Annotated in this window: 58 protein-coding genes, 1 pseudogene and 1 other annotated feature; of the genes and pseudogenes, 27 read left to right on the top strand and 32 right to left on the bottom strand. The window is 48.9% G+C overall.

Annotated elements, in window-relative coordinates; genetic code table 11:
- Nucleotides 1–194: 194 nt before the first annotated feature.
- From B2633_RS15350 to B2633_RS15290, 13 genes are all read right to left on the bottom strand, one after another.
- Nucleotides 195–932, bottom strand: coding sequence for a CoA-transferase subunit beta (locus tag B2633_RS15350; protein ID WP_481042610.1), 738 nt, complete (start codon nucleotides 930–932; stop codon nucleotides 195–197).
- A 3-nt stretch (nucleotides 933–935) separates the two neighbouring features.
- Nucleotides 936–1,433 (bottom strand): CoA transferase subunit A, encoded by a 498-nt coding sequence (locus tag B2633_RS15345; RefSeq protein ID WP_481043078.1) that lies wholly within the window; start codon nucleotides 1,431–1,433, stop codon nucleotides 936–938.
- A 9-nt stretch (nucleotides 1,434–1,442) separates the two neighbouring features.
- A complete protein-coding gene (locus B2633_RS15340) occupies nucleotides 1,443–1,757 on the bottom strand; it encodes a hypothetical protein (protein ID WP_481042608.1) in 315 nt (104 codons plus the stop codon).
- A gap of 31 nt (nucleotides 1,758–1,788) precedes the next feature.
- On the bottom strand, nucleotides 1,789–3,087 hold the full coding sequence (locus B2633_RS15335) for an MFS transporter (protein WP_483171575.1): 1,299 nt from the start codon (nucleotides 3,085–3,087) through the stop codon (nucleotides 1,789–1,791).
- Between the two features lie 78 nt (nucleotides 3,088–3,165).
- Entirely contained in the window at nucleotides 3,166–3,960 is a 795-nt protein-coding gene (locus tag B2633_RS15330) for a CoA-transferase subunit beta (RefSeq protein ID WP_481042604.1), read from the bottom strand.
- 4 nt (nucleotides 3,961–3,964) lie between these two features.
- Nucleotides 3,965–4,948, bottom strand: coding sequence for a CoA transferase subunit A (locus tag B2633_RS15325; RefSeq protein WP_483171574.1), 984 nt, complete (start codon nucleotides 4,946–4,948; stop codon nucleotides 3,965–3,967).
- A gap of 213 nt (nucleotides 4,949–5,161) precedes the next feature.
- A complete protein-coding gene (locus B2633_RS15320; RefSeq protein WP_483171573.1) occupies nucleotides 5,162–6,022 on the bottom strand; it encodes a CoB--CoM heterodisulfide reductase iron-sulfur subunit B family protein in 861 nt (286 codons plus the stop codon).
- The gene (locus B2633_RS15315) at nucleotides 6,019–6,618 is read right to left on the bottom strand and encodes a 4Fe-4S dicluster domain-containing protein (protein ID WP_483171572.1); all 600 of its coding nucleotides are present in this window, start codon (nucleotides 6,616–6,618) and stop codon (nucleotides 6,019–6,021) included. Before B2633_RS15315 ends, B2633_RS15320 begins: the two co-directional genes overlap by 4 nt.
- Nucleotides 6,619–6,631: 13 nt before the next feature.
- Nucleotides 6,632–7,669 carry an FAD-dependent oxidoreductase gene (locus tag B2633_RS15310; RefSeq protein ID WP_483171571.1) on the bottom strand — a complete coding sequence of 346 codons (1,038 nt, stop codon included), beginning with the start codon at nucleotides 7,667–7,669 and terminating at the stop codon, nucleotides 6,632–6,634.
- The gene (locus B2633_RS15305; RefSeq protein ID WP_483171570.1) at nucleotides 7,656–8,621 is read right to left on the bottom strand and encodes a CoB--CoM heterodisulfide reductase iron-sulfur subunit B family protein; all 966 of its coding nucleotides are present in this window, start codon (nucleotides 8,619–8,621) and stop codon (nucleotides 7,656–7,658) included. The genes B2633_RS15310 and B2633_RS15305 overlap by 14 nt, the downstream gene beginning before the upstream one ends.
- Nucleotides 8,614–9,207, bottom strand: a complete 594-nt coding sequence (locus tag B2633_RS15300) for a 4Fe-4S dicluster domain-containing protein (protein ID WP_481042592.1) — start codon at nucleotides 9,205–9,207, stop codon at nucleotides 8,614–8,616. Before B2633_RS15300 ends, B2633_RS15305 begins: the two co-directional genes overlap by 8 nt.
- A gap of 251 nt (nucleotides 9,208–9,458) precedes the next feature.
- Nucleotides 9,459–11,279 (bottom strand): sigma 54-interacting transcriptional regulator, encoded by a 1,821-nt coding sequence (locus B2633_RS15295; protein ID WP_483171569.1) that lies wholly within the window; start codon nucleotides 11,277–11,279, stop codon nucleotides 9,459–9,461.
- 215 nt (nucleotides 11,280–11,494) lie between these two features.
- Nucleotides 11,495–12,118 carry a TetR/AcrR family transcriptional regulator gene (locus B2633_RS15290; RefSeq protein ID WP_483171568.1) on the bottom strand — a complete coding sequence of 208 codons (624 nt, stop codon included), beginning with the start codon at nucleotides 12,116–12,118 and terminating at the stop codon, nucleotides 11,495–11,497.
- A gap of 165 nt (nucleotides 12,119–12,283) precedes the next feature.
- On the opposite strand from B2633_RS15290, the gene B2633_RS15285 reads away from it, so the two are divergent.
- Nucleotides 12,284–16,591, top strand: a complete 4,308-nt coding sequence (locus B2633_RS15285; protein ID WP_483171567.1) for an acyl-CoA dehydratase activase-related protein — start codon at nucleotides 12,284–12,286, stop codon at nucleotides 16,589–16,591.
- 274 nt (nucleotides 16,592–16,865) lie between these two features.
- Here the strand turns inward: B2633_RS15285 and B2633_RS15280 are convergent, their stop codons facing one another.
- From B2633_RS15280 to trpB, 9 genes are all read right to left on the bottom strand, one after another.
- Nucleotides 16,866–17,174 (bottom strand): hypothetical protein, encoded by a 309-nt coding sequence (locus B2633_RS15280; protein WP_481042584.1) that lies wholly within the window; start codon nucleotides 17,172–17,174, stop codon nucleotides 16,866–16,868.
- 1,154 nt (nucleotides 17,175–18,328) lie between these two features.
- Nucleotides 18,329–19,747, bottom strand: a complete 1,419-nt coding sequence (locus B2633_RS15275) for an MATE family efflux transporter (RefSeq protein WP_483171589.1) — start codon at nucleotides 19,745–19,747, stop codon at nucleotides 18,329–18,331.
- 31 nt (nucleotides 19,748–19,778) lie between these two features.
- Complete coding sequence (locus tag B2633_RS15270; RefSeq protein ID WP_483171566.1) at nucleotides 19,779–20,219, bottom strand: MarR family winged helix-turn-helix transcriptional regulator; 441 nt, start codon at nucleotides 20,217–20,219, stop codon at nucleotides 19,779–19,781.
- Nucleotides 20,220–20,579: 360 nt separating this feature from the next.
- Entirely contained in the window at nucleotides 20,580–20,999 is a 420-nt protein-coding gene (locus B2633_RS15265; protein ID WP_483171565.1) for an EamA family transporter, read from the bottom strand.
- 106 nt (nucleotides 21,000–21,105) lie between these two features.
- The gene (locus tag B2633_RS15260; RefSeq protein ID WP_483171564.1) at nucleotides 21,106–21,786 is read right to left on the bottom strand and encodes a phosphoribosylanthranilate isomerase; all 681 of its coding nucleotides are present in this window, start codon (nucleotides 21,784–21,786) and stop codon (nucleotides 21,106–21,108) included.
- Nucleotides 21,783–22,502: an indole-3-glycerol-phosphate synthase gene (locus B2633_RS15255; protein ID WP_483171563.1), complete on the bottom strand. Its 720-nt coding sequence runs from the start codon at nucleotides 22,500–22,502 to the stop codon at nucleotides 21,783–21,785. Before B2633_RS15255 ends, B2633_RS15260 begins: the two co-directional genes overlap by 4 nt.
- Before the next feature lie 11 nt (nucleotides 22,503–22,513).
- Entirely contained in the window at nucleotides 22,514–23,545 is a 1,032-nt protein-coding gene (gene trpD / locus B2633_RS15250; protein WP_483171562.1) for an anthranilate phosphoribosyltransferase, read from the bottom strand.
- Between the two features lie 279 nt (nucleotides 23,546–23,824).
- Nucleotides 23,825–24,601, bottom strand: coding sequence for a tryptophan synthase subunit alpha (gene trpA, locus B2633_RS15245; RefSeq protein ID WP_483171561.1), 777 nt, complete (start codon nucleotides 24,599–24,601; stop codon nucleotides 23,825–23,827).
- Entirely contained in the window at nucleotides 24,594–25,778 is a 1,185-nt protein-coding gene (gene trpB, locus B2633_RS15240) for a tryptophan synthase subunit beta (RefSeq protein WP_483171560.1), read from the bottom strand. Before trpB ends, trpA begins: the two co-directional genes overlap by 8 nt.
- Nucleotides 25,779–25,836: 58 nt before the next feature.
- Nucleotides 25,837–26,079 (bottom strand) — a binding site (T-box leader).
- Nucleotides 26,080–26,265: 186 nt separating this feature from the next.
- On the opposite strand from trpB, the gene B2633_RS15235 reads away from it, so the two are divergent.
- Genes B2633_RS15235 through B2633_RS15225 form a run of 3 tightly spaced genes read left to right on the top strand, consistent with a single transcriptional unit; the run spans nucleotide 26,266 to nucleotide 29,011 of the window.
- Nucleotides 26,266–26,997, top strand: coding sequence for an ABC transporter ATP-binding protein (locus B2633_RS15235; protein WP_483171559.1), 732 nt, complete (start codon nucleotides 26,266–26,268; stop codon nucleotides 26,995–26,997).
- Complete coding sequence (locus B2633_RS15230; RefSeq protein ID WP_483171558.1) at nucleotides 26,987–28,003, top strand: ABC transporter permease; 1,017 nt, start codon at nucleotides 26,987–26,989, stop codon at nucleotides 28,001–28,003. Before B2633_RS15235 ends, B2633_RS15230 begins: the two co-directional genes overlap by 11 nt.
- Before the next feature lie 21 nt (nucleotides 28,004–28,024).
- A complete protein-coding gene (locus B2633_RS15225; RefSeq protein WP_483171557.1) occupies nucleotides 28,025–29,011 on the top strand; it encodes an HlyD family secretion protein in 987 nt (328 codons plus the stop codon).
- Nucleotides 29,012–29,059: 48 nt separating this feature from the next.
- Here the strand turns inward: B2633_RS15225 and B2633_RS15220 are convergent, their stop codons facing one another.
- Nucleotides 29,060–29,794 carry a lysoplasmalogenase family protein gene (locus tag B2633_RS15220; RefSeq protein ID WP_483171556.1) on the bottom strand — a complete coding sequence of 245 codons (735 nt, stop codon included), beginning with the start codon at nucleotides 29,792–29,794 and terminating at the stop codon, nucleotides 29,060–29,062.
- Nucleotides 29,795–30,139: 345 nt separating this feature from the next.
- Here B2633_RS15220 and B2633_RS15215 point away from each other — a divergent pair, with 345 nt between their 5' ends.
- Complete coding sequence (locus tag B2633_RS15215) at nucleotides 30,140–30,349, top strand: iron-sulfur cluster assembly accessory protein (RefSeq protein WP_483171555.1); 210 nt, start codon at nucleotides 30,140–30,142, stop codon at nucleotides 30,347–30,349.
- Nucleotides 30,350–30,802: 453 nt separating this feature from the next.
- Nucleotides 30,803–31,438 carry a poly-gamma-glutamate hydrolase family protein gene (locus tag B2633_RS15210; protein WP_483171554.1) on the top strand — a complete coding sequence of 212 codons (636 nt, stop codon included), beginning with the start codon at nucleotides 30,803–30,805 and terminating at the stop codon, nucleotides 31,436–31,438.
- Nucleotides 31,439–31,703: 265 nt separating this feature from the next.
- Here the strand turns inward: B2633_RS15210 and B2633_RS15205 are convergent, their stop codons facing one another.
- Nucleotides 31,704–32,054 carry a glutaredoxin family protein gene (locus B2633_RS15205; protein WP_483171553.1) on the bottom strand — a complete coding sequence of 117 codons (351 nt, stop codon included), beginning with the start codon at nucleotides 32,052–32,054 and terminating at the stop codon, nucleotides 31,704–31,706.
- 140 nt (nucleotides 32,055–32,194) lie between these two features.
- On the opposite strand from B2633_RS15205, the gene B2633_RS15200 reads away from it, so the two are divergent.
- Nucleotides 32,195–33,361, top strand: a complete 1,167-nt coding sequence (locus B2633_RS15200; RefSeq protein ID WP_483171552.1) for a pyridoxal phosphate-dependent aminotransferase — start codon at nucleotides 32,195–32,197, stop codon at nucleotides 33,359–33,361.
- Between the two features lie 221 nt (nucleotides 33,362–33,582).
- On the opposite strand, the gene B2633_RS15195 is transcribed toward B2633_RS15200, so the two are convergent.
- Nucleotides 33,583–34,044: a hotdog family protein gene (locus B2633_RS15195; RefSeq protein WP_481042553.1), complete on the bottom strand. Its 462-nt coding sequence runs from the start codon at nucleotides 34,042–34,044 to the stop codon at nucleotides 33,583–33,585.
- 61 nt (nucleotides 34,045–34,105) lie between these two features.
- Here B2633_RS15195 and B2633_RS15190 point away from each other — a divergent pair, with 61 nt between their 5' ends.
- The 5 genes from B2633_RS15190 to B2633_RS15170 all read left to right on the top strand — a co-directional run bounded on the left by B2633_RS15190 (nucleotide 34,106) and on the right by B2633_RS15170 (nucleotide 38,687).
- A complete protein-coding gene (locus B2633_RS15190) occupies nucleotides 34,106–34,327 on the top strand; it encodes a hypothetical protein (protein WP_483171551.1) in 222 nt (73 codons plus the stop codon).
- 898 nt (nucleotides 34,328–35,225) lie between these two features.
- On the top strand, nucleotides 35,226–35,657 hold the full coding sequence (locus B2633_RS15185) for a MarR family winged helix-turn-helix transcriptional regulator (protein ID WP_481042550.1): 432 nt from the start codon (nucleotides 35,226–35,228) through the stop codon (nucleotides 35,655–35,657).
- Between the two features lie 49 nt (nucleotides 35,658–35,706).
- Nucleotides 35,707–37,569 (top strand): heavy metal translocating P-type ATPase, encoded by a 1,863-nt coding sequence (locus B2633_RS15180; protein WP_483171550.1) that lies wholly within the window; start codon nucleotides 35,707–35,709, stop codon nucleotides 37,567–37,569.
- Between the two features lie 150 nt (nucleotides 37,570–37,719).
- Complete coding sequence (locus tag B2633_RS15175; RefSeq protein ID WP_483171588.1) at nucleotides 37,720–38,172, top strand: hypothetical protein; 453 nt, start codon at nucleotides 37,720–37,722, stop codon at nucleotides 38,170–38,172.
- A 170-nt stretch (nucleotides 38,173–38,342) separates the two neighbouring features.
- Complete coding sequence (locus B2633_RS15170) at nucleotides 38,343–38,687, top strand: DnaJ family domain-containing protein (protein WP_483171549.1); 345 nt, start codon at nucleotides 38,343–38,345, stop codon at nucleotides 38,685–38,687.
- 162 nt (nucleotides 38,688–38,849) lie between these two features.
- On the opposite strand, the gene B2633_RS15165 is transcribed toward B2633_RS15170, so the two are convergent.
- The gene (locus tag B2633_RS15165) at nucleotides 38,850–38,990 is read right to left on the bottom strand and encodes a hypothetical protein (RefSeq protein ID WP_481042544.1); all 141 of its coding nucleotides are present in this window, start codon (nucleotides 38,988–38,990) and stop codon (nucleotides 38,850–38,852) included.
- A 264-nt stretch (nucleotides 38,991–39,254) separates the two neighbouring features.
- Here B2633_RS15165 and B2633_RS15160 point away from each other — a divergent pair, with 264 nt between their 5' ends.
- From B2633_RS15160 to B2633_RS15135, 6 genes are all read left to right on the top strand, one after another.
- Nucleotides 39,255–40,457: a PQQ-dependent sugar dehydrogenase gene (locus B2633_RS15160; RefSeq protein WP_483171548.1), complete on the top strand. Its 1,203-nt coding sequence runs from the start codon at nucleotides 39,255–39,257 to the stop codon at nucleotides 40,455–40,457.
- 299 nt (nucleotides 40,458–40,756) lie between these two features.
- Nucleotides 40,757–41,329, top strand: a complete 573-nt coding sequence (locus B2633_RS15155; protein WP_483171547.1) for an RNA polymerase sigma factor — start codon at nucleotides 40,757–40,759, stop codon at nucleotides 41,327–41,329.
- 3 nt (nucleotides 41,330–41,332) lie between these two features.
- Nucleotides 41,333–41,767 carry an anti-sigma factor family protein gene (locus B2633_RS15150; RefSeq protein ID WP_483171546.1) on the top strand — a complete coding sequence of 145 codons (435 nt, stop codon included), beginning with the start codon at nucleotides 41,333–41,335 and terminating at the stop codon, nucleotides 41,765–41,767.
- Nucleotides 41,764–42,417, top strand: coding sequence for a hypothetical protein (locus B2633_RS15145; RefSeq protein WP_483171545.1), 654 nt, complete (start codon nucleotides 41,764–41,766; stop codon nucleotides 42,415–42,417). The genes B2633_RS15150 and B2633_RS15145 overlap by 4 nt, the downstream gene beginning before the upstream one ends.
- On the top strand, nucleotides 42,410–42,757 hold the full coding sequence (locus B2633_RS15140; RefSeq protein ID WP_481042534.1) for a GerW family sporulation protein: 348 nt from the start codon (nucleotides 42,410–42,412) through the stop codon (nucleotides 42,755–42,757). Before B2633_RS15145 ends, B2633_RS15140 begins: the two co-directional genes overlap by 8 nt.
- Nucleotides 42,758–42,837: 80 nt before the next feature.
- Nucleotides 42,838–43,230 carry an EVE domain-containing protein gene (locus tag B2633_RS15135; protein ID WP_483171544.1) on the top strand — a complete coding sequence of 131 codons (393 nt, stop codon included), beginning with the start codon at nucleotides 42,838–42,840 and terminating at the stop codon, nucleotides 43,228–43,230.
- 141 nt (nucleotides 43,231–43,371) lie between these two features.
- Here the strand turns inward: B2633_RS15135 and B2633_RS15130 are convergent, their stop codons facing one another.
- On the bottom strand, nucleotides 43,372–43,623 hold the full coding sequence (locus tag B2633_RS15130) for a YkuS family protein (protein ID WP_481042530.1): 252 nt from the start codon (nucleotides 43,621–43,623) through the stop codon (nucleotides 43,372–43,374).
- Between the two features lie 99 nt (nucleotides 43,624–43,722).
- Nucleotides 43,723–44,151: a universal stress protein gene (locus tag B2633_RS15125; protein WP_483171543.1), complete on the bottom strand. Its 429-nt coding sequence runs from the start codon at nucleotides 44,149–44,151 to the stop codon at nucleotides 43,723–43,725.
- Between the two features lie 455 nt (nucleotides 44,152–44,606).
- Between B2633_RS15125 and B2633_RS15120 the strand changes: the two genes are divergently transcribed.
- The 5 genes from B2633_RS15120 (at nucleotide 44,607) to B2633_RS15100 (ending at nucleotide 48,649) form a co-directional block, all read left to right on the top strand.
- Nucleotides 44,607–44,924, top strand: coding sequence for a hypothetical protein (locus B2633_RS15120; RefSeq protein WP_483171542.1), 318 nt, complete (start codon nucleotides 44,607–44,609; stop codon nucleotides 44,922–44,924).
- 146 nt (nucleotides 44,925–45,070) lie between these two features.
- On the top strand, nucleotides 45,071–45,295 hold the full coding sequence (atpE, locus tag B2633_RS15115) for an ATP synthase F0 subunit C (RefSeq protein ID WP_481042524.1): 225 nt from the start codon (nucleotides 45,071–45,073) through the stop codon (nucleotides 45,293–45,295).
- A gap of 864 nt (nucleotides 45,296–46,159) precedes the next feature.
- On the top strand, nucleotides 46,160–46,738 hold the full coding sequence (locus tag B2633_RS15110) for a TetR/AcrR family transcriptional regulator (RefSeq protein ID WP_483171541.1): 579 nt from the start codon (nucleotides 46,160–46,162) through the stop codon (nucleotides 46,736–46,738).
- 86 nt (nucleotides 46,739–46,824) lie between these two features.
- Nucleotides 46,825–47,691, top strand: a complete 867-nt coding sequence (locus B2633_RS15105; RefSeq protein ID WP_483171540.1) for a CPBP family intramembrane glutamic endopeptidase — start codon at nucleotides 46,825–46,827, stop codon at nucleotides 47,689–47,691.
- Between the two features lie 79 nt (nucleotides 47,692–47,770).
- Nucleotides 47,771–48,649, top strand: coding sequence for a DUF6544 family protein (locus B2633_RS15100; protein WP_483171539.1), 879 nt, complete (start codon nucleotides 47,771–47,773; stop codon nucleotides 48,647–48,649).
- Between the two features lie 141 nt (nucleotides 48,650–48,790).
- Here B2633_RS15100 and B2633_RS15095 read toward each other — a convergent pair whose 3' ends face one another.
- Entirely contained in the window at nucleotides 48,791–50,293 is a 1,503-nt protein-coding gene (locus B2633_RS15095; RefSeq protein WP_483171538.1) for a phytoene desaturase family protein, read from the bottom strand.
- Complete coding sequence (locus B2633_RS15090) at nucleotides 50,290–50,886, bottom strand: TetR/AcrR family transcriptional regulator (protein ID WP_483171537.1); 597 nt, start codon at nucleotides 50,884–50,886, stop codon at nucleotides 50,290–50,292. Before B2633_RS15090 ends, B2633_RS15095 begins: the two co-directional genes overlap by 4 nt.
- A gap of 494 nt (nucleotides 50,887–51,380) precedes the next feature.
- Here B2633_RS15090 and B2633_RS15085 point away from each other — a divergent pair, with 494 nt between their 5' ends.
- From B2633_RS15085 to B2633_RS15070, 4 genes are all read left to right on the top strand, one after another.
- Nucleotides 51,381–52,685 (top strand): S8 family peptidase, encoded by a 1,305-nt coding sequence (locus B2633_RS15085; protein ID WP_483171536.1) that lies wholly within the window; start codon nucleotides 51,381–51,383, stop codon nucleotides 52,683–52,685.
- A gap of 237 nt (nucleotides 52,686–52,922) precedes the next feature.
- Nucleotides 52,923–53,426, top strand: coding sequence for an NADH-quinone oxidoreductase subunit NuoE family protein (locus tag B2633_RS15080; RefSeq protein WP_483171535.1), 504 nt, complete (start codon nucleotides 52,923–52,925; stop codon nucleotides 53,424–53,426).
- Nucleotides 53,407–55,221 carry an NADH-ubiquinone oxidoreductase-F iron-sulfur binding region domain-containing protein gene (locus B2633_RS15075; protein ID WP_483171534.1) on the top strand — a complete coding sequence of 605 codons (1,815 nt, stop codon included), beginning with the start codon at nucleotides 53,407–53,409 and terminating at the stop codon, nucleotides 55,219–55,221. Before B2633_RS15080 ends, B2633_RS15075 begins: the two co-directional genes overlap by 20 nt.
- Nucleotides 55,222–55,233: 12 nt before the next feature.
- Nucleotides 55,234–55,974 (top strand): 2Fe-2S iron-sulfur cluster-binding protein, encoded by a 741-nt coding sequence (locus B2633_RS15070; RefSeq protein ID WP_483171533.1) that lies wholly within the window; start codon nucleotides 55,234–55,236, stop codon nucleotides 55,972–55,974.
- An 87-nt stretch (nucleotides 55,975–56,061) separates the two neighbouring features.
- On the opposite strand, the gene B2633_RS15065 is transcribed toward B2633_RS15070, so the two are convergent.
- Both B2633_RS15065 and B2633_RS15060 read right to left on the bottom strand, forming a co-directional pair.
- Nucleotides 56,062–56,820, bottom strand: coding sequence for an ATP-binding protein (locus B2633_RS15065; RefSeq protein WP_483171532.1), 759 nt, complete (start codon nucleotides 56,818–56,820; stop codon nucleotides 56,062–56,064).
- 17 nt (nucleotides 56,821–56,837) lie between these two features.
- Nucleotides 56,838–57,671, bottom strand: a pseudogene (locus B2633_RS15060) (anaerobic carbon-monoxide dehydrogenase catalytic subunit); the annotation flags it as partial.

The raw sequence follows: 57,671 nt of genomic DNA, 5'->3' as shown, positions 1-57,671 counted from the left end.
TGCAATGCTCTACCGCAGTTAATTTATTCCTTCACCAGGCGCAGAAAGTATCAATTTTAAACTTTAAAAGATATCGGCCGTCTACGGTTCCCTTACGGTTTTCTCATTAGAAGACCTGCTTACCACAGATAACATTTCCATAAAAAAAGGCTGGTCGCCTGACCAGCCTTTATAGCTGTATTAATTAATAGGTTTTATTTAAACTCAAAGCCCACTATATTGTTGGGATCCACCAGTTTGAGGGCGGCCAACTCTTCTTCGGTTGGCGGATCCATGACCGGAACTTCGGTCTGTTCGATTTCCCATCCGGTATTTTCCTTTACCTCTTCCAGAGTAGTGTACGGGAAAATACAGTCGACTTTCAGATACTTCTCGCCAACCGGCTTCTTGAATATGCCGAGAGTCGTTATGACTGTAAATTCTTTTTCCAAAACGGGAGCAGTGGTGGCAAAATCAACGTGCTCGATGAAAGTACGCTTATCATGCTGTGGTTTCCAGATGATGGTTTTTTTGGTTACCGGAGTAAGGGTAGCGCTTCCGGCTCCTCCAGGTCCTCTCAGTTTGGGATTGTCATAGGTTCCTCCCAGATAGGACATGGCAATGCGGCCTTCTTTATCCATCTGCAGGCAGGACAGGAAGGCGATGTCTCCTTTGCCGGATGCGTAGAGGTCAAAAATCTCGTCCAGACCGAAGGCAGCTACTGAGCCTTCATAAGTGTTGGCGGTCAAAGTCGACGCCACTGTGGGCGGTCTGAGATAATCATGGTCCACCCCGTCAGACAGGGTGACATAGGTGAAATTCTTGCCCAGGGCCTTGGCAGCTTTCATGGCCACCATAGGGGTTGAGGAAGCCAGGCCGTGGAATACGATATCACCATCGGATATTGCTCTCATTATGGCAACAGCCATCATTTCAGCTTTTCCATATTCCATTGCTTACAGCCTCCCTTCCAGCATCGAATCCGCATATTGCGGTACTTGGCCCTCTTTTACAGCCTTTTGGTAAGCCTTGTGTTTGGGCCACTCCACGGCTTGATATTCCGGATAGCATATGCCAGGTTTAGCGCCACCGGGCAGTTCTACCACAGCTTCAACCAGGAAATGAGGGATGGCGGTTAGTTTGGGTTCTTCTTTCATGCGATAGGTTCCCACAATGCGTTCAGTGGTAACGATGGTCTTTTTAGCCGCTCTGGCCAGGAGGGCATCCTGGTAACTGGGCCCCAGAATGCGGCAGTTGCCGTAAATGTCGGCTTCCTGTACATGCACAATCGCGTAGTCAGGCACCAAGGCTTTTACGCATACTACTTCGGTACCATCAAAGGGGCTCTTCATGACCTGGAAGAATTCGGGGCGTTTAGCCACCAGATCACTTCCCCACATACCGCCGACAGGAAGGAAAGGAACTCCATAAGCTCCCGCACGGAGAGCATGAATTATAGCGGTTCAGGAGCCTTCGATAGCCTTGGCTTTAGGCTCAGCTCCTTCCATGGCTTTGCGCATACCAGGGGCTAGCCCAGCTTCGTTTTCCAGGCCGAAGAAGCCGAAATAGGCGGTGTCTGCCTGGAAAGTTGAGAACAGCATATCGGATGCCAGACCCGGGGCGGCTCCGACCACCTTGAGCTCTTGGAGCGGTTTTTTGGTCAGGGCCAGGGAGAATAACGACGGGGTACGGTGCATGCCGTTTCCGCCAATAGCCAGCATCATCCCGTCCTTAATCAGGTCAGCGGCCTGACTAAGTGACATAGTTTTGTCGTACATTGATTTCCCTCCTTTAGGTAGATTTTATTAATTAGGCTTTTTGGTGTCTCTTCTGGGTAAACATTATCGCCACAGCCACTACCAGTGCAATCAGGCAGAACATGAAAGCTGATCTAAAGCCTGAGGAGGCAATAATTTTGTTCACTACCGGTGCCTTCGCGATGATTATGGACGTAATCTGTTGGAAAGTCGCGCCGCCAACAAAAACAAAGGTGTTCAAAAATCCTGTTGCGGTACCCTGTACTGCAGGCTCGACGTTTTCTTTAAGATTGCCGTACATAACCACGAACCAGCCATTAAAGAAACCATACAGGAACATCATCACACTGATGGCGCCTTTGGAAAGAGAATCGACCATGAATACCATGGGCAGCCAAACCAGAATAGAGCAAATCAGCCCCAAAACTACAACTTTCCACTTGGATTTGAGAACCTTGTCAGCGATTATGCCTGACAAAGGACATCCAAACACCATCCCTAAGGCGACCAGGCTGATGATGCTGCCGGCTTCGGATTTGGTCAGACCATACACATTGATCAGCCAGGGACTGGCCCACAGGCCCTGGAAAGCCATGATGGTGCCATACCAGATGAAGAAGGCGATAATGATGGTCCACACATTCCAACTCGAGGCCGTCATGGAAATGGCCTGGCCGATCGAATACGCTGAAGAGGCTTTGGGTTCAGGGCGGCCTTCAATCTGCGCCGGGGTGGCTCCGCCTACCTCACCAGGTTTATTGCGGATAACCAGATAGGCCAGAACAGCCACGGCGATAGATACAACACCGACTGCAGTCATGGATGCTCTCCAACCGATGCCGGACATCAATGCTACCAGGGGTGCGGCAGCAGCTAGAGCGCCGATATTGCCCACTGCCAGAAGGATGCCGGAGTAGGTGGCAAACTCGGTGGATTTGAACCAGTCCGCCAAAAAGCGCATGGCCGGAACATAGACAAAACCTACGCCGAAACCCACCAAGAAGCGTCCCGCCAGAGCCATGTTGAAGGAACCAGCCGCTGCAAACAGCAATGCGCCCGCACCGGCTACAGCCATAAAGATTGCCAGTGTGCCTCTGATACCGATACGGTCAGCCAGTATGCCGGCCGGTAACTGCCCCAGGGCGTAGGCCCAGAAGTACATGGACCCAAACAAACCCAGGCTGGAAGCACCGATATTGAAGGCGGTAGTTAGTTCCGGAGCCATAACGGAAGGCGACACCCGGTGGAAATAAACAAAGAAGTAGGCGAGGGCTATCACCAGAAATATTACATAGCGATAGGACATAGTTTTTTGGACTGCTTGGGGCGAGAGATTAGAAGCGTTATCCATTCTTGGTCTCCTCTCTGATTTATTTCCCAGCCTTTCCGGGGAGAAGCATAGCCCCCCCCGTATGGCCCGGGAATTACTTTATTTCTTGCGTAGCGAGCCGGTTTCGTCCACAGCCCTCAGATTTTCCAACTCTTTTTCAGTCGGTTCGGGAACCATCTTGACATTGGGCGAGACTTTGAGATCCCACCCGGTGTTCTCGATGATCTCTTCAACTGATGAGAATGCGAAATAAGCGTCCAAGATGAACTCTTTGGTCACCGGGTCGGGACGCAGAATCCCCAGGTTGGTTACAATGGCGCTGGGTCCGCCGCCCGGGAAACCATATTTCTTACGGTCTTCACCACCATTGAGATAGCCTGGTGAGGAGATATAGTCAACCTTGTCGGCAAAGCGTTTCTTCTCATGCTGAGCCATAATAAGATACTTCTTGGCTCCAACTGCGATTTCATTGGCTCCGCCGCTGCCGTTTAAGCGTACTTTGGGCAGGGTATATTTCCCGACCTTCCAGGGCTGAGTTCCTTCAGTCCAGATGCCGGTGGTATTCACATTGCCGAATTTGTCTATCTGGGCCGCGCCGATAACCGCGTTGTCGACCCGTCCTGAGGCAACCAGCATACCCAGAGCGTCGATGGCATTGGTAAAGCTGGTGGCATTGGCAGAGATGCGGTTGTCTTCGATGCCCCAGGGCAGTCCGCCCACCGGGGTCGAGCCATATACTCCGCCTTCGGTAAAGGCGATCATGTTGGGGGCATGGTTTCTTTGCGCGAAGAATCCCGCCAGCATGCTGAGTCCTACTCCGAATATAGCCAGTTCTCCATCACTAAACTCACGTCCGGTGGCAATGGCCATCATTTCATTTTTTGAATAATCCATGTTATTACCTCCCTCCCATCAATTCCTTGATCTCGGCGTCGCTCTTGATCCATTTACGATAGGGATCCACCAGGAAATTGGTGGCGGATTTAGAAAGCTGATCAACTTTTTCTTTGCCAATGACATTCAGGAATTCTTCGGGAGTGCTGTAGGATTTGACATATTTATCGATGTATTCTACGGTGCCTTCCTCGGTTTTGAGCATCTTGTTCATATAAAACATATGCTCTTCATCGCTGTCGTAAACGCCCGTGGAACAGGCCGGCCAAACGCCCATCGGCCAATAAACAACGGCGTCAACGACCAGGTCGGGAATGCGAACCAGATTGGGGAACTGCCGCATGCAGTCGGTATCCACGATATAGTCAGCCTGGATAACCACTTTTTTGGCAGCGCGGGAAAGTTCGAAACGGCTCCATTCCGTGCCGAGCATAATGGAGTTGCCGTAGATGTCTGCCATGGTGACATGGATGCAGGCCACATCGGGGTTAATGGCCTTCATAGCGCCCATGGAAACGCCGGTGAAAGGATCTTTTATTTCAGGAATTTTTTCAGTATTGGGATATGCATCGGGTTCATCGGCGGAGCACCATTGCTGGTCGGAACCCCAGCTCACGAAAGTAGGAATGAAGGGCCAGCCCATGGCGCCTGCGAACAAACGATTGGGTATACCGCCATTGGAATAGTCCTCCAGGATAGTCTTGCCGCTTTCAACAGCCCTTTTCAGTCCGTTGGCAAAGCCGTAGACTTCCAGTCCGGAAAACCCAACTTCTATTCTGGCTACGCCGCCAGCAGCTGCTAACAGATTTGATCCTTGCGTGTTACAGTTAGAAATGAGATTGACGTTCTTAACGCCCTGACGAACCATTTCACGGAAAAAGGCGATACAATCGGATCCTACCGGAAGTGCACCGCCGTGCCCAAAGGTCATACCATCCCAGGTATATTGAGCGACAGCTTCTTGCATAGTGATCAACTTGTTTTTCAATATAATCCCTCCCTTTTCAGGCGGTCTTTTTGTTTTCTTTGTTCTATAGTTCGAGTAGAATATAGTGTGGAATGTTTTTTTGGCTGGCTGTAACCTGCAGGCGGCCTTTTTTTTCACCTCCATTTAACTTGATTAATAGGGCAGCACAGTCCCCGCTGCCCTATAATACCTTTCCCTGCGGGCCGGGTTCACCATACCGGGAATACTGGTGCGTTATGCCAATCCTTTACTTTTAAGTAAAGGAATCGGTGAATTGAATAGTTTATTTATACCCAATTGACCTGCTTTATACCCCAAAGCCAGGCCCATTAATTGGGTAAAATAAATGATCGGCATGCGGAAATTCAACCCCATCGCCTTTTGGCGCATATCCAGATTACTCTGGCACATGGGGCAGGCTACAACGATGGCCTCCGCTCCGGCTTGCCGGGCGGATTTCAGCACCTGTCCTCCCAGGTCCAAGACGATACCGGTGTCGGAAGCTGCATATCCTCCGCCGCAGCATTCGGCCTTGTGTCCCCAGGTAACGGTTTCCGCCCCTAGAGTCCTTAAAAGATTGTCTAAAGATACCGGCTGTTCAGCGTCATCAAATTCCACTATTTGCCGCGGGCGGGTAAGAAGGCAGCCATAATAGGCCGCCAGTCGCAAACCTTTTAAGGGCTTTACAACTTTTTGCCCAATGGCATCAAGGCCGGTTTCCTCAACCAGCAGCTGCAGCAAGTGCTGCACCTCGGGCTTGACCGGGGCCTCGGTTTGCAGCATCTCTTTGACATCTGCCTGCATCCGGGGATTGTTCCGGATCTCATGCGAGGCTGTTTTTAAACGGTTAAAACATCCCGCGCATACTGCGGTAACCCGGTCCAGATTCATCTGCTGGACAATGCTGAGATTCCTGGCTGACAGCCCCACCGCCAGGGCGTGGTCAACACTGTGGGCAGCGGTTGCGCCACAACAATTCCAGTCTTCTATTTCTTTAAGGTTTATATTCAAGTGCTTGCATACCAGGCGGGTGGAGAGATCGTACTCGTGAGCCATGGAATGCAAGGAGCAGCCTGGAAAATAAGCTACATTCATTTCACTTCCCCCTTTTGCCCTGGCTTTTTATGAAAAAGCCGCCGCACCTTGTCCATCTTTTTGACCCGGGCCGGGAACGGATTCAGTTTGCCTTTAATAAACATCTGCGGGCCCAATTCGGCATTATTAAGATATTGTCCCGACTTGAGATTATAATTGAGGATGAGATACAATTCTGACACCCGGCCAATTTTATGCACTTGATCCAGCATAAGATTGTGGAACAGCTCCACTGTAGGCCGGGTGGCCGGTATTCCTCTGGCAACAGCCCTCTCCCGCAGGTAATCCATGATGCGGGCAATGTCAATCCCCGAGGGACAGCGGTCGACACACAGCTGGCAGGCTACACAGCACCAAAGCGCATCCATGTGCAAAAGTCTTTCTTCATCCCCAACTTTGATCATCTGTACGATTTTGCGGGGGGTAAAATCAAATATATGGGCATTGGAACAGCCGCCCGAACATTTGCCGCATTCCAGGCAGCGTTCAATCTCTATCCCGCAATTCTGCAATAATTCCTGGCTCAAGCTGTGGTCCGTTTCATCCAGCTGCAGAGCTTTAAAATACTGGTTTACTGGTGAAGTTGTTGCATTCATCGGCACTCCCCCCTTAATCGGCCTGATTCAATACGGCCATAGCCTGTGCGGCTGCAGCCGCCCCCTGCTGCAGGGCTCCCAGGGTTTCCACCGCAAATCCGCATGACCCGGCCAGGAATACGCGCTCCTGAACCTTCACCGGTTCAAAAGGCTCGGGCTCGATAAAGCCGTATGGATCGGTGTGCAGGCCGAACATTTCCGCCATTTCCGCGGTGCCCTGGCTGGGACGAATCGCGGCGGCCAGAACGATGTAATCAGCCCTGACCTCTACAGGGACTCCCATTAAAGTATCTTCGCAGCGTATTAACAAGCGTCCATCTTCCGGCAGCACTTTGGCAGGGCGTCCCCGCACATAACGGACATGCTTATCTTCTATGACTGAACGCACGAACTCTTCATACTCTTTCCCGCTAGCCCGGTAGTCCATATAAAACACATAACTTTTGGCATCCGGCAGCAAGTCCTTAACCAGACCGGCCTGTTTAGCGGTATACATACAGCATATCTTGGAGCAATAAGGGTAGCCTTTGGCCCGATCCCGGGAACCGACGCATTTAAAAAAAGCTACCACCGGTGCTTTTTGGGGCTTCTGACCAGCTGACCATTCTTTTAAAACCGCTTCGAATTCCAGTGAATTTAGTACATTAGGAAAAGCCCCATGACCATATTCACCATATCCGGAAAGATCCATCAAATCAAATCCGGTGGCTATAATCACTGCACCTGCTTGAAGCTCTTCTACGGCTCCGTGGTTATTCTTGATTTGTACCCGGTAACCGTTTTCGGTCTTTTGGCATCCGCTGACGACGCTTTCCAATAAAACCTTAACCGCCGCACACTTTTCCAGCTCCTTAACCCGCGGCTCCACGAATTGGGCCGGGTCTTCCCAGCGGGGAAAACTGCTGGCCAACTGATTGAGAACTCCGCCCAGCCAGTTGCTTTTTTCAACCAGAACCACAGGATACCCGGCCTGCCCCAGTATACGAGCCGCCTCGATCCCGGCTGCCCCCCCCCCGATTACCAGGGTTGATTGCTCTTTATGAATTCCCATCACTGTAAGCTCCTTTCCCCAATCCAATCCGTTCCAGAACCCCGTTGAGAGGTACGGTATTTGCTGCAAATCCTAGTTTATCTAAATCAACACCCAGGGCCAGGCCGATCAGTTGGCCCAGATCCATCACCGGAATGTTGTACGGTCCAAATCCGCGGGCTGCCAGTTTGGGCTGTTCGCGATCCAGAGCCACATTGCATCCCGGGCAGGTGGTGGTGATTAATTCCACACCTTCCTCCTTGGCGCTGTCAAATTTACGGCCCAAATGAGGCTGAACCACGCTCTCCGCGTGGGTAAAACCGCGCCCCACGGCATAACCGCAGCACATGCGGCGTTCTTTATAAAATACCGGAGTTGCGCCCAGGGCTTCGTAAATTTCCTCATGGAAAGTGGGCAGATCGCCGTCGTCCAGTATCCCATACTGCTGCGCCAGATAATGGCAGCCATAATGGCTGGCTATCCGCAAGCCATTCAGGGGGCGGACCACTTTGGCCCGGATTTCATCCAGCAGCAGATAATATAACTCTTGCACGTGGAATATTCTGACCTTGCCCTGATACTCATATCCCCACTGGCCGATGGCATCATTGGCCATCTTCATATAAGTGGGGTGGTGTTTCAATATATGGGACAGCTCGGTATTATAACCGAAACAGCCATTGCAGAAGCAAAACATGTCGAGTCCATATCTTTGTTCCACAATGGAAAGATTTCTGGCCGTTACCGCCAGGGACGGCTCCGGAGTATGCCCCGAGCAGGTCAGGACATAGCCGGAGCAGCAGGTCTGATCAGGATCCATGACCACTTCTATATTCAGCTTCTTCAATATCTCTTTAATAGCGCTCTCAGTGCCCGGGTACTCCATACTGCCGGTGCAGCTACGGAAAAGAAACAGTTTTTCCGGCTTGGTACCCAGGCGCTCTTGCGGTGTGACGACCCCGGGACTATTCATTGACAATTCTCCCTTCCCGATAACTCATGCGCAACGGCCTTTGCTCGCTTTTTTCCAGATTCTCCATATACTCTTTAGCGCCGGTCTGTTCAAATATGGCCCGGTATTCAGCAATGGCTTTTGCGGAGACCTCAGGCCATGGTTCCGCGCCAACCCCTGACCTAAGCCGCATAATCTTCTCAATACCCTTTTGGCCAGGGACAAAAGTCAAGCCCTTTTCCATAGCTCTGAAGACAAATTTGTTGATACCTGTCACATACTTTTGCCCGTATCCGTTCTCCAGTGCCATATAGCGCAACTGCATCATCAACAGGGGATAATTGATATCCACCGGGCAGACCCGGTAGCAATTGGCGCACCACAAACAGCGCCAGATTTCCTCGCTATCCAGCAGGCGGGTTACACTGCCTGATAACACGTCATTAATAATCGCTCTGGGATTATATGAGGGAGTGATGGCTGCTACCGGGCAATTGCCTGTGCACTTGCCACACTGCAGGCATTGCTCTAAGTTTTCCACCAGGTGGTAGCGATCCACTTTGTGAATGAGTTCGGGATCCCACTCCCGGTCATGCTCTCTCGGCATTTGCATCGCTCCTTTATAGTTTGGGATGGCGGCTGGTTGGCTCTATCGTTATTAGTGTGCATAAAACATGCCAACTCATACAAAGCCCTATATTTCACAAGTTCAGCCCCAATGACAATAAAAAAGTGTCAGGTTTCGGGCTTTTTGTCCAAATACCTGACACTTTATCGACTGTCAAAAATCAAAATGACGCAATAGATTGGCTTACCTGTTAATAATTTAGTTCATTTCCACAAATGGTCGTCTTCCGCTCATGCCATAGGAATCTTCATATCTGACTGGGAAGGTTTGCCCTCTATATTCAGCGCTTTCATTTTATAGTAGAGCGTACTGCGGGGGATGCCTAAAATATGGGCTGCTTTAGCCTTGTTATAATTGGTTTGCTGCAGGGCTTTAGTTATGGCTTCACGCTCATGATGATCCATGAGATTATCCAACTGGGTTGTAGTTATCACTTCACGCTGGCTATGGCTGACCGCGGTTTTTCCCGGTCCCCGCAGCACATCGATAACTCCGGCTTCTTCCAGGGACAGGGGAGTGACATAGTCGTCCTCCATAAGTATAACCACACTCTCCAGGAGGTTTTGCAGTTGGCGGACATTGCCGGGCCAATGGTAATCCTCCAGCATTCTCATCACCTCACGGTCAATACCCTTGATCTGGCGCCCGTATTCCATGCCCAGCTTCCGTAAAAAGAGTCTGGTCAATCCCGGGATATCATCCTTTCTTTCCCTCAGCGGCGGTATCTCCAAAACCACTACGCTAAGGCGATAATACAGGTCGCTGCGGAAGAGTTTTTGTTCCACCAGTTCCGCCATGTTGCGATTGGTAGCGGCAATAATACGTACGTCAGCGGTAATGGGTGTAGTTCCGCCGACTCGATAAAACCTTCTTTCCTGCAAAACCCGCAGCAGCTTGGCCTGCATATCCATCGGCAGCTCGCCGATTTCGTCCAGGAAAAGGGTGCCTCCATTGGCCAGCTCAAACTTACCGGCTTTACCCGCGCGGTGGGCTCCGGTAAATGAGCCGGATTCATAACCAAACATCTCGCTTTCAAACAGATTCTCGGGAATGGCGCTGCAGTTGATCTCTATATAGGGCTGTTTGGCCCGTTTGCTATGGTTATAGATCACCTGGGCCATTATCTCTTTTCCGGTACCGCTTTCTCCCTGAATTAGAACGGTAGCATCGGTTCCGGCCACTCTTTTGGCCTGTTGTAAAACGTGGCGGGTATCCTGGTTGACAGTATAGAATTGCTCGTCGCCGAGCAAATCCTGCGTTCCTATGATACGCTCCAGTTTTCTTACTTTAGTCTGGGCTCTTTCCAGATTATCAATTAATTTCCGGATATGACTGACGTCCAAATTAGTGCAAACCGCGCCCAGAATGGCTCCATCGGAAAAGACCACCGGAACTGCATTACGAACGATATACACCCCATCATCCAGTTCGGTCAGGACATTTTGATAACACTGCATATTGGAAATAACCTTGAGCAACAGGTCATCCGGGAAATAATCCGCCAATTTACAGCCTACGATTTCCTGGGCGGCAATGCCGAACATTTTCTCGGCGCCTGTATTCCAAAAGCTGACCCGGCCATCGCAGTCGATTACCTGAATGGCCTCGGCAATATTTTCCAATACCGAATACATATGTTCGCCGAGCATTTCCAACTTGGAAGAGAAACCATTGCATACATCCCGGGCCGTCAACAAGCCAACCACCTCGCCGCCATCCCTGATCACCGGGAGACGGCCTATCTTTCTCATACGCATAATATCTCGAGCTCTGGCCAGGTCTTCATCTTCAGTGGTAGTTATTATATCGCGGCTGCAGAGGCTCTTAATGGGAACATCCTGGGGCAGCCCATTGGTGATGGTTCGCACCAGGGTCTCTCTAGTAACCAGGCATACGAATTTCTTTTCATCATCGACCACTATCACTTCACCCCAGTGATTCTTAAGGATTAACTCCACTACGGTTTCCACCGGGGTATTATGGTCAACCAGACCATAATCCTGTGTCATCGCTTCTCCAACGCGGAGATCCGTTATACGTAGATCCGGCATTCCAATCACTCCCTTGTCATTGCCGTATCATACCTTGTTACTATTGTCACTTTCAATAATAATAACTTTGTCGGTATTTTGTCCAATAAAAGTCGTAAACCATGTATGCTGAAGTTCCTCTAGAATTGATGTAATGGCAGCTTTTGAGCGAAGTGGCAGGGAGATTTGTCGAAATATTCTGTAAAATTATTCCTATTTATTTAATTAAACCAAATTCAGTCCTGTGCCGCTTTGTCAGCCCCCACTATCGACTCAAGCAACAGCTGGGCATGCTTTGTTCTGGCTTCCAGATCCTTAAGGTCGACGCCCGTGATCTCTCGAATGTATCCTCCCAACAGAACCGGAAACGATAATGTGCTCAATAAATGCAAGGTTCGTAAGCATAAAACATCTTTATCCATTTCCGGCCTGACTCTGGCGATGGTTTCCTTTAAAAGTTCAATTCCTTCGGTTTTAAGAAAGGTCATATATTCGATATGTTGATCCAGGGGCTTGTTATGAATGGCATGATTAATCATGTTTCTAATTATATCGGGATACTTATTAATGATTTCAGTATAATTGTATATGAATGTAAGCAGCCGGTCTTCAACATCATCATCAGTCTGTTCCTGAAGTAAAGCAAAGTTTTTTCTCATTTCATCGGTAACCTCAGTCAAAGCGGCGTTAATGACTCCGTCTTTAGAACCAAAATGATAATTCACCGCCGCGACGTTTACGTTGGCCCGAGAAGCGATTTTGCGGATAGTGATATTCTGAAATCCTTCTGCAGCGATAATATCCATGGTTATATTGATGATCTTTTGTTTGGTGGTCAGATTCTCATCAGACTTATCCATAATAAATACTCTCTGAAAACATGTTTTGGTTTAAGCATAGAACATCACGAAGATGTCTTCAACAGCTTCAATATTCATTGACAATATCCGGTATCTAACCTACCATTAAGTCACAGTTGATTCAAACATTGTTTTAATTTCCTGCTCTTGGGGGAGGGTAAACCGATGCGCAACTGTATGCGTCTGGGGCTGGATGTGGGTTCAACCACAGTGAAGGTCGTTATATTGGACGAAAACGATCGTATTGTCTATACAGATTATAAGCGGCATTATGCAGAAACCCAAAAACACACTATCGAATTACTCCGGGATGCTTATAACCACATCGGCAATCAGCCCTTCACAGCAATGGTGACTGGATCCGCCGGATTATCCATATCTTCCTGGTTGGGCGTTGAGCATATACAGGAAGTTATAGCCTGCAATACCGCCATAGGGCGGTATATTCCCCACATCGATGTAGCCATCGAATTAGGGGGAGAAGATGCAAAAATCACCTTTTTTCAGGACGGCCCGGACCAGCGAATGAATGGCATCTGTGCCGGCGGAACCGGGGCGTTTATCGATCAGATGGCAACCCTTTTGGGAACCGATGTTAATGGTTTAAATCAGCTGGCCAGGCGAGCCACCGCCATTTATTCAGTAGCTGCACGTTGCGGTGTTTTCGCCAAGACCGACATACAGGTTTTATTAAATGAAGGCGCCAAGAAGGAAGACATCGCCGCTTCGGTATTCCAAGCCGTAGTCAATCAAACCGTCAGCGGTCTGGCCTGCGGCAAATCCATCACTGGCAACGTGGCCTTTTTAGGCGGGCCTCTGTCTTTCCTTTCAGAATTGAGAAGAAGATTTCAAGAAACCCTGCAGCTAGATGACAAAGAGGCTGTATTCCCCCCGTACAGTCAGTTTTTCGTGGCCCTGGGGGCTGCCTTGGCTTCCCAATCAAGCCCGATGATCCGTCTGGCCAGTCTTATTAAACGCCTGGAAAAGATTGATTTATCCGATTATCAACAGTTCACTCACCTCAAGCCCCTTTTTGAAAGCCAGGAAGACTATACCCGTTTCCGTGCCAGACATCAACAGAATAAAGTACCCCGACGGGACTTGGACACTTATGGCGGAGACTGCTATTTGGGAATAGATGCTGGCTCAACGACTACCAAAGCCGCACTAATCGATGCCAGCGGTCGCCTGTTGTACTCCTGCTATACCAATAACACCGGCAGCCCTCTTGATTCAGCCCTTAAGATTTTAAGGGATTTGGCCAGCTGCTTGCCGGCAGCGGCTAAACTGGCTTATACAGCAGTGACCGGGTATGGGGAAGGGCTATTAAAAGCCGCCCTGCATATAGATTTGGGAGTAGTTGAAACTGTGGCCCACTATCGTGCCGCGCATTTTTTTGACCCACAGGTTGACCTGATTCTAGACATCGGCGGGCAGGACATGAAATGCCTGCAGATAAAAGACGGCATTATTGACAACATCTTGCTTAACGAATCCTGCTCTTCAGGATGCGGCTCCTTTATTGAGGGTTTTGCCCATTCATTAAACTTGAGCGTACAGGATTTTGCCGCCCTGGCTTTGCATGCCAATGCACCAGTAGATCTAGGCTCACGCTGTACGGTTTTCATGAATTCAATGGTAAAGCAAGCTCAAAAAGAAGGCGCTTCAATCGGTGATATTTCAGCCGGGCTGTCATATTCGGTTATCAAAAACGCTCTGTTTAAAGTGATTAAGATGAGAAATCCCGAAGATCTGGGGCAGCGGATTGTGGTTCAAGGCGGCACCTTTCAAAATGACGCGGTTTTGAGGAGTTTGGAGAGCATCTCCGGCAAAGAGGTCATAAGACCGGACATCGCATCAATAATGGGCGCGTTTGGGGCAGCGTTGATGGCCAGAGAACAGAGCACCACAGGGAAAGCGAGCTCTCTTTTAGGGGCCGACCAACTGGAGGGCTTTTCGATCACCACCCGCCTCAACCGCTGCGGGGGTTGTGAAAACAACTGCTTGCTGACCATTAACAAGTTCCCGGGCGGAGGCCGGTTTATCTCCGGCAATCGCTGTGAGAAACCGGCAGCCAAAGACCGGCAGCACAAATCTATACCCAATATTTTTGACTATAAATACCAGCGCCTCTTGAATTATAAACCGTTAGCTGCAGAGGCGGCTTTTAGGGGTACTATCGGTATTCCGATGGTTCTCAACATGTATGAAAACTACCCGTTCTGGTTTACCTTTTTCACCGCACTGGGGTTCAGGGTGGAGGTTTCACCGCGATCTTCCCGGACACTTTATGAACTGGGCAGCAATACCATCCCCTCGGATACGGCCTGTTTTCCAGCCAAGCTGGTTCATGGCCATGTCGCCGCTCTAATAAAACAAGGTATAAGACGGATTTTTTATCCCTCCATCATACATGAGCACCGAGAGCAGACCGGTGCCAATCATCATTTTAACTGCCCTATGGTCATTTCTTATCCTGAAGTGATCAAAAATAATATGGATATCATCAGGGAAAATGACGTTGTTCTAATGAATCCCTTCCTGCCCTACTGTGATCGAAAGAGGCTGATTATTCGCTTGCATGAAGAACTTGACCGCTTTAAGATATCCAAACCGGATATAGCCCGGGCGGTTGATCTGGCCTGGGAAGAAGACCGGCGTTTCAAAGCGGACATCCGGCGTCAAGGCGAGGAGATCCTGGCTTATCTTGAGCAAACCGGGAAGCAAGGCATTGTTTTAGCCGGCCGTCCTTATCACATAGATCCGGAAATCAACCACGGCCTGCCCGAAATCATCACTTCCCTGGGGATGGCGGTGCTAACCGAAGACGCTGTGGCCCATCTGGCACATGTAGAAAGGCCTATCAGGGTGATTGACCAGTGGATGTACCATTCGCGCTTATATGCCGCCGCCAGTTTTACGGCGGCTCAACCTCAGCTTGAATTGGTGCAGCTAAATTCCTTTGGCTGCGGTCTGGACGCCATTACCAGCGATCAGGTTCAAGAAATTTTGAAGTCCCGGGGTAAAACTTACACCCTGTTGAAAATCGATGAAGGGGCTAATCTGGGAGCTGCCAAAATAAGGCTGCGCTCTCTTCAGGCAGCCATCGCAGGCAGGGAAAAAAGGAGCCCGGAAAGGGAGACTAAATCTTATACTCAACAGCGGGTGATATTCACCCCGGCCATGAAGCAGGAACATACTATACTGTGCCCGCAGATGTCGCCCATCCATTTTGAACTGTTAGAAGCAGTCTTAAGCAGCGAAGGATACCATCTGGAGCTGCTCCCTGAAGTAGACAAATCGGCTATCGATGAAGGTCTCAAATATGTTAACAATGACGCCTGTTATCCGGCCGTCATTGTTATCGGCCAGCTGCTGCAAGCCCTGCAATCCGGCCGCTATGACCTTAATAATACCTCGGTGGCCATCAGCCAGACCGGGGGAGGCTGCAGAGCTACCAATTACATCGGACTCTTGCGCAAAGCCCTTAAAGAGGCCGGATTCCATAATATACCGGTGCTGTCGGTCAATCATTATGGCGCCGAGAAGAACCCGGGATTTAAAATTTCGCCGGGCCTCATCAAAAAGGCCATAAATGCAGTAATATATGGCGACATGCTGATGAGGGTACTGCACCGGGTTCGTCCTTATGAAATGATCCCGGGATCAGCCGATATGTTATATCAGCGCTGGGTAAAGCGCTGCCAGGCTCAGCTCATATCCGGTGAGAAATTGGAATTCAGGGCCAATCTGAGAGGGATTGTCGAGGAATTTGACCGACTGGAAATCTCTTCCCTGCCCAAACCCCGGATCGGCATCGTCGGAGAAATCCTGGTTAAGTATCACCCCGCCGCCAACAACAATATCGTGAAAATATTGGAACATGCAGGGGCCGAGGTGATCGTGCCTGACCTCCTGGATTTCTTCCTCTACTGTGCATATGACTATCTTTACAATTATCGCTATCTCTATGGGAAAAAACGTTATCTCCTGGCTGGAAAATACCTGATTCATTACCTGGAAAAGAAGCGGTCATTCATGAAGTCTCTTTTACAAAACAGCCAACGTTTCACATCCCCCAGCTCCATCTATCACAAAGCCGATCTGGCCAGTCAGGTCATGTCATTGGGGCATCATTGCGGCGAAGGCTGGTTCTTAACCGCTGAGATGATCGATATGATAGTCAGCGGAATACCCAACATTGTCTGTGTGCAGCCCTTCGGCTGTTTGCCCAACCATGTCACCGGCAAGGGTATGATGAAAGAAATAAAACGTAATTATCCGCATGCAAATATTACCGCTCTAGACTATGACCCCGGCGCCAGCGAGGTTAATCAGTTAAACCGGCTTAAACTTATGCTGTCGGTGGCTTTCGCCGACCTCCACAAAGCCAATGCCCGTCAGCCTCATCAGACCACGGAGCAGGATTCCAACTCTACTTATCGCTTCCTCAACGATAATCTTCCCGGATAAATTCAGTCGTCACCCCATTCTGGAGCAAGTTGTTATATAAGCCAATTATGGAATGGATTCACGTTAATGGGAATGAAAAATAAACCCACCAGAGGATGATTCCTAATCTGGCGGGCTGCAAAAATATATGAAAAGGAGTTAGGGGGGAATAAAACTTTACGCTGATATTTATATGCAATTGTCGTGCCATCTTGTGTGGCAAAGGTGGCAAAAAATTACCCACCGTTTAACCGGCGGGCCAAGAATTATTGAAGAGGAGTTTAAGAAAGGCTAATTAATTGCCAAAGCGAAGCCTTTGGCTTACAAAAGTACACATTCCTTTTGATTTGATCCATTTACGGTAGTTGTCTTGTCCAAGACAGGTAATGACAACCAATTCCTGCTGTTGTTTAACAGCTACTATGGAAATACCCTGGTGTTTCATTTCGACGCAGTTGTCCAGATCGTTGGGCTTGAAAGCTATGAGTCTGCCCTTTTGAGCTATATGCTTTAATTTACTTATTATCTCCTTATCTGTAGAAGAATAATCAAAAAGCCTCTCTCTATATCTTTTTATGGCATGTTTGGTTACCTTGATTAACATTAAACATCACCCTCAATTACCCTCAATTGCTACAATATTATCAAGGTCGGAGTAATTTCATCTTTTTAACCTCATCGAGTTAATCCCCACTCACCAGAAATAAATGCAATAAACATGCCAGTGGTATCGGGACCGTCAATAATTGGCGATGTTCTATCCGAATTCTGCCAAATCTAATGTAAATATACCATTTTACCAAATATTTAATCGCCACTGTCCCGGTTATTTTTCGTTCATATCTGACACTTTTCGACATTTTTTGGTTTCATTTTTGACACCCTTCTAAAATGCGGTAACATCGGGTATTGGTAAAGGCTGCATCTAAAATGGGGCCTATTTTAGTTCAAAAAATGAACCCACCAAAACGGCGGGTCAAAAAATATATATATGAAAAGGAGTTAGGGGGGGAATAAAACTCTTATCACTTTATTAATGCAATTTACATGCCATCATTTTTATGAAACGACAAAAAATTACCCACCGTTTAACCGGCGGGCTACAAAATATATTGAAGAGGAGTTTTAGAAAGGCTGATTGAAATTATTGCGGATACATTCCGCAATTCAACATTTATCGACAAATCGAGAAACTTCCACGCTTATCAAGCGTGACTGCTGGCGAGAACTTTATTCTCTATTTCGAAAATATTGCAATTTTCGTGCCATTGTATTGTTGTTTAAGATCGCCAATAAAAACGCTCACCTGTACTATTTTGTTTGGAGCGCCATACACAGATGTTTCATTTGTGTTTCAGCTGTTGCGCAACTGTTTCACCTTTGTACACTGTCTCGGCTTCGATACAATGTCTTGGCTTCTGTACACCTGGTGATAATTTCCAAACTCGGGAGAGCCGGCTGTACTGTATTACTTTTGTCCAGAAACCTGACATATTGTTGCATTTTTGTTTCATAACTTGGACGGCAAATTATCCGTATAACATCTTTTCAGCTATGCCTTTTGACGATATTTGGCGAATAAATCTGTAAGGTTAGTATAACTCCCCCTGGCAAAGAAATATTATCCCATACTCTACCGATTGGCACAGGTTGGCGCTGCATCATGGAAGGTCTGGTTTGCGGGGGGCTTGCATTACTGGTCTTTTACTGTACATGCACTGCTCTCCGGGGGGGAGAAAAGCCTTTTGTTTACCGGATTTATTCGGATTCCGAGCCGCACAGTTTTGGCGGTATGGTCGATAGCGCGGCAGACTGTTCCTCCGGGGAAGGCCGGGCGGCTTCTTTTCTCAGGCTTCGCATTTCATAATACATCATGGTGGCCGATAAGCTTACAGCCAGGAAGTCGGCGATGGGAGCCGCCCTCCAGACTCCTTCCACACCCCAGAATCTCGGCAGAATCACCAGCAAAGGTATGAAGAACAAAACCTGCCTGGACAGGCTGAGCACGGCCGCCTGACGGGCCTTGCCAACCGCCTGAAAGTAGGTTGCACTCACAATCTGAAACCCCACCAGCGGTATCAAGGCCATGTAAATCAGCATGGCATGGGTGGTTATTGCGGTCAAGGCCACATCACTTTCGCTAAACAGCCCTACCAGCTGCTCAGGCCAGATATGCAAGGCCAGGTACCCGATCAATGCAATGCCGGTTCCTGCTATTACCGCCAGCTTCCAGGTATCTCCCACCCTTTTGTACTGCCTGGCGCCATAGTTGTATCCAATAATAGGTTGAGCGCCCTGGGCGACCCCCAGTACCGGCATAAATAAGAGGGTGGCAATGCTCATCACTATGCCGATAGCCGATAAGGCCAAATCTCCTCCGTATGCCGTCAGAGTATTATTGAGGATAACCTGTTGGACACTGGCGGCTATCTGCATGGCAAACTGCCCGAAGCCTATAGCCATAATACCCGACAGAATAACCCATCTGGGCCTCAGGTTGACAAGCCGGAGCTTGACCAGGCTCCGTCCGGTAATGAAATAGCCCAAGACCCAGGCAGCCGATATCGCCTGGGCCAGTATGGTGGCAAAAGCAGAGCCCTTCATTCCCCATCCAAAAATAAATATGAATATATAGTTGAAGACGACATTGAAGGCAGCGCCTATGAGCTGCGTGTACATGGCTACTTTAGGGTTGCCTTCGGCGCGGATGAAGTTGTTGGCCCCCAAGCTTATGGAGCCAAATACTGCGCCCAGCATGATGATCTGAGTAAAGTCCATGGCATAAGGAAGGACCTCCGGGCTTGCGCCACAGGCAATCAAGATCGGTTCCGAAAATATAAAGAAGACTCCCGCAGCCAGGGCCGGCAATAAGACCAGCATAGTTATGGCATTGCCCGCTATCTTCTCGGCCTCCTCCTTTTTCCCCTCACCCAGGCGAATCGAAATTAAGGCGGTAGCCCCAACCCCTATAAAAATCGATACAGCCAGCAAGACGATCATGAGCGGGAAGGCCACAGTTGTGGCGGCGATTGCCAGAGAGCCGATCCCACGGCCGACAAAAATCCGGTCTATAACATTGTATAGAGAATTGACCAGCATTCCGACAATAGCCGGCAGAGAAAAGTTCCATAACAACCTGCCTATACTTTTGTCTCGCATTTCCAACGAATGGTCCATCATCATACTCCTTCGAACTTAATATCAGCCCTTAAATTTTGGAGGTAAAATTTACTACATAACGCAGGCTGCTTACAAAGGCATCCATCTCTTCCGGATCAACCCCCGCGAACAAATCAGTCAAGGCTTCACAGTAGGCGTTCATATTCTTCCCCATCTGTTCCAACCCGGTTTGGCTCAGCGACAACAGGACTTTTCTGCGATCATGGGGATCAACCCTGCGTATGATCAAATCCATGGCTTCCATTTGATTGATCAAGGTAGTCAGGCTGCCTTTTTCGATATCCAGCATCTTGCCGATTTCTGTCGCGGTAAGACCATCGTGATGGTATAAAACATTTACGATTTTAAACTGGTTTTTGGGCATCTGCGGACTGCAAGCATGGCGCATCTTAACATAGAACTTCTCATGGAACAATCCCAAAAAGGTCATCATCAAAACCTGGATTTCCCTGGCATTTTGCTGATACATCACGCGCTCCTAAATTCTGTTAGAAATCTTACTGTTAGAAACTATTATAGTTTATTATGAACCCGGCTTGCCGGTCAATGCTTTTCCGGTCAGGGTTTTCAGGCGCAAGGCGAGGGCGAAGTTTCAGCGCCCTCATGCTATGCCTGCACAGCTTGTTGACAAAGTCAACAAGCTGTGCAGAGCGAGCGACGGAAGCGAAGAGCAAGGCATTCAATAGGCCCGCAATTGAGGCGTACAAATAGTACGTTGATTGAGCGGACCTATTGAGCAACGCAGTTATTTGCTTTTGTCGACGGTCTAAACAAGCCTCACCGGCTTGTTCTCGGTGCTGGTGCGAAGCTTAAATGAAGGAAAATGCTGCTAGAGCTGAATCAAGAGAAGACCGGCCAAACACAGGGCAACTCCGATAATGTTCTGCAGGGTTAGCTGCTCCCGGTAAAATACTAAGCCAACCAAGACTAACAGAGCCGCTACTACTACATTGGCTACCCCGGCGGCCAGGCTGATCTTCCATCCCGCCCGATAGGCCAGGAGAAATCCGGCTTCCAAACCAATAATAGAAAAACCCAGTGCGATACTGGCCCAATGAATCTGCTTAAATACGGTTAATACCGAGCCGTAGCCGTGAAAGAAGGGCAAGGCCAAAAGGCAGGCTATGGCGGCTGTAAAGTAGGTTACTACCAGAGTCACCAGGGGATTTATATTCCCTGGAATGGATTTCTGAAAAATATGGTACAGAACGTTGGATACTACGGCGAGAATGATTCCTAAATAGTTCATGGCAGGTCCCTCATGATTTCCAATTTGAGATTCATGGCATTATTGGGATTATAAGAGACCAACCGGTTTTCGTCAATTGTTGCGCCGGGATGATCATTGCACCTGCCTAATCCGTGGAATCTGCAACCGACTGCATGAACTGCCGGACCTTTTGGAAATCCTTTTTTCCAGGCCGTGCTTCCACCCCTGATAAAACATCGATTGCATAAGGGTTGGCTTTCCGTATGATGCTGCGAACATTGGCAGGCTTTAGCCCGCCGGCCAAAAAAACCGGTAATTCAGATTCCTTCTGGACGGTTTTAAAGATTGACAGATCAACGGTTATACCGGTTCCGCCTGGCATTGAAGCCCTATGGGCATCTACCAGCAGGGCACTGACCAGGGTTTCATTTAGAGCACGGGCGGCTGCAGCCGGATCAGGGATTTCGAAAAGGCACTTGCCGTCCATGCCGATGCGCAAGGCCTTAATGGCTCTTATACCCATATGGTTTAAACGAACAGCCAGCTCCTCAACTTGCGCCAGTGTCTCCTCATGATGCAATTGAATCATATCAGGCTTTAAAGCCTCTGCGACAGCGAGGATCTTCCCGATTTCCCCGCCGGTAACCACAACGGTTTTTACCGGCGGCGGAACCTGCTTGATAAGCTGCAGGGCTTCCATCCTGTTCAGGTTCCAGGGGACTGCCGCCGGGTAATCCACCACAAACCCCAGATAGCGTGCCCCGGCCCGTACGCAAAACTCTATATCCTCACCATTCATCAGCCCGCATATCTTCACCGCCATCATAGCCTACAACTCCCCGTACCGCTGAGCATAGCGTACATTTCGGCACTGTCCCGGGCTTGCAGGATGGCGGTTCCCACCAGAACAGCATGCGCGCCCGCCGCTGCAGCCCGCTCTACATCGGCAGCAGTAGATATCGCACTTTCACTGACTACCAAAATCCCCGGTTTTATAAGGCCGGCCAGTTTTTCAGTAGTTTCCACATTGCCGTCGTCCATCTCTAATTCCACGATACTACGGTTGTTTATACCTATAACTGTTAAGTCTATTCCCTCCAGGGAAAAAACCTCTTCCTGAGAATGGGTTTCCACCAGGGGCTCCAAACCCAGCTTAAAACACCCCTCTATCAGCTCATACAACTGCTCTCTTTTAAGCATAGCCGCTATCAGCAAGACGGCATGAGCGCCCATAGCCATGCTCTCCCGCAATTGCCAACTCTGGGTGATAAAGTCCTTGCGCAATACCGGGAGACCGGTGGCCTCCGCCACATCAGCCAGCAACCGGGCTGATCCTCCGAAATAATCAGGCTCAGTTACTACTGATAGCGCGGGCGCGCCGGCTTTTGCCAGCTTTTTGGCCAGATTTACCGGGTCGCGCCCTTTGAGCAGGTCGCCTCTTTGAGGCGACCTGGGTTTAATATCGGGGATTACCGGAATCTTGCCATTATGAAAATAATTCCACAGCGCTCTGGAAAATCTGCAATTGGATTTATGAAGCATGGTTACCTCTCTTATTGAATAGACCTGAAATCCTGGGAAGCGCTTATTAGCTGATCCAATTTGGCCTGAGCCAGGCCGCTGTCGATTAATTCTCCCGCCAGTTTGATGCCTCCCTGTAGTGAATCAGCTTTTCCGCCGATATACAAAGCCCCGGCGGCATTCATAACCACAGCCTGGCGGCGCGGCCCCTGGTTTTGCGCTGAAAAAACCTCGCGGATAACAGCGGCATTCACTTCCGGTGTACCGGTCTTAATGTCTTCCAGGGTGCAGCGGGCCAAGCCAAAATCCTCAGGAGAGATCTCGTAACTGCTGATGGTTCCATTTTTAATCTCGTTGACGCGGGTTTTACCCAGCAGGGATATCTCATCAAGACCGTCTAATCCATGTACGAATAAAGCCCGTTTATAGCCTAAAGACAAAGCTATCCGGGACACAGTGTCAAGCAGCTCCGGTTTATAAACCCCCAGGATATGACGCGTAGCCCGGGCAGGATTGATCAGTGGACCGATGATAGTGTAAAAAATGGTCTTTATCCCCAGTGCTTGTTCAGGCGGCAGGACTTTATGCATCACCGGGTGGAACAGAGGGGCATAGATAAAAGCGATGCCGACTTCTTCAATGAGTTTTTCCACCGCCCGGGGGGATAAATTGATTTCTACGCCCAGGGCTTCCAAAACGTCAGCACTTCCTGACAAGCTGGAAATCGAGCGGCTGCCATGCTTGGCCACCGGAATGCCTGCAGCAGCCGCAACCAGGGCTACAGCAGTGGATATGTTGAAAGTGCTCAATCCCCCGCCGGTTCCGCAGGTATCCATGAGTTCATCTTCCACCCGGGGGGCAATCCCTTTGCAATGATCCCGCATGGCCTGAGCTATAGCCGTGATTTCTGTAAGCGTGGGGCCCTTCATAAGCAATGCCACCTGAAAACCGGCGATCTGCACGTCACTCAGTTCGTCTTTGTCGATGGCCACGATTAAGCCGTAGGCTTCCTCAAAGGTCAAATCCTGATTGGCGGTTAGTTTTTTTAATACATTCTGAATCACTACATACACACTCCTAACAATTATTTATAGGTTTGCTCTACTCAACCAGACTCAGCTTGCTATACTCAGCTCCGCTGATCTCACCTCATTTCCTGAATAATTGCCGGGCTTTTAACCTATGACCCCTTGGGAGGAGATGTATTTGCTCCTGTCAAAACACTCCAGAACAAATCAGGACTTATTCATTGCCGATGACTAGATTGAACCAAAACCGATTCTCTGCTAAACTCAGCTCTGCCAGGCCATATGCGCCTGCAACCCTTTATCCAGACTAAAAACTCATAACTCGGAGATGGCCTTTTTCATGGCGCGAACATAACTGGAAACATGAGGAATACAATCCATTCCATATTGCTCCACGATTTTTACGATGGCACTGCCAACTATGACCCCATCGGAGATTCGGGCCATAGAGGCGGCCTGCCGGGGGGTAGAGATGCCAAAACCTACTGCACAAGGGATATCCTTGACCTGTTTGACCAGTTTGATTATCTGCTCGACTTCGCCGCCCAACTCCTGCCGCACCCCGGTAACCCCCAACGATGAAACGCAATAAACGAACCCCATGGCTTCCCGGGCAATCATTTGTACGCGGTCTTTTGAGGTGGGCGCAATCAGTGAAATCAAATCCACCCCATTCGCACGGCATTCCGGCAGTAATTCCGACTTTTCTTCAAAGGGCAGGTCGGGAACGATGACGGCATCAACCCCCACCTCCCTGCAATTTCCCATAAAGCGTTCGCTGCCATAAGTAAAGACCGGATTTATATAGGTCATAAAAGCCAGGGGGACATCACAGACCTGGCGCACCCTTTTCACCATAGCGAAGATCTGGTCGGTGGTGGCACCCCCTTGGAGAGCGCGGTAATCCGCTTGCTGAATCACCACTCCCTCCGCCACCGGATCAGAAAAAGGTATCCCCAGTTCGATAAGATCGGCGCCCGCCTCCGCCAACTCAACGACTAGTTTTTCAGTGATTGGCAGAGAGGGATCGCCGGCGGTTATAAATGGTATGAAAGCCTTACCGCGGGAAAAAACCCGGTTCATTCTATTCATAAAGCTGCGCCCCCTTATAACGTGCTATTGCCGCCACATCCTTATCGCCGCGGCCGGACAGGTTGATGACGATGATTTGCTCCCGGCCCAAGGTTGGCGCCAGTTTTTGCGCATAGGCAACCGCGTGGGCGCTTTCAATGGCAGGAATGATGCCTTCTGTCCGGGACAGATACTCGAAGGCCTCCACGGCCTCATCGTCAGTCACCGGAACATATTCAGCCCGGCCTGTCTCACAAAGGTAAGCGTGTTCAGGCCCTATACCCGGATAATCCAGTCCGGCCGAGATCGAATAAACCGGGGCTATCTGGCCGTATTCATCCTGGCAGAAATAGGACTTCATGCCGTGAAAAATGCCGATGCTGCCCGTTGCTATAGTAGCCGCGTTTTTGTCGGTATCTATGCCGTGCCCGGCCGCTTCGCAGCCGATGAGGCGAACTTGGGAGTCGGCGATAAAATCATGGAACAATCCCATGGCATTGCTGCCCCCGCCCACACAGGCCAGTAAAATGTCGGGGAGCCGGCCTTCTTTTTGCAGCATCTGCCTTTTAACCTCACGTCCGATTACACTTTGAAAATCACGGACCATGGTGGGAAATGGATGCGGCCCCATCACTGAGCCCAAAACATAATGGGTGTTATTCACAGTGGCGGTCCACTCCCGCATGGTTTCATTCACCGCATCTTTCAGAGTCTGGGTGCCGCTTTCCACCGCATGCACCCGGGCCCCTAATAGCTCCATGCGATAAACATTCAGAGCCTGCCGTTCCGTATCTTCCCGGCCCATATAGATATCGCACTCCAGGCCCAAGAGGGCTGCCGCCGTAGCGGTTGCCACCCCATGCTGCCCCGCGCCGGTTTCGGCGATAACCCTGGTCTTGCCCATTTTTTGGGCCAGAAGCACCTGGCCGAGCACGTTGTTAATCTTGTGAGATCCGGTATGGTTCAAATCTTCCCGCTTGAGGTATACTTTGGCCCCGCCCAGATCCCTGGTCATTTTTTCCGCATAATAGAGCAAAGACGGCCGCCCAGCGTAATTTGCGAGCAAATCATCCAATTCGCTGGTAAAACCAGGATCATTGCGGTAGTGCTGATAGGCTTCATCCAATTCTATGACCGCATTCATCAATATTTCGGGAATATACTGTCCGCCATGAACCCCAAATCTTCCCTTGGACATCTGTGACCCTCCTTTCGTCGCTTTCCAATCATCCCAATAAAAAAAGCCTTTGTCTCCATATAGGGACAAAAGCTTTACACTTCTGCGGTACCACCCAAATTGGCGAAAAATCGCCCACTTATTCTGCATACCATCATATGCACCCCACTGATAACGGACAGGGTTCCCGTCAGCGCCTACTCAATATTTCGGGCTGCCCTCGCAAGTCCATTCAGAATCAATTCTGCATCCGCATTCTCACCAGTTAGCGGCTCTCTGAGTGCATTCCATGGTTCCTACTTCTCTTGCTCATCGGTTTGTTGTGTCATATTATATCCTGCCCTCATCAGCTTGTAAAGGCCATCAGCCAAAAAGGCCGGGCACGGTATGGCTCTCCACTTTATATGACAAACCTGCCGGCATTCATTATAATGACTGTAGATTCTTCATAATGATTTGAACCTGTTATAACGAGGATTACAGCATAGGATAGAGGAATCCGTTTTCTATGAATACCAATTCCATCATTTTGTCCAAAATAAATAAATACTTTGGGGAGAAGCAGGTTCTGAAAGACATCGACCTGGAGGTGCCCTACGGCGAGATATTTGGTTTGCTGGGTCCCTCGGGATGCGGCAAAACCACCATTGTAAAGATCATCGTAGGTATACTCGAGGCCACCTCCGGTGAGACCCATGTTTTAAAACAGCCTATGCCCAATTTGCAGGTTATGAATCAAATTGGATACATGTCGCAATCCGATGCGCTTTATAATTCCCTGACCGCCGCCGAGAATCTGTACTTTTTCGGTTCAATTTACGGGATGAGCAGGGCCGGGATAAAAAAGCGCGCCGTCGAGGTCATGGAACTGGTCAGTCTATCTGAAGATCTGGATAAGCCGGTGCACGCCTATTCAGGCGGCATGAAGCGCCGGCTTTCACTGGCCATCGCCATCCTCCACAACCCTCCCCTCCTGGTTCTGGATGAGCCTACGGTGGGAATTGACCCGCTGCTGCGCCAGAGCATCTGGCGGGAACTCAACAACCTGACCGACCAGGGTGTGAGTATACTCTTGACCACCCATGTGATGGACGAGGCCGACAAATGCCACAAGCTGGCCATGATGCGGGATGGCCGGCTTATAGCCGCCGGAACCTCGCAGGAATTGCAGAAGAGAGCCGGAGCCAGTGATATCGAAGAAGCCTTTATTTATTACGGAGGACATCAAAATGAGGATTAGAGCCCTGGTTTTCCGTATTTTACACCAGCTCAAACACGACCGGCGCACCCTGGCGTTGATGCTGGGCGCACCCATCCTGGTGTTGACCCTGCTTTATTTTATACTGGCCGAATCGGAACCCGTGGTTAAGGTGGCGGTAATAAACGCCCCGGCAGAATATGCAGAGCGTTTGGACGATTATAATATCATGGCCTTCCGCTACGATCCCGATGAAGCCAAAAAGGCCCTGGAACAAGGGGAAGTTGTGGCCACCATCAACATGATCAGCAACCGGGTTCATGTAGAAATCGACGCCAGTAATCCCTCCAAGGCCAACCTGGTTTTATCGGCCATCGAACAGGCCAAGATGATCGCACCGGCTTCCCGCCCCGACCTGCAATCGGAAGTGAAATATGTTTATGGTTTCGAAGACCTGCCTATGTTTGATACCTATGGAGCGGTCCTCATCGGCTTCATGGTCTTCTTCTTCGTTTTCCTGGTGGCCGGCATTTCATTTCTGCAGGAGCGCACCTCAGGAACCCTGGAAAGGCTTTTATCAACCCCCATTAAGCGCTGGGAGATCGTGGCCGGCTATGTGATAGGATTCGGACTGGTAACGGTATTACAGTCATTTCTCATCTCCTGGTATTGCGTATATGTTTTAAAAATCGTCATGATCGGCTCTTTCGCCCTAGTCTTGCTGATCACCCTCTTATCCGCCATGGTGGCCCTTACGCTGGGCATACTGGCTTCCACAGCCGCATCCAATGAATTCCAGATGATGCAGTTCATCCCTATAGTGATCGTCCCGCAAGTATTCTTTTCCGGATTATTTGACTTATCTCCCTCACTGCAGGTGGTGGAAATGTTTATGCCTTTGCACTATATAGCCGACGCCTTAAGACAGGTCATGATAAAGGGCAACGGGTTGGCAGCGATCAGCTTGGATTTAACCGTAATCCTGAGCTGTTCTATTGTATTCATAATCTTAAATACCGTCTTGTTGAAAAAATACCGGCGCATTTAACAGAAACGAGGGGAATGGCTTGTGAAGAAAACCTATCTCATCATAGCTTTGATATTGATTACCGCTCTGCTTGGCGGGTGTTCTCAGTCTGACCTGAAGCTGCAGGGAATAGTGGAAACCGATGTATACTCTCAATACTGCGAGGTTTCGGGCAAGATTATAAGTTTTCCGGTGCAGCTGGGTCAGGAGGTTAAAAAAGGAGATCTCATCGCGGTTATTGACGACAGCAATGAGAAATACCTTTTAGAACAATTGCAGGCCGGACTGGCCAAAAAGCAGGCTACCCTCGCCGACCTGGAGACCGCGGTAGATGCTCTTGACATCAAACAGGGAAAAAATAATGTAACCCTGGCCGAACAGGCTCATGAGAGCGCCCGTTTGAATTTGGAGCACGCCCAGCAGAACTATGATGATATACAGGCCTTATTCGAGGGCGGAGGTATCTCCCAAGCCTCCCGGGATGATGCCAGATATCAGCTCGATCAGGCCAGGATAGCCCTGTCATCGGCCGGTGTACAGGTGGACAATGCCCGCCAGAAGCTGGCCATGCTGGAAAAAGGCCCTGACCAGGAGAAAATCGCTGCCGCACGGGCCGACATCGAACAGGCCCAAAGCCAGATTCGCCAGGCCGAGGCCAATTTGGCCAAATACCAGCTAACCGCCCTGAGTGACGGCATTATTATCAGTAAAAATTTCCTGCTGGGGGATATGGTGAATACTGGCTCTAACCTGGTTGACATAGCCTCTCAGCAGGATAAATATCTGGTGGCCTATGTTCCCGAGGATTCCATAAACAGTATCAGTTATGGGCAGGAACTGGCGATATACAGCGGCAAAGCGGAATATAAAGGCACGGTGAGCTTCATTGACCTGGAAGCCAAGTACACGCCCAAGGACATGCAGACCCAGGCCAATAAAAATAGAGACAGTGTGAAAATCAAACTTAAACTCGCCGCGGATAACCCCCTGAAGCCCGGGGAAAAAGCGGACGTAGTGATCAGCAGGTAAAAGCAGCTGTAAGCAGAGCCCCCGCCTGGTTTGAATATGCCCATTCCTTCAAATTTTGGTTCTAAAATATTTTAAAGCAGCCATTCTATAGGGATCATCTTCGCTTATCACCAGAGCTATAAGGGTCCAGGCCGGAATATACGAGGCCCATACGATATTTTGCATCCAGGGTTGATAAAACACAGTATAGGCCAGATTAAAGTGCACATAAGCTACGGCCAGATCGGATATGAACATGAGAATCCCTGCCAGGGCCAATAAACCGGCCACCTTCAAACGATAATACTTTCGGAATATTGTGCATATTGAGGTCCAGGTCATGTAAGCTAAAACCACACCGAAAGCTATGACTCCCAGGAGCATCGCTCCTTGAATCTCCTCCATCTCCATAGTCAAAAACGCCAGGATGGAAATCCCCCCCACCATTAAAGCCATGATGATATCAGCCCTGCCCAAACTGAAGTTCTTTTGAGTGGCAAATATCAGGCAAAGGTAGGCGGCGGCAAAGGCAGCCGTGCCAAATGCGGTGAAATCGGAATATGTAATGGTGGGCAGGAAAACCAGGAAAAAGTCGGCGATGACCACGAAAAGTAAGGCCATGCTCATCAGCTGCTGTTCGGGGCCATCTTTTTTTACGCTTCTGGCGGCCAGGAAAAGGGTAATCATGGTGCTATATTTTACATACTGCACTATATTGGCCCCGGTAAACATATTATCCAGCATAAGTATAAAAATGGTTGCAGGCAGATAAACCGCCAGAAAAACCCTTTGAGTATTATTCACCCAACCTCACCTCGCGTTATTTCAAGGCCCAGCTACTCTGGTATATTTATACGGCCATATGGCAAGATTAAGTCTAATTAATGCGGGTTTCTTGTGGTGAGGAGGCATAATACGCTGCCAGTTCCTTTTCTTCAAGCTGTTGCCAATATGGGTTGTAAATGGGAGAGATTCATGTTAATATACCCCAATAGGGTATATTATGCTAGTAATTGAAAGGAGGATTCATTCATTATGCAAGTGTTAAAAGCCGATTCCGCAACGATTGAGGACCTGAAACAGCTTTTGAACGATCAGAAGATCAATACCAGCAACCTGCGCATCACCGCCAACATGGGGTGAGGCGGCATGGCGTTTAATCTGGTTCTGGATGAACCAGTTGAAGGCGACAAAGTCGAAGAACACCAGGGCATCAAGTTTTCCGTAGAAAGTGATATATATGATAAGTTTGGTCCATTCCACCTTACCTCGATGCGGCATAGCGGTCAGGTGTTTCTTCAACTGCGAGGAGAAAAACAGAACGATGGCGGCGGATGCGGCTCCTGCTCATCCTGCTGATAGACACCCGATAAATCATTCCTGTATCCTACCCACAAACCTGCCGGAGTGATCCGGCAGGTTTTTTTACACCCCGTAAAGTCCTACTACACAGGCTTTCAAAGCCATTTCCATAGTGCGAAGCGCTTGCATTTAATGGGTAATTTCAGCCTCACTGCCAGATCAATTCTTTTTTTCCATCATATACATTACCTCCCTTACCTATTGCTACAATCCCACTATACTCCGCCTATTTGAGCCTACTTTCAACCATAGCAGATGCCTATACCCATATTTACCAAAAGGTTGAATGAATATCGGGTCGAATTATGTAGGCACAGGGCGAACGAGCATATCCTGGATTTATTATCAAAACGCCCTCAACTATGGCAGGCATTTCAGGCGTAAGTTTTTTTGCCCAATTAAAGCTGCAGTTTTGAAAAAATCACAGAGACAGGGAAGGAGACTCACTTCATGAAAAAAAGGATTGCATTGTTGTTATTGACAGTATTTATGGTAACCACTCTGGCCTATCCGGTCCTGGCAGATACTTATTCCAGTTACAGTTCCCTGAGAGCCCATAATACATACGGTAAAGACTATAGGATCGTCACCCGTGACCGGGCTTCGTCTAAGGCCGTCATTGCCATCCATGGAGGCAATATCGAATTTGAAACCGATGATATCGCCTCTGCAATAGCAGCCCGGGGCGGATATGATTACTATGGCTTTATCGGTCTCAGGAAGGGCTTTGCCATGCACATAACTTCCACTAGGTTCAATGAACCCAAAGCCCGCAGGCTGGTGGCCAAATCCAGCAAGACCGTAGCCATCCACGGTTTTGGCGGAACCAGCCGGGCCATCACCTATGTGGGCGGACGCGACAAAGTCCTGGGCAACAAAATAAAATCCGCCTTGAGGGCGGCCGGATTTGCGGCCGTATCCGCTCCCGCCCGCCTGGCCGGCACAGCCAAATCCAATATCGTCAACCGCAACAGAATCGGCAAAGGAGTACAGCTGGAACTCAGCCGTCCGATGAGGTCCAAATTAGCTAACAGCAGCGCTTCATTCAACCGCTATGTCAACGCTGTAAACCGGGCTATGAAATAAAATATTGACTAGAAATGCAGGCCGGCATGGCCTGCATTTCTATTATCTGTCCAATCTTTTAAAACCCGGAAGCATGTAATAGCGTGGTGGAGATTGTTAATTTCTACTATATACCAATCTTTTAAAACCCGATCCCAATGGGAGTATCGGATGGGACTGATCCCCCCCTCGCTTTTGCCAAAGATCCCTGCCTGGCAATAGCCTTTTCCAGCTTTCAACTCCCACCAAAAGCACTACTCGCTATTTTTTCGGGCAGACCTGGCAGTTAAATCAGTTTATCAGGCTTTAGGTTGTAGGCGTGTTTGCATTTGGGACATGTTACTGTAAGGTTGCCTTTGTCTATGGGTACACGCATCCTGGCCCGGCAATTTTCACATTCAATTACGCGGTGGTCGACAAGATCCAGAATTTTTTGCTTATCAAAGCCTATAACCACATCATCGCCGATAAAAAACGTTGGCACGCCCTTTATATTTCGGTTTGCCAACTCAACTCGCGCTTCTTCATCAACATTTATATCTTTCTCAACGAAGCTGATCTTGTTGCGGGAAAGAAACTCCTTCGCCATGGTACAGTAGGGTCATGTCTTAGTGGTGAACATAATCACTTTCTTCAACCCTGATCCTCCCTTTTAACGGACCTGCAAGTTCCACAATTGGCATCATCGGTTGATTGTACTTTAGAACGATAGTAGACTGAACCCAAGCCTCTTATATAGAATTATAGAAAAAAGTATGTCAAGGAGCAAAATACTAGATGAATAAGTTAACGCCATCCTCACGAACCGAACAATTATCTCCTTTTATTGTTATGGAAGTCCTGGAGAAAGCGCAGACCATGATGGCCCAGGGCGAAGACATCATCCACCTGGAGGTCGGGGAGCCCGATTTCCCCACGCCTGAACCGGTAAAAGAGGCCATGCTGCGAGCCATTGCTGATGACGATACCCATTATACCCACAGCCTGGGGAAAATAACCCTGCGGGAGGCTATAGCGGAGCATTATTGGAATAAATACCGGGTTCAGATCTCCCCGGAGCAGGTTATCGTGACCTCCGGCACATCTCCGGGGATGCTGTTATTGTTTTCCGCACTCTTGGAAAAAGGCGAGGAAGTCATACTGCCTGATCCCTACTATGCCTGTTATCCCAACTTTATCCGCTATGTAGATGGGAAAGAGGTTTTTTTGCCGGTGTATGAGGAAGACGGCTTCAAATACCGCCCCGAGGAAATCAAGCGGCATCTGGGTCCGCGAACCCGGGCCATCCTGCTCAATTCCCCCGGGAACCCAACTGGAGGAGTATTTACCGCGGCGGATCTCCAAGCCCTGGCAGGGCTTGACAGGCTTATCATAGCCGATGAGATATATAACGGTTTGATATATGAAGGCGAGGAGCATAGTATCCTGGAGTTCACCGACCGCGCTTTTGTGGTCAACGGCTTCTCCAAGCTCTATGCCATGACCGGCTGGCGTCTGGGATATGTGATTGCTCCCCATGAGTACATCCGGGCTATGCAGATAATGCAGCAGAACTTCTTCATATGTGCATCCTCTTTTGCACAAGAAGGGGGTATTGCAGCCTTACGGGAGTGTGAGCAGGAAGTCAAACAGATGGTTGATATCTATAATGAACGGCGCTTGTATCTGCTGCAGCGCCTCAAAGCCTTGGGAATTGCCACCCGCCACGATCCCGTAGGGGCTTTTTATGCCCTGGCAAATGTGAAGAAGTATACCGCCGATTCCTACAGATTCGCTTTTGATATTCTGGAAGAGGCCAAGCTGGCCGTTACGCCCGGCATCGATTTCGGCCGCAATTGCGAGGGGTATATCCGCTTTTCCTATGCCAACTCCCTGGGCAATATTAAAGAAGGCCTTGACCGCTTGGAGGATTTTCTTAAGAACCGGATTTCAGCTGGGGATTAATGGTTACCTGCAGGAGGCTGCTCCTTTTACCTGTGCCAAAAGCTTGGGCTTTACAGCCCGCAGCTGCCCGGCCCCTCGTAGATGACGATAAAACCCGGAAATAAACCGGCCAGCATGGATTGTCCTTACCACAATACTGTCGACAGCAAGACCGCAGGCAGACTGCGAAGATCATCGCTGATATCTGCCTGCGGCCATATTTAACCTTTAATAGCCTGTCATTAAGCTTTTTTCTTGGCCATCATGGTGGTCTGATACTCAATGACCTGTTGGCCGCGCTGATTATAAGTCTTGTTCTTATAGATGAACAGATTCATTTCCGGGTTCTTGGTGGGACGGAAATCGACTACTTCCGCATCAGCGGTCAAGGTGTCGCCGAACAGCACCGGAGTGGTGATTTTAACATTGTCAATTCCAATATAAGCATAGATTTCATATCCCACATCGGCTAAAAGATAAGCGATCGTGTCAGCATGGTGCACCAAGCCATCAGCTACCGTAAAAATAATCGGACCGGCCAGGGAGCGTTCCTTGAACCAGGTATTCTTGGCATACTCCGAATTGCTATGTACCGCCATATTAAACCAGGTAAGTTGGTGTAAAATAGAAAAGTCCCCTACATCAAGTGTGCGGCTGACCTTACAAGGGATTTTGGTACCGGCTGCTAAAGTGCCATTACTCATTAAACTTCCCCTCCTTAATTATTACTGCTCATTGATCCCCCGCAGGGGACTGCAGATCACATTGGACAAAAACAGTATCATCGACCATCAAAATGGCCGCAACATCGACCCGGTACAGAGATTCATCCAGCCTGAAAACTTCATTTATCTGTTCAGGGCTATCTGGAATTTCACGAATCTCTGCGTCTATTCCGAGTTTACCAGGTCCACAAGCAGCGGTCTGAGACTAACTCACAACACTATGTACTTATCCATTGAAGTCTTTTCAAAAACCGGCCGTTAACCACCACCTCCCAATAACTATAGTTCCTACCTGAAATTAAAGCACCCTATCTCCGGGAAACATATTCCCCGGCATTTTGTACGTTTTCTGTCGATGATTTGGCGAAAAGGCCTCCCTGATAACCTGGTCAAGGCGTCTCTTTACATCATGCTATATTAACGCTGAAAAACCGGTCGCAAGCCAGTCCCTTCTAAATTGCTGATCGCTTCTCAACCCGTCAGCGACTGGCATAAATGTACATTGAGGGCCGGATACAGATTTAAAGCAGTAATTTAAAAATTGCGTTCTCTTATCAATTATCAGGGTGCGCAAATTTTTTAAGCAGAACCGCAGGCCATGACATGTTTATATCTGGTAATAATTCATAAGGGCCCGCAGTAACTCACGGGTATGCCTGGTTGGAATAAGCAAATGGCGGTGCTGCTATGAAGGTATGTTTATAGTGAGTTATAAATAGCTTATCATACGCCATAAATTTAGTAAATTTTAATAAAGTCCAAGCCCACAGCTTAGCCCCGACCAGAATTTGATGGGGTTTTGTTCACCGCATGCAGGGCAGGCACGGGGTAATGATCCAAGCAGCCGAAAATGTCCCCCATGCCGGGATCGCCATGATAATAATAGGTAAGTGACATCCGCATTAGATGCCAGGAAAAAAAACCTTCTTAAAAAGAAGCTTAGTGCCGTTCGCTAATATCATCAATTCAAATCTGTATCCGCGGTTTCTTCGGAACCCCCCTTTCCACAGCTGGCGGCCATTTTTTTGATGTAACCAATAGAGCCGATGCTTCCCTGATATTAAATGTTATTGTCAGCCGTAAACAGCTGAGGTATTATAGTTAGGTAATCAAATTGTTTGATTTTATTACTATTAGATAATCTAAGGGTGGTGTTTTAATTGGAACCTAATGATGCTCTTCTTAGGGAATTGACCGACCAGCTGCTTAATTTTTATAATGCTTTTTCTTCGTGGGAAAACTCGATTATTCGCGCTAGTGAACTGTCCGTATCTGAGGCTCACGCCATAGAAGTATTGGGTCAGTTTGGAAAGATGAATATGAAAGGCCTGGCTCATAAATTAGGGGTCACCACCGGAACAACCACGGTCACTATGGATCGCCTGGAAAAAAAGGACTACGCCAGCCGGGAAATGACCAAAGAAGACCGGCGGAGCTACTTTATCAGTCTGACCGAGAAGGGTAAAGCTGCATTTGAAGAACACCATAAATATCACCTTAATCTGACCGAGCAGATAGTATCTAATTTGACAGACGAGGAAATCATCCAGTTGGTATCGATACTCAAAAAGATTAGTCATACTACTTTCTAATATTGAAACCCGCAAGGCAACATTATTGTCACTGCAGGAGTGAAGACACATGATTGGAAGATTTTCACGGAAAGAATATTTAGATAAGCTGCTGAATATACACGAATTCTATATGGTAGCTTGGGGATTCATTTTTATCGTCTCCAGCTATCTGTTGAAGCAATACCATCCTCAATCAGCATCGGCGTCATTTCTCGCCTTGATTGCAGTACTCATATTAGGCGGCCCCATCGTATGGAACGCTGCAAAGGGCTTGCGCGAACTACAGACCAATGTAGATGAGCTGGTCAGCCTGGCCATAGTAGCTTCCGTTTTTATCGGCGAATACCAGGCTGCAGCTGTCGTTGCCTTTATCATGGTATTAGGATCTCTGTTGGAGAAATTTACCTCGGAACGCGCCCGGTCAGCTATTCACTCTTTAATTAAATTAAATCCGGATCAGGCTACCCTTTTAATCGATGAAGAGGAAATACCCGTGCCTATCAAAGATGTCAAACAGGGCGACCTGGCTCTGATCAGACCGGGAGAACGGATTCCCGTAGACGGTTTAATCATTCGGGGTGAAGCGGCTGTAAATCAATCTTCGCTTACTGGCGAATCAATGCCCGTTGATAAGAAACCTGGAGATCAGGTATATGCCGGCACGGTTATATACAGCGGCATGTTGGTGGTGCAGGTCGAACGAGCCGGAGAAGAATCCACTTTGGGCAGGCTTATTCAGTTGGTCCAGGATGCTGAAAGCGTAAAAGCCCCTATCCTAAGAGCAGCCGACCGCTATGCCAAATATTTTACCCCCGTTATCATCGCACTAAGCATATTAGTATTTCTATTTACCAGAGATATCAACCGCGCGGTGACTCTGTTAATCGTAGGATGTCCCTGCGCCTTCATTCTGGCAGCACCTACGGCCGTTACGGCATCTCTGGGCAATGCCGCAAAACACGGAGTTCTCATCAAGGGAGGCGCCTTTTTGGAAGAGCTGGGTAGAATTGATGCCGTATTATTTGACAAGACCGGCACCTTGACTACCGGTGAGCCTGTAGTCGCAAAGATCGTGCCTTTTGCTCCCCATTCCGAGAACAGCCTCCTGGCACTGGCCGCATCGGCGGAAAAATACTCCGAGCACCCTGTGGCAAGAGCCATCCTTAAAGCGGCTCAAGAAGCCGAATGCATGCTTAGAGAACCTGAAAGCTTCCGGCAGATTGTCGGCAGCGGCATCGAAGCCCTGGTCGATGGAAAACCGGTCTTTGTGGGTGCAGTGCAAGAGGGCGATCCGGATTATGATAAGGTAAAAAACGAGGATCATTCAGGAACGGTTTTAATCGTCAGGCAGTCCGAAAAAGCGCTAGGTTACCTGGCCGTTTCCGATCAAATTCGTGCCGATGTCGGGGTTGTGATTGAGAACCTGGGCAAAATCGGCATCAAAAAGATAGCTTTGTTAACCGGGGATGGTTTCGCGGCTGCGTCCGGGATCTCAAAACAGGCAGGTATTGAAGAATTCTATACCACCCTGTTGCCCGGACAAAAGCTTGAATATATCCGGGGGTTACAGCAGCAGAACTACAAAGTAGCTATGGTCGGCGATGGGATCAATGATGCGCCTTCCCTGGCGGCCGCCGATATAGGTATAGCGATGGGCGCTATGGGTACCGACGTGGCCCTTGATGCGGCGGATATTGCCTTGATGAATGATGAGCTGGACAAAATCCCTTTTTCGCTAAGGTTGGGCAAGACTACTCTAAACACTGTTAACTTCAATATCGCCTTTGCCATGGTATTCAACTTTTTAGCCATTATTGGTTCGGGCCTGGGTTATTTACATCCTATCAGTGGAGCTGTAGTTCATAACATAGGGTCTGTTTTTGTGGTTATTAATTCAGCCAGGCTGATCAGAAAAACCTTTTCTAAGTAATAATAGGCGGGTAGTATATGGGGTTGGCCGCTCCGTTATATCATTGCCCTGCAGGGCAGACAGCCGCAAAGAAATAATGGCGGTGCAGTCTAATGATATAATAAGATAACTAACTTCAGAATCGAAGGGCAGGTGAAATAATTGGTTTCTATTATTGTAGTAATGGTTGCGGTGGTCTTATTGGCCCTGGTATTCATAGCAGCAGCAGCCGCAATAAAAAGCGAGCCCCAGCAAGGAGGAGAGGTAATGATTAGAAAAGTATACGTTTATCTGGTCCTGTTCGCGACCTTGATGATGGTCATCGGGGGCAGTGTGTCAGCCTTTATGGCCGCGGCCGATCTGGTGGCTCCGGCGCCATACCACCAGACTTACGCCGAGTTCAGGCAGTATGGCAGCAAAGAAACGGCCATAAACCCCGATTCCCCGAATATTAGCGAAGAGGAATGGCAGGCCAGATACCAGACCATAGTAGACGCGGAGAAGCAGCGGCAGGCAGACAGAGCCAAAAACAGCCTTATAAAGAGTTTGGGCTGGGTGATCATCCCTTTGCCGGTTTTTGTCTTCTTCCAGCGCAGGCTGAGCAGCCCAGACAACCGGGAATAATTGCTGCTTTTGAGGTATTGGGTCCAGCATTGGCATACATTATAGTATTCTTAAGGGAAATAGGCCCTCTGGGTGGAATCGGGCCAAAAGTCTATATCATCCCGCCGGGCGCAATTCAACTCCAGGGATGCTAAATTTCCCTTTTTACTATAGATAAAGGCGGTGCTCATATGGCGGATTTATCAATCGCTATAGAGATGATCATCAGAGAAGCAGTCGAACGCGGCGAACTCCAGAATTTACCCGGGGAAGGCAAGCCTATAGAGTTGCGCAACCTCAATCCCCTTGAAACCAAAGAGGACAGAATGCTGAACCGCTTAATGGCCGTTTCACTGGCCGCTTCTGGAACGCTTCCCGTAGAAATACTGATTCTCAAGGAAATAGAGAGTGTTCAAAACAAGCTGGCAGAATGTCAGGCAGACAGCGAAAAAAAAGAACTACTCAGAAAACTCGAGGAATTACGTATTAAATATGATATTCAAAAAGAAGCCCGCCTCAGTTTCTATTATCGCTGACCCCTTCAGAGGTTAGGATCATAATATGCTGCAGCATAAGCCTCACCTCCCTTATTGGGAGTGTGAGGCTAGCTAGTATTATGGCCAGATTAATACATTAGGAAGCTCCCGGGCTGAATTCACCATTGACATAATTGGGGGTCAATGAGCGCTGACTGTGAATCAGCCGCCGCCGCCTATGGGCTTGGAATCACTATAGACACCGGGCTTTTTGCAGTTATCGCCTTCTTTTTCAGGGCAGGCGTTATCTTGGTGTTTCTTCAAAACCGAATCGATTTTGCTCTGTTTATCTTTGGGTGTCATACTGTCCCTCCTTTGCAATAGCATGATTAATTATTGTTTAGTATTTTAAATATCAGACGTTTATATACAAATTCAAGTTCTAAACCTCGCTCGATTTTCGCTTAAAGTCTTTTTAGAAAGGTATCTGCGTACTTGCCCAGGCGCAGCCGCTCAAGCCCGGGAGTATTGTTATCAGACCGAATAAGCATCGTTACGTATTCGACAGTAATGACAAAATCCTACCCGGGGGTATTTTTGTTATAATCCTGTTAAGGAGGTGATTATATGCGAAAACTACCACTATTGGCCCTGTTGGTATGGCTGCTTTATGCAGCCGGCTGCAGCCTGGCTGACCCTCAGCCCGGCAATCGGAACACAAATATGCCAGAAACAACCGATAACCCTTCACTCAGCTCCGGAAGTGTTAAGCTGGTTGAAGCCTACCCCAACCTTGCTTTCAATCAGCCTCTCGATTATCGCCCCGCCAATGATGACAGCGGCAGGGTATTTGTAGTTGAAAAGAGCGGCAAAATACTGGTATTCCATAATGATCCTCAAGTTCAAACTGCGCAAATATTTCTGGACCTGACCAGCCGGGTAGACAGCAGATCCTCGGAAAAAGGCTTGTTAGGGTTAGCTTTGCACCCTGACTATAAAAACAACGGCCTTTTCTATGTAAACTATACCAATCAGAATAACACCGTCATAGCGCGCTACCAGGTAAGCCCTGCCGATTCCAACCAGGCTTTGTTATCCAGCGAGAAAATTATCCTCACTTTTTCTCAACCGTACGCCAACCACAATGGAGGTCAATTGGCCTTTGGCCCCGACGGCTATCTCTATATCGGCAGCGGGGATGGCGGTTCGGCAGGAGATCCCCAAAATAATGCTCAAAACCTGGGCAACTTATTGGGCAAAATTTTGCGCATCGACGTCAACAGCTCTGCTAACGGGATGGCCTATGCCATACCGCCGGACAACCCGTTCTTCGGGAATCAACAGGGTTTTAAGGAAGAGATCTATGCCTATGGGCTGAGAAATCCGTGGAAGTTCAGTTTCGATCAGGTGCAGGGCCGGCTCTGGGCTGCGGACGTTGGTCAGAACAAGGTAGAAGAAATTGATATCATCAATAAAGGCGCCAATTACGGATGGAATAAAATGGAGGGCAGTCTTTTCTATCCATCCACAGCTTCCTATAATACGGCCGGATTTACCATGCCGGTGTGGGAATATCAGCATCCCCAGGGTAATGCCATTACCGGCGGCTACGTCTATTACGGCAAATCAGCTCCCAGCTTGAATGGATGGTACGTATTTGGCGATTTCGCCACCGGCATGATCTGGGCGGTAAGGCTTGATGAGAATATGAAGGCGGAAAGTCGAACCTTACTGGATACTGATTATAATATTTCATCATTTGGACTTGACCAGAATAATGAACTGTATGTACTTGATTATAATGGCAAGATATATAAACTAGTTGAGTAAACCTTCCGGCAGTTATCGATGCTGTAAACTCCCTTCCTGGGCTGCACCCGGAACATTCCGGTGCAGGATATTTCGACCAGACCTTCGAAGCAATGCTGCATTTTCAACCTGCTGACTGAATGAGACTGCTATGCAGTCTGGATTTGTCATCACCACGCGTTTTTACTGAACTCATTGGAATAATAATCCTTTGGTTCAACAACTTGTCATCGCCAGTCTGTTTAAAAAAATGTCTATATGCTGAAACTTTTCTATATCCAAGGCTGTAATGGGTAGTAATAGCGAGGGGGGGAGCCTGGTTGGCCGAGGATGACCGTCAATTGGTACTCAGATGCAGGGACATGCATGAAGAGGCATACCAGGAATTGATGCACCGCTATGAGGGCTATGTATACCGCCTTTGTTACAATTTTGCCGGCAATCGTGAAGACGCCCTGGATCTGGCCCAGGAAACTTTCATCAGGGTATTTAAAGGCCTGGATACTTATCAATTGAACCGCGCTTTCAAGCCCTGGCTGCGCCGAATTACGGTTAATACCTGCATCAGTTTCCTGGAAAAACGCACGCCTCCAGCCCTGTACATCGACCAGCCTTCAGCGGACGGCACTACCCTGGGCGATATCCTGGCTTCGAGCCGCGACCCGGCACAAGAGTTCGAATGGAAGGAAACCGGCCGGATTATGAAAGAAGCCCTCAACCGGCTTTCTCATATTTACAGGTTGTTGATTATTCTTCGTCATCAGGAGGATCTGAGCTATCAGGAAATAGCCGATGAAACCAACATGCCGCTGGGTACGGTCAAAACCTATCTATTCCGTGCCCGGGCCGCTTTGCGTAAGGAAATGTCAGGTTATTATGCTTGGGGGGAATAAATGATGGAATGTAGTCAGGAAAGTCTACAGATCTATCTGGACGGGGAAATGGACGCCCCGGCCAGGAAGCGAATGGAGGAGCATCTGAGTCGATGCCGTTCCTGCCGCCAGGAAATGGCCCGTTTACAGCTGCTCTGGCTGCAATTAGGCCAGCCCGGTGCAGTAGATCTTCCCCTGGAACTGCCGTATATTCGCCAGCAAATCATCCACCAGTCCATCAGTAGCACAAAGCAAGCCAGAGGCTATAATTACTGGGATACCCAGAAACTAGCCTGGGAGCCTGCCCTGCTGGGGGCTAGTTATCTCCCCGGCATAGGCTTGTTATCCGAGTTAAGTCAGTCAACCCTTCATCAAATCCCCCGGTTAATATCGGGTACGATCACTTTTGCCCGGCGGCTTATTTCCCCCCGGGGCGATAAGAAAGGAGGGCTGCGGTGATTGCGGCGCTGTGGTACTTGCTGGATGCCCTGCTAGTTTTGCTGCTGGTGGTGTTGCTGGCCCCCATCAACATTGATTTCAGGGGAGGGTACGCTCAAGAGCTGAAATTGAAGGGGAGAATCGGATGGGCCGGGGGACTGCTCAGCCTGGAGGTGATGCGCGGTCAGGGGAAAACCAGCCTTATTCTGGGTTTATTCGGTCTGAGGAAGCCTGTTTCCACAGACAAGGGTACGGATAAGGCCAAAAAAAAGCCCAAAAGCCAAAAGCAGCGCTCCAAATCAACTACCCGCCTGTCAACCTTCATCAATCGGGAGCTTTTAGCCGCAGTAAAGGCCGCATTGCTCAAACTGCAGCGGGCTATGCATTTAGATCTCAATGTATCCGGGCGTTACGGCTTTGATGACCCATCATTGACCGGATTTGCAATGGCAATTATGTCAGCGGTGCTTTGGAGCAGCAGCACGCTTAACTTTTACCCGGATTTTACCGGGGAGGCGCTGGATATTCAGGGAAAAGCCAGCGGATACTTTATCCCCTTGCAGATCATCATTATCGTCTTATTATTCTTACTGGCGAGGCCGGTTAGAGCCATATGGTGGCCGATGATAAAAATGCGAAAAAAACAAAAGGAGGCTGTTCAATATGCTTAAAGAAAGTCTTGAAGCCCTGGTATCTCATCTGGAAAACATGGTGCAGGCCAAGACGGTGGTTGGCGACCCGATCGAGAGTAACGGCAAAACCATCATTCCTCTGATTTCCGTCCGCGCAGGCTTCGGCGCCGGCGGCGGAGAGGGCAATGAACCGCAGCACGGGGCCGGCAAAGGCGAAGGCGGCGGGGCAGGGCTCAGTATTACACCGACCGCTTTGCTGATTATCGATCAGGACGGCGCCCAAGTCTATTCCCTGGGACAAAAAGGCAGCGTTTCAAAACTGGTTGAACTGATACCTGAATTCATGAGCAAAATGGGTAAACCCGGCCAGCAGGGCTAAACTGTTGTAAGCGGCGCAAGTGGGGCAAAATGCGAAGTCAGGAACTTTCCCCACTTGCGTCAGGATGCAGAGGTGAATAAATGGCTTACTGGTTATTGAAAACCGAGCCTGATGAATATTCCTGGTCGGATTTAATCAGGGAAAAGGAGGCGGTGTGGGATGGCGTCAAGGCTCCGCAGGCCCTGGCCAACATCAAAAAGATGCTGCCCGGGGATCTGGCCTTCATATACCACACCGGCAGAGAAAGGGCCATCGTGGGAACAGCGGAGATCGTCAGTTCCTCTTACATGGATGCAAATACCAAGGGATTAGTATTTAAAGTGGCCCCAGTAAAGGAATTGGCCCGAAAAGTGATGCTGGCCGAAGTCAAAGCCAGCAGGAGATTCGATAATTGGGATCTGATCAGGCTTCCACGCCTATCTGTGGTCCCTGTCACCCCGGAGCAATGGGGCCAAATTGTAAACTGGGAATAGCCGACACATCCGCTACACAACAATTTCCCCAGGACTTTGACCTGGGGAAATTGATTTATACATGATACTATTCAGGCAACAAGCATTTGTACATCAGGAGCAATCGCTGCCTGATTATACATGTCTATCTTATAACCGGATTTATTGCAAATCTCTGGAAACCTGTTTAATCGCCATCCAAATCTCTTCAGGGCTCATCCCCTCCGCGCTGACTACCGGAGCATCGATCATGATATCCGACATGCCCAGAAAATTCCGGTCCATTCCCGACAGAATGACTGCATCCACCTTCTGATTCCTGGCCGCGTCAATATTGATGATTCGGCACCCTTGTTCTGTCAAGAAGTTCTTTACCGGTGCAAGTCCATCATCCACAGCTACGACTTTATTCACCCTGTCACCTCCAAGTAAGTAGTATCCATATTATGTGGTTGCAAGTCTGCCTTTATGCGAACCGCCCCCATAAGTCTGATACTACCTGGCAGAATACGACTAGGCGCGATAAATGAGCACGGGACAGTGCGCCGTCTGTAACACCTTATGGCTGACACTCCCCAGTACCATGCCCTTGACTGTGGAGAGTCCGCGGCTGCCCATCAGGATCAGATCAAACTGGTGTTCCTCGGCATATTTACATATCTTCACACCCGGATCGCCGCTGACAACAACCGTATCAACCTTAAGACCAGCGCTTTCGAGGCTGGCTCGGGTGTTATCCACCACCATTTGTGATAAAGGCTCAAACCTGTTTGATTCTGAAACCATAAAATCCATGGCCTGCAGAGGCAGGGACGGCGAAGGGGCCACGCTTATCAGAGTAATCGCTTCCACCATTCCGCTCTGGGCCAAATTTTTGACCAGTTTGATGGCTCCCTGAGAACTATCCGACCCATCCACTGCCACTAAGACTTTTTTGAACATAGCTGACCATCCCCTCTTCAAGCTTTACCTCAATTAGAGTAATTAATTATGAAGCGAACTGAATAGACGTTTCCCGTTGCGTTGCCTTGCCGATTCCGGCTCGGCTAACCCGCAGCTTTGTAAAGAAGCATTTCCCAATTCATCCTTTACTTTACTTCTAATCAGGTTCTCTATATGCCCTAATTGCATCATAACAAAAAATCAGAGTCTTATTAATAGACCGCAGCTTGTTATACTATTCTTTTGCATATCTGTGTAACCCTCACATTGTGTTGTAAATATAATATGATACGGGAATGTCGCTTTGGCTAAGAAATGAAGGGAGGGCTGCTGAGGCTCAGCATGTCGTTTAGACTTACGGTTGCGGTTTTATTTGGCCTGGAGTGATTTGAATATATTTCGGATTCATTGGAAAATGGGGGGTTTTAAAGATGTGATGGAGGGGAGGTGTGAAAATGACTGAACTGCAACAATTGTTTTTATTCTATGTTTTCATTTATTACCTTATTAAAGGCGGCATATATGTGGCGTTGTATATCGGAACCATCATTGCAGAAAGAGTAGCACTGCAACAGCTAGAAACAAGAAGAAGTTTTTATCAGAAAAAAAGAGCCGATGAACGGCAAAATTGGAAAGTGGCATATAGTCTCTATGACAGGAAACAAAGTGTTCCCACGCCAAAGCCTTTAACTTTATCCCAATTAGTGTCTAATCCGAATTCATTTACAGCATATTCCTTTGTCAACAGCGATGGGCATAAGCCGTTATTTTGAACCCTGTAGCGGTCGGTATCAGATTTTCAGGCAATTTTGTTGCCACATTCGTATATATTGCTCTTTATCATAAGCCATTAACTAAGTCGAATCCCCTGGATGTCGCTAATAAATAAGTGCATCGTGGCATGGAAGGAGGGGAAACTATGGAACTTATTGCCTTGGGAGCCGGTCTGGCAGTATCCATCGCTGGCATCGGCGGCGGCATTGGTATGGGTTTGCTGGGGGGCAAATCTTTCGAATCAATCGCCAGGCTGCCTAAAGTACGCGATGAGATAAAACGACTTCTGTTCATCTCCTTAGCTTTTATTGAAACATTGACTATCTATGGTCTATTGATCGCGCTCATGTTAGTAGAAAAAATGGGTTAAAGCTTATTAATCAATTAATTTACTCCATTGAATGTAATAGTATCTTTTCCCTATCAGGCGGGTAGGGCAACTGGAGAGCAACCCGCGCGCCTGACAGGATTCCACCGAGAGGTAAAGGCGGTGGTTAAGGGCCCCCGGTCTTACCTCTGGAAGAACTTAAGCCATATACTCCTGGGGCAAGAATAATGACATCAATGTTAAATTTTCAATAAGCTGTACCTCGTTTTCTCTGGCTGTGACAAGTTTAACAAGCGGGGTCGCTTCCCTAATTTATATAATATGCTGCAGGACATCATTTTGTGTGCCCATAATTTTCATGACAAGTAATGATGCTCTGATTCCTAAACCGGCTGTGGTGCACGAATAATGAACTGCAAGGCAAAATTATAACTAAGGCACTCCGTCTACGGTTGTTACAAATTTAACAAGCGAATTTGCTTTCCTATTTCCTATACTATTCTGAAGATTATTATTTTGTGCATTGTTCTTCGCAAAAAGCATACCGTCTCCCCGGCATAATTCCCTATCGCTTCTGTTAAGCGCTCATCCCTCATAAAACGGCTTCAGAATGATTCACATCGATTGCCTGCATCGTTTACTGATCTTCTTGGCCAGCGCGATGATAATAATTACGCCGCCAACCCCTCATCCAGGGCAGATATCACCTGGCATATGTTCAATTTTTTGTATGCCAATACTCCCCCCGCCCTAATTACTGTTCTAGCTACATTTCCAGCGGCATAAGCCCGTAAAGGTGAATCCACTAATTATTTTTAACGCTTGCAGTATCATTTCAGTTTGTGTAACATATATTATATAACATATGTTATATAATATCGCCTACAGGATAAGGAAGGTGTTGTTATGGGACCCAAGATTAAATTTACAAAGGAGCAAATAATTGACGCAGCCTTTGAAATAGCCAAAGCAGAGGGAATTGACAATATAACCATGAGAAAAATCGCCGAGAAAATGGGGAGCTCAGTAGCCCCCATCTATGTGAATTTCAAGGACACCCATGAACTGACGGAAGCTTTATTAGAAAGGATTATAGGCATAAGCCAGCGGCTCTTAATTGAAGAAAGCTCCGGGGATCCATTTTACGATATGGGGAAGGCAAGTCTCAGGTTTGCCATGGAGTATAGCGTTCTTTTCAGAGATTTAGTCATGAAAAATAACAGCTACATAAGAGGCTATGATGAAAAAATGACGCCCGCTCTAATTGAAGAGATGAAAAAAGATCCTGAACTGGATGGTTTTACAATAGATGAGTTAAAAACCATATTGTTGAAACTGAGGATATTTCAGTTGGGGCTTTCAGTTATGGCTGCCAACCGCATGCTGCCAAAAGATTATAAATTGAAAGATTTGATGGACATATTATCCAGTGCGGCTGATGATGTAATACTTTCAGAGCGACTGCGGAAACACAAATCCCCATAAGAAAATCAACAATCATACAGAAAGAAGGGCGTGTGTCTAAAGCCATTGGCGTCTTAATAAATTACGGATTGAGAGGAGGTTTTTTAATGAATCAACAAGCCATTCGCAATATCGGATTATTCGTTTTTATTGTTATTGTCAGCGGGTGGATAGGGGTCGCGGCGGACTCTTACCTGCCCGGACAACCTCAAGGTGATTCTCTGGGCATGGGGATATGGTTGGTTCTGCCTCTATTGACGGCATTTCTGATTATTATGTTTTCAAAGACCCGTTGGGGAGATTTGGGCTTCAAGCCCAATTTAAAAGGAAATATTAAATGGTACCTGGCTTCTGTGTTAATATTTCCTGTTGTAACAACAATCGTTCTGATGATCGGGGCTGCCACGGATTGGATGGACCTGTCCGGACTTGATTTGAAGCTGGTTTTTTGGGCGTTTTGCAGTACTTTGTTAATCAATTTTATTATAGATATCTTTGAGGAGACAGCCTGGCGTGGTTATCTCACTTCACAACTTATCAAATTAGATCTTGATGATTGGAAGCTATATCTCATCGTTGGCTGTGTATGGACCGCATGGCATGTTCCATATTACCTGGTCTTTTTGCCTGAAGCAGATATACAATCGGTAATGCCTGTCAGCCGGGCAGTATATGTACTGGTCGCTTTCACCACATTCTTATCTTGGACGGTGATGTTTACCGAGCTTTTTAGGGTGACAAAGTCAGTTTGGCCATGCGTTATTTTGCATGCGGTAGAGGATTCGCTAATAAACCTGCTGGTCATATCAGATTATATAAGCATCGCGGCCGGAAAAGAGATCCTGGTTTCGCCAATCAACGGAGTCTTCGCTTCGTTGTTATACCTCGCGGTGGGACTGGGAATAAGAGCTTATAGAAGGCAGGCAGACCAGAAGATTGATATGGCTGGTTATATTATTGATGCGAAGGTTTAAGATTTATTTATGGTAATATCTGTGTATCTGCCGAATTACTATGACATGATAGCCTCGGCCATTGAAATGGAGAATCGTTATGAGAAAGAGGAGTAAAAGGAAAATGATGGTGATTGCCGGAGTGCTGCTGAGTATCATAGGAATGATCACGGTGTTTTTTAACATCCCATATTCGAAGACCAGGGCGGAATTTGCCCAAATAACCGGCCGTTTATCAACCGAAATAACTTCTGAAAACGGTGTGTTTACCGAAGCAGAAATCGCGGCTCTGCCGGGGTCAGTTCAGAAATATTTCAGATATTGCGGCTATATCGGCACTCCCAAAATGTCTTATATGAAAGCAACCTATCAAGATGTTGCTTTTTCATTTGGCAGAGATAAACCGACAGTCATTATGGACTACACACAGTACAACTTTGTTGGTGAACCGAGTAGAATCGCTTATATTGACAGCTCAATGTATGGGATTCCCTTTGAAGGCCTGGATTCTTATATCGCCGGTAATGGCTCAATGAGAGGAGTACTGGCCAAGCTCTTCACCTTGTTCGATCAAAGCGGAGACGCTATGGATAAAGCCGGTCTGGTCACTTTCCTTTCGGAGTGTCTTATTATGCCTGACGCGGCATTGCAGGATTATGTTGCCTGGGAAGAGATAGATGATTTACATGCTAAAGCCACTATATCGTTTAATGGGATCACTGCCAGCGGCATCTTTACATTCAAAGAAAACGGCGAAATGCATTCTTTTACAACCGATGACAGAGAGGCTATCTCCACCGATGGCAGCAGGGAAAAGGTTAAGTGGTCGGCGGTTTGCAGTGAGTATTTGGAAACAAACGGCATCAAGAAGCCCACGGTTTCCCAGGCCATCTGGCACTATGACGACGGCGACCTGGTCTATTTTGACGCCAAAGACCTTGTGGTGGAGTTGGGAACCTCGAGTAAATATGTATTTTAAGCAGCGGTTCGGTTTCGTTGAAAAGAAACTGCCCCGGTCAGGCTGTTCTCTGAGACACTTAACCGTAATAACATAAATACGGATAAATATGGACCGTATGCCCGGTCCGCATTATCGCTATCAATCAAGCATGGAACAAATTTACTTAATCTTTTTGACACACTGGTAAGCCGCCGCGATGGCTCCAGGCACTCCCCCAATCTGCATCGCCCAATGGGATCCGATGTAAAGGTTTTTGACAGGTGTTTCTACATTAGTGCCCAGTACGCTTTTAAAGAACGATTTCTTTGGATTCCAGCTCCAGGCGGAGCTTGCTCCATCGGTGTTGTGCGTGAACCTTTCATAAGTCAGAGGGGTGGCGGCATCCATATATTCGATATGGTCCTTCAAGCCGGGAATGAGTACGGCCGCCCGGTCTATCATGGTATGCATGGCCTTTGCTTTTAACTGCTTGTAAATTTCCTTGTTTCCGCTGCCCCAATTGTCCATCCAACGGTGAGGCGTCCTGACCTGAATCATTAATGTGGATCTTTCCCCCTGTGCGAGTTGGGGATTCACCATTGACGGCGAGTAGAGATAGAAAGCTGTTTTGCTGAAGTAATCCCCGTCCTCAGTATCATAAATATCATAGCCAGGCTTAAAGTCGATACTGAATACATGCGGGTTTTTCATGTGTTCTGCCAATTCTTGGCCAGGGATATCGAGCACCAGATATACAGTGTAGAAGCCCTCTGAAACAGCCGCGCTTTCGATGCTGTCCAGCAGCTCTTCGGGAATAAGTTTCTTATCGTCTAGAAGCTGTAAAAAGGTTTTTTTGTAATCACCCGCTGAAATAACGTGATCCGCCTCATATACGACATCACTACATGAAACTCCAACCACAGCTCCATTTGCGGTGATTATCCTATCGATATAACTCTTAAGCTTCAAATCCCCTCCCTGTTCCCTGAATTTTTCGGCGAGAAGATCCGCCCACGACTGCATACCGCCTCGCACCGTCCAAATTTCCGTGAATACTCCCGCCATAGCCGTCGCTAGAAAAACCGCGGATGTATCCGGATAGGAAAACTTGCTGAAAAGGTTATACAGTGTGGAATCCTGTTCAAAATGTTTGGCGGCAAATTCTGATGAGGTCATCTTGCCGAACTCACGGGTTACTTTAATAGTTTTCGGGAGGTTGGGAATATAAGCAGGCAATAATCTTAACATCTCAATCCGGCTCATAAGCGGAGGCATGATCATATCGGTAGCCCCTTCAAGAGCTGATAATATTCTGTCCTGATCCGAAAAAGCCTTATCGAGTTTTTCTTTATCTGCCGGGAAGGCGTCATAAATAATTTTCTTGAATTCTTCATAGTTTTCCGGGATTCCGTCAAAATGATCTGAAACCACCCTCATGCCGAGTTTTGCGAATTCAAGCTTTTCTAATACCCCTATGTCCTTCATGGCCCTGAATATGGTTTCCATAGATTCTAAACTGACAGTACCGCTTTCAAAGTAGCAGCCGTTCCGGTAAAAACCGGCGGTATAACCTCCCGGCATGCTGTGGGATTCAAAGATGGTCACCTTATGGCCTTTTTTTACGAGCAGGTTTCCAGTAATAAGCCCGCCTATCCCCGCTCCAATAATGATTATTTTTTTCACTTATTGGTCCCCCTTGCGCTGCAGTCCGTCAGTCCTGTCAAGGCAAACTCCGTCAGGTGTTCTAAAACCTGTGGAAAATACTGCAGGCCGACCTCTTCCTTGTGTGTGTCAACATTTATCAGAGCAGCAAAAATGGCCATAATCATTTCGGCATCAATATCATGTCTCATTTTCCCTTCAATCTGCCACCTTTTTACTATTTCTATAAAACTGTCATATAGAAAACCAACCGAATCAAGCCCGTTTTCTTCCCGATAATTCTGCTCTATTTTGGCGAAGACATCTTTGTTATACCATTCTCGCAAAATGGAATTGACCTTCATGCCTTGATCGTTTAGAAACATCATTTCTTTAACGACATTTACGGGATCTCCGTTTAAGTCAATGGATTTCATGATATCCTTTTTCAATTTCGCGTTTTCTTCTAAAAATAGGTCCATAAACAACTTCTCTTTTGAAGCATAGTAATTATAAAACGTGCCCGTGGCCACACCAGCCATCTTCGTTATTTCTACAACATTAGTGTCTTTAAATCCCTTACTACTGAACAAATCTTTCCCGCAATTGCGAATCAAGGTCTTTTTATCAGTCAATTTTGTAACGCCTCCCTATCTGCCAGACAACTGTCTGTCCTAGTATGCACATCTATAGTAAATAGCGGGTTTCCATTTATGACACACCTATATTTTCCTGTTATGAATGAATTATTTTTCATTCATTCATAATATAGCACGACAATCTTATTTTTTCAATCCCAAACTACGCAACGGCAGGTATGATCCTCCCCCAGGTTTTCAATAAAATTATAAACGTTGGCTTACGGTAGAGACCCCTGCACAAACAACCACGCATCTGATCATTCCCGCTAAGCATCCTAGTGCCAGAAAAACTGTTAAGGTTCTGTAAATAACCAATTCCTTCCCGGGGCTTTTCGCCTCAAAAACTGGCACAGGCCGAAAACTGCCGCAAACACAACCATAACCGCTGCAACAATATAAGGCAAGCCATCGAGGTACAATCATTGGATTGCTCTCATATGATACGTTATATAAACACTTATGGGGGAATTATTGTGCTCGGTCTCTCAATGGTTAATCTGGTGCGCCGACATCCCAAAAAAATGGATAAACAACTCCGAAATGCCATGGTCGATTTTTATCAGCCCTTCCGCTGGGTCCCCTGCTTTATGCAATCAACTGTGGAGACCCTCCTCAAGAAAACCAAGAAATACCCAGTTATTATTGAGTTTCAGGATGATCAAGAAGAATTTAAAAGCCAGGTTAAAAAAGCGGATTCAATCCTCACCAAACAGTTTCGCTCCCAGATCAAACATCACTATCCAAGTGTTAACAGCTGTTCAGCGACCTTGACCCCGGCTGCAGTGGAAAGCCTGCTGGAAGGCGATCCGTCTATAAAGAGGATCCATATGGACAGAGAGGTGCACGCTTTGCTGGATGTGGCTAGAACCTCGGTCAAGGCCAATACTCCTGCCGTGAAGGACTTAACCGGCAAAGGCATCACCATTGCGGTTGTCGATACCGGGATTTATGAGCATAAGGATTTGGCAGGAAGAATAAAGGCCTTTAAAGACGTGACCGGCAACAAAACCGCACCCTATGATGACAACGGGCATGGAACCCACTGCGCCGGAGACGCGGCGGGAAACGGCGCCTCCTCAAAAGGCAAGTATAAGGGGCTGGCGCCTGAATCGGATCTGGTCGGTGTCAAGGTGCTGACCAAGATGGGTTCAGGCTCACTTTCCTCGGTTATGGCGGGGATACAATGGTGTATCGACAATAAATCCAAATATAATATCAACATTATCACCATGTCGCTGGGGAGCAGCGCCGCCACCCCCGCCGGCGAGGATCCGATGGTCAAGATAACCGATAACGCCTGGGACCAGGGAATAGTCGTAGTTGTGGCCGCAGGCAATGAAGGCCCGGACGAAAAAACCATATCGAGCCCGGGGATAAGTCCGAAAGTTATTACTGTAGGGGCAATGAACGACAAAAATACCACGGTACGGACTGATGATCAGGTGGCGGATTTCTCCAGCCGGGGACCAACTATTGACGGCCTGGCTAAACCGGATATTCTGAGTCCGGGAGTGAATATCGTTTCACTGCGCTCCCCCAATTCCTATCTGGATAAACAGTACAAAAATGCCCGGGTTGATAATGATTACTTCAGCTTATCAGGCACTTCCATGGCCACACCCATTTGCGCAGGCATTGCGGCTCTAATACTCCAATCCCATCCTACCCTTACCCCGGATCAGGTAAAACAGCGCCTGTTGGAAACCGCCGAGAACTGGGATCTCCCGCCTTACGACCAGGGCAAGGGATATTGCGATGCGGAAAAGGCGGTCGATATGCCCAAGAAACAATAAGACAGCCATTTGATTCCGGAATCAATTGCCGCACAAAAAGGGGAACTAACGGCACGGTTTAATAGGGGAACTTATTGAACCATACCCCAAACCGATACGGAAAAGCCCGGCTGCCGTTGGAGGAAAAGGAACGCGAATGGAGAAGTTTATTGATAGGATTTGGTTGCTTCGGATTGACGCGCTTCCCGTTCTTCCCATGATGTTGGGGAAGGGCGGACATAAAGGAGGGTTCGTACCATGACGGCGGAGTTGCGTAAAGAGGAAACGGCGGAGGAGTTTCATAAACTCATCCAAGGCTATCCCCCGGAAAAGCGATATATCATTCCTATCATGCATGAATTGCGGCGTTGTTATCAATATCTGCCCCGGCCTGCCCTGGAGATGCTGGCGGACCATATGCAGGTGCCGTTCAGTCAGGTATACGGCGTAGCTACCTTTTATAAAGCCTTCAGTCTGGTTCCCAAAGGCAGGGTGAACCTGAAGCTTTGCGACGGCACCACCTGCCATATCAAAGGCTCGCAAGGACTGATTGATGAAATCTATCGCACCCTGGGGATCAGGCCGGGAGAAACTACCGGCGACCGGCAGTTTTCTTTAGAGACAGTCAATTGCATCGGAGCCTGCGCTCTGGCTCCGGCTTTAATCGTGGACGAAAAGGTTTATGCCCAGGTATCGAATGCTCGGCTGCAGGAAATCATTGAGCAGAACAGGAGGGGCGAAGATGGCACAGAAAGCAATTGACCCGGCCGTCCGGATTCTGGTTTGCTGCGGTACCGGCTGCATAGCCAACGGCGGCCTGGAAGTATTGGCCGCTCTGCGCAGCGGATTGGCCCACCGGAACGATATGGAGGTGGAGAGCAGCGACTCGGCGCTGGCCACCGGCTGCCACGGGCTCTGCGCCCAGGGGCCTTTTGTCAGGATTCTTCCTCAGGATATCACCTACTGCCGGGTTCAGGCCAAGGACGTGGAAGAGATAATTGCGAAAACCCTGGAGGGGGGAACGCTGATCAAGCGCCTCCTGTTCCGGGATTCGCAGCGCAAGGAGTTCATAAGCTGTCGGCAGGATATTGATTTTTACCGCCATCAGCATAAAATTGCCCTGCGCAATGTGGGAGAAATCAATCCCGACTCTCTTGACGAATATATGGAAAGAGGCGGATACCAGGCTCTGCGGAAAGCGCTGGAGGATATGAGCCCTGACCAGGTCATTGCAGAGGTCATCCGCTCCGGCCTGCGGGGCCGGGGCGGGGGAGGCTTTCCCACCGGGCGGAAATGGCTGTCCTGCGCCGCCACTGCTGATTCGCCCCGTTATATCGTTTGCAACGGGGATGAAGGCGACCCGGGGGCTTTTATGGATGAGAGCATGATGGAGGGCGATCCCCATTCCATACTGGAAGGCATGATCATATGCGCTTATGCGATCGGAGCCTCCCGGGGTTTTATCTATGTGCGGGATGAATATGAGAATTCGGTGCGCAGACTGGAAAAAGCCATTAAAGACGCCCGCGCCCGCGGCTTCCTGGGTACTGACATCCTGGGCCGGAGCCTGGATTTTGACATAGAGATCGTCCGGGGCGGGGGCGCTTTCGTGTGCGGGGAAGAGACCGCCCTGCTCCGTTCCATTGAAGGCGAAGCCGGCGAGCCCCGGGATAAATACATTTTTCCCAGTGAAAAAGGGCTCTGGGGACAGCCTACGGTGATCAACAATGTTGAGACCTGGGTCAATATCCCGGTCATCATCGCCCAGGGCGCCGACTCCTTTGCCTCCGTCGGCACGGAGAGCAGCAAAGGAACCAAGGTGTTTTCCGTGGTGGGCAAAGTGCTTCATACCGGACTGGTGGAAGTGCCTATGGGTACCACCTTGCGCAGGATTATTTTCGATATCGGGGGCGGAGTTCCCCGGCGGCGTAAATTTAAAGCGGTCCAGACCGGCGGCCCTTCAGGCGGCTGTATACCGGAATCCGGTCTGGACATGCCGGTGGATTTCGATTCCCTGCGGCAAGCAGGTTCCATGATGGGGTCCGGAGGCATGATCGTCATGGACGACCGTACCTGCATGGTGGAGATAGCCCGCTATTATACTAATTTTTTAGCCGGCGAATCCTGCGGTAAATGTACTCCCTGCCGGGAAGGTTTGCGCAGTTTGCTGGAAGTGCTGACGCGGATCTGTCACGGCCAGGGGAACCCTGGCGATCTGGACCGGCTGGAAGAGATCGGCGAGACCATGCGCCTGGCCTCCCTCTGCGGATTGGGGAGTACTGCTGCCAATCCCGTACTTTCGACCCTGCGCTATTTCCGCGACGAGTATAGGGCTCATATCAGCCAGAAACGCTGCCCGGCCGGAGTTTGCCCCGAGCTTACCGAGCTGTATATCGACGCGGTTCTCTGCAACGGCTGTACCCTGTGTGTGAAATACTGCCCCACCCGGGCTATTAGCGGCCAGGTCAGGCAAGTCCATGTGATCGACCGGGAAAAATGCATCCGCTGTGGTGAATGTGTCAGCCGCTGCAACCAGGATGCGGTCCTGGTGCGGTAAGGAGGAAAAAAGATGCGAGTCAAAATCAATGGTCAGGAAATAGAAGCCGCCGCCGGGGAGACGATTCTGGAAGCGGCGCGCCGGCATGACATTCCCATTCCTACCCTTTGTTATCATGCCGCCTTTGGCGGCCAGGGGCATTGCCGCTTATGCCTGGTGGAAGTCGCCGCCCAGGGGGATAAACGCCTGGTGGCCTCCTGTACTTACCCGATCACTGCGGAAATAGAAGTAAGCACCAGTACTCCTTTGATTGAAAGACTCCGGGGCGACATCATCCGGCTGCTTTACCGGCAGGCTCCCGGCAGTGAACTGATGCAGGACCTGGCCCGGGAATATGGCTGCCTGGATGAGTTTATCACAGAGGACGACCGGGAACAGGAACGCTGCATCCTCTGCCGGCTCTGTGTCAATGCCTGTACCGCCCTGGGCGCCAGTGCCATTTCCGCAGTGCTGCGCGGGGTGGACAAGAAGATCGCCACCCCCTATGACGAGGCTTCCGAAGCCTGCCTGGGATGCGGGGCCTGCGCCCATATCTGCCCCACCGGGGCCATTCCCCTGCAAGACGAAGGGGGAAACCGCACCATCTGGAAACGGGATTTTGAACTTCTGCCCTGCGAAGTCTGCGGCCGTCCTTTCATCACCCCGGAGCAGCGGGATTATCTGATAGCGCGACAGGACGACCTGGACACCGGCCTGCTCTGCGATGACTGCCGGAGGACCAGAGTGGCTCGCCAGATGGAACCTTTCCGGTAATTCCCGGCGCGAATCGGCCAAAACCCCGCCTTTTTCTATTAAGGCGGGGTTTTTTATCAATTCCGCATAAACTATTTCTTTATAGCTTCACCGGGAGTTCGCTGCTATTTTATCGACGATCGTGGCCAGACCCGGAATTTCGTAATGGTTTACCGCATAATCGCCTTCCATGGACTGCTCCAGAATTTCTTCCCGAAAGGGCAGAAATCCCAGGATATTTTTCCGGCCCAGCTGTTCGCTCAGAAAATCTTCTTCCCGGGGGCGGCGAATGCGGTTGCCGATAAACATCGTTTTTTGAATGCCCAGTTCCCGGGAGAGCCGTTCCACTACCAGGGCGGTCTTCACACTGACCAGACTGGGGTCGGAAATGATCAGCATGAGATCGACGCCCCGGGCGGTGCCCCGGGTGAGATGCTCAATTCCGGCGCTCATATCCAGGACCACGAAATCATTGTCCTGCAGTAGAAGTACCGCGATCAGGGCGTTGAGCACGCTGCTCTCCCGGCAATAGCAGGATGATCCACCGGCTTTCACCGCTCCCATGCGCAAAAATTGCAATTGGCCCTGACGCAGGGTATAATCGGTCACAATATCGTCCACATCAGGATTCAGAGTGAAGAGCCCCCCGCGGCCCCCCACTTTCTTGGCGATCAGCTCCTGCATCTCCACGATGGGTTTGAGCTGATCAATCTGATCAGGAGTAAAGCCCAGCAAAGTACCCAGGCTGACATCGGGGTCGGCATCCACGGCGAATACGTTGTGCCCCCGGCTGAACAGTAAAGAAACCAGGCCGGCGGCTATGGTTGTCTTGCCGACGCCGCCTTTGCCCGACACTGCTATTTTCATATCAACACCCCTTTAATCTACAATCCCAGGGCCCGACGTTTTTGGCCCACATGGCTGACGATCAGCTTTGCCGCCGCCTGCGGGTCCGTTTCCACCGCGAAAGTGGCTCCGACCACATCCTGAGCTCCGGCAGTCAGCAAGGCAGTGAGATTCCCGCTGCCCAGTATCGGAGGCGCCAATCCCAGAACGGTGAAGATGCCGGAAGCCACAGCATAAGCGCCTATGGATACGGCCTTTTCCGACATCCACTCCGGTGCCGCCGCCGCCAGGGGCAAATCGCTAATGTCCACATTCAGGGCGTTGGCCAGAGCTGAAGCTACTACCAGTATACGGCTGATGTCCACACATGATCCCATGTGCAATACCGGCGGGATTCCCAGAGCCCGGCAGACTGCTTCCAGGCCTTCCCCGGCTTCAGCGGCGGCTTCCGGCAGCAGCAGTCCGGCTTTGGCGCAGGCGATAGCGGCGCAGCCGGTTTCTACCACCAGAATGTTGTTCCTGATCAGCTCCCGGGTCAGGGTCAAGTGCTCCTGGTCATGAACCACTTTGGGGTTATTGCAGCCGACAATGCCGACAATACCCTGGATAGCCCCGCTTTTTACCGCCTCCAGCAGAGGGTCCAGAGAACCTCCCAGGGCTTCCACTATAGCTTCGGTACTGAAACCGCCCATATACTGCATTTCCTCGTTGGGGATGCTGACCCGCTCCGGCTTGCGGTTAGGAAAATTGTCAATCGCCATAGCCACGATCTTTTTGGCGGTCTCCATGGCGTTATGCTCGTTGAAAGGCACATGCTCCGCACCGGGGAACACGGCTTTGGGGGAAGTGGAAATGATCTTGGTATGATAACA

Source organism: Syntrophomonas sp. UBA1041 (assembly GCF_002316705.1).
GTDB lineage: Bacteria > Bacillota > Syntrophomonadia > Syntrophomonadales > Syntrophomonadaceae > DTU019.
Note: the sequence above shows the minus strand (reverse complement) of the source record. Positions and strands in the feature narration are given on the sequence as shown.

Coding starts and splice junctions, on each gene's coding strand:
- B2633_RS15350 (WP_481042610.1), bottom strand. CDS start 932: ATGGAATATGGAAAAGCTGAAATGATGGCTGTTGCCATAATGAGAGCA.
- B2633_RS15340 (WP_481042608.1), bottom strand. CDS start 1,757: ATGTACGACAAAACTATGTCACTTAGTCAGGCCGCTGACCTGATTAAG.
- B2633_RS15335 (WP_483171575.1), bottom strand. CDS start 3,087: ATGGATAACGCTTCTAATCTCTCGCCCCAAGCAGTCCAAAAAACTATG.
- B2633_RS15330 (WP_481042604.1), bottom strand. CDS start 3,960: ATGGATTATTCAAAAAATGAAATGATGGCCATTGCCACCGGACGTGAG.
- B2633_RS15320 (WP_483171573.1), bottom strand. CDS start 6,022: ATGAATGTAGCTTATTTTCCAGGCTGCTCCTTGCATTCCATGGCTCAC.
- B2633_RS15315 (WP_483171572.1), bottom strand. CDS start 6,618: ATGAATGCAACAACTTCACCAGTAAACCAGTATTTTAAAGCTCTGCAG.
- B2633_RS15310 (WP_483171571.1), bottom strand. CDS start 7,669: ATGGGAATTCATAAAGAGCAATCAACCCTGGTAATCGGGGGGGGGGCA.
- B2633_RS15305 (WP_483171570.1), bottom strand. CDS start 8,621: ATGAATAGTCCCGGGGTCGTCACACCGCAAGAGCGCCTGGGTACCAAG.
- B2633_RS15300 (WP_481042592.1), bottom strand. CDS start 9,207: ATGCCGAGAGAGCATGACCGGGAGTGGGATCCCGAACTCATTCACAAA.
- B2633_RS15295 (WP_483171569.1), bottom strand. CDS start 11,279: ATGCCGGATCTACGTATAACGGATCTCCGCGTTGGAGAAGCGATGACA.
- B2633_RS15290 (WP_483171568.1), bottom strand. CDS start 12,118: ATGGATAAGTCTGATGAGAATCTGACCACCAAACAAAAGATCATCAAT.
- B2633_RS15285 (WP_483171567.1), top strand. CDS start 12,284: ATGCGCAACTGTATGCGTCTGGGGCTGGATGTGGGTTCAACCACAGTG.
- B2633_RS15280 (WP_481042584.1), bottom strand. CDS start 17,174: ATGTTAATCAAGGTAACCAAACATGCCATAAAAAGATATAGAGAGAGG.
- B2633_RS15275 (WP_483171589.1), bottom strand. CDS start 19,747: ATGGACCATTCGTTGGAAATGCGAGACAAAAGTATAGGCAGGTTGTTA.
- B2633_RS15270 (WP_483171566.1), bottom strand. CDS start 20,219: ATGTATCAGCAAAATGCCAGGGAAATCCAGGTTTTGATGATGACCTTT.
- B2633_RS15265 (WP_483171565.1), bottom strand. CDS start 20,999: ATGAACTATTTAGGAATCATTCTCGCCGTAGTATCCAACGTTCTGTAC.
- B2633_RS15260 (WP_483171564.1), bottom strand. CDS start 21,786: ATGATGGCGGTGAAGATATGCGGGCTGATGAATGGTGAGGATATAGAG.
- B2633_RS15255 (WP_483171563.1), bottom strand. CDS start 22,502: ATGCTTCATAAATCCAATTGCAGATTTTCCAGAGCGCTGTGGAATTAT.
- trpA (WP_483171561.1), bottom strand. CDS start 24,601: ATGAATAGAATGAACCGGGTTTTTTCCCGCGGTAAGGCTTTCATACCA.
- trpB (WP_483171560.1), bottom strand. CDS start 25,778: ATGTCCAAGGGAAGATTTGGGGTTCATGGCGGACAGTATATTCCCGAA.
- B2633_RS15235 (WP_483171559.1), top strand. CDS start 26,266: ATGAATACCAATTCCATCATTTTGTCCAAAATAAATAAATACTTTGGG.
- B2633_RS15230 (WP_483171558.1), top strand. CDS start 26,987: ATGAGGATTAGAGCCCTGGTTTTCCGTATTTTACACCAGCTCAAACAC.
- B2633_RS15215 (WP_483171555.1), top strand. CDS start 30,140: ATGGCGTTTAATCTGGTTCTGGATGAACCAGTTGAAGGCGACAAAGTC.
- B2633_RS15210 (WP_483171554.1), top strand. CDS start 30,803: ATGAAAAAAAGGATTGCATTGTTGTTATTGACAGTATTTATGGTAACC.
- B2633_RS15200 (WP_483171552.1), top strand. CDS start 32,195: ATGAATAAGTTAACGCCATCCTCACGAACCGAACAATTATCTCCTTTT.
- B2633_RS15195 (WP_481042553.1), bottom strand. CDS start 34,044: ATGAGTAATGGCACTTTAGCAGCCGGTACCAAAATCCCTTGTAAGGTC.
- B2633_RS15180 (WP_483171550.1), top strand. CDS start 35,707: ATGATTGGAAGATTTTCACGGAAAGAATATTTAGATAAGCTGCTGAAT.
- B2633_RS15170 (WP_483171549.1), top strand. CDS start 38,343: ATGGCGGATTTATCAATCGCTATAGAGATGATCATCAGAGAAGCAGTC.
- B2633_RS15165 (WP_481042544.1), bottom strand. CDS start 38,990: ATGACACCCAAAGATAAACAGAGCAAAATCGATTCGGTTTTGAAGAAA.
- B2633_RS15160 (WP_483171548.1), top strand. CDS start 39,255: ATGCGAAAACTACCACTATTGGCCCTGTTGGTATGGCTGCTTTATGCA.
- B2633_RS15150 (WP_483171546.1), top strand. CDS start 41,333: ATGGAATGTAGTCAGGAAAGTCTACAGATCTATCTGGACGGGGAAATG.
- B2633_RS15140 (WP_481042534.1), top strand. CDS start 42,410: ATGCTTAAAGAAAGTCTTGAAGCCCTGGTATCTCATCTGGAAAACATG.
- B2633_RS15135 (WP_483171544.1), top strand. CDS start 42,838: ATGGCTTACTGGTTATTGAAAACCGAGCCTGATGAATATTCCTGGTCG.
- B2633_RS15125 (WP_483171543.1), bottom strand. CDS start 44,151: ATGTTCAAAAAAGTCTTAGTGGCAGTGGATGGGTCGGATAGTTCTCAG.
- B2633_RS15120 (WP_483171542.1), top strand. CDS start 44,607: ATGACTGAACTGCAACAATTGTTTTTATTCTATGTTTTCATTTATTAC.
- atpE (WP_481042524.1), top strand. CDS start 45,071: ATGGAACTTATTGCCTTGGGAGCCGGTCTGGCAGTATCCATCGCTGGC.
- B2633_RS15110 (WP_483171541.1), top strand. CDS start 46,160: ATGGGACCCAAGATTAAATTTACAAAGGAGCAAATAATTGACGCAGCC.
- B2633_RS15105 (WP_483171540.1), top strand. CDS start 46,825: ATGAATCAACAAGCCATTCGCAATATCGGATTATTCGTTTTTATTGTT.
- B2633_RS15100 (WP_483171539.1), top strand. CDS start 47,771: ATGAGAAAGAGGAGTAAAAGGAAAATGATGGTGATTGCCGGAGTGCTG.
- B2633_RS15085 (WP_483171536.1), top strand. CDS start 51,381: ATGGTTAATCTGGTGCGCCGACATCCCAAAAAAATGGATAAACAACTC.
- B2633_RS15080 (WP_483171535.1), top strand. CDS start 52,923: ATGACGGCGGAGTTGCGTAAAGAGGAAACGGCGGAGGAGTTTCATAAA.
- B2633_RS15075 (WP_483171534.1), top strand. CDS start 53,407: ATGGCACAGAAAGCAATTGACCCGGCCGTCCGGATTCTGGTTTGCTGC.
- B2633_RS15070 (WP_483171533.1), top strand. CDS start 55,234: ATGCGAGTCAAAATCAATGGTCAGGAAATAGAAGCCGCCGCCGGGGAG.
- B2633_RS15065 (WP_483171532.1), bottom strand. CDS start 56,820: ATGAAAATAGCAGTGTCGGGCAAAGGCGGCGTCGGCAAGACAACCATA.